General features: G+C 63.4%; 56 protein-coding genes (1 of these 56 running past the window's edge). 38 read left to right on the forward strand and 18 right to left on the reverse strand.

Going from position 1 to position 55,919, the window contains the following annotated elements; all coding sequences use genetic code 11:
• Nucleotides 1–286: 286 nt before the first annotated feature.
• On the reverse strand, nt 287–1,240 hold the full coding sequence (locus tag QQJ84_RS00515; RefSeq protein ID WP_284255925.1) for an MYG1 family protein: 954 nt from the start codon (nt 1,238–1,240) through the stop codon (nt 287–289).
• A gap of 219 nt (nt 1,241–1,459) precedes the next feature.
• On the opposite strand from QQJ84_RS00515, the gene QQJ84_RS00520 reads away from it, so the two are divergent.
• The 6 genes from QQJ84_RS00520 (at nt 1,460) to QQJ84_RS00545 (ending at nt 7,044) form a co-directional block, all read left to right on the forward strand.
• A complete protein-coding gene (locus QQJ84_RS00520; protein WP_284255926.1) occupies nt 1,460–2,653 on the forward strand; it encodes a cytochrome P450 in 1,194 nt (397 codons plus the stop codon).
• Nucleotides 2,654–2,667: 14 nt separating this feature from the next.
• Nucleotides 2,668–2,832: a rubredoxin gene (locus QQJ84_RS00525; protein WP_284255927.1), complete on the forward strand. Its 165-nt coding sequence runs from the start codon at nt 2,668–2,670 to the stop codon at nt 2,830–2,832.
• A gap of 111 nt (nt 2,833–2,943) precedes the next feature.
• A complete protein-coding gene (locus tag QQJ84_RS00530) occupies nt 2,944–4,347 on the forward strand; it encodes an FAD-dependent oxidoreductase (RefSeq protein WP_284255928.1) in 1,404 nt (467 codons plus the stop codon).
• Entirely contained in the window at nt 4,340–5,518 is a 1,179-nt protein-coding gene (locus tag QQJ84_RS00535) for a 4Fe-4S binding protein (protein WP_284255929.1), read from the forward strand. Before QQJ84_RS00530 ends, QQJ84_RS00535 begins: the two co-directional genes overlap by 8 nt.
• A 20-nt stretch (nt 5,519–5,538) precedes the next feature.
• Nucleotides 5,539–6,387: an SDR family NAD(P)-dependent oxidoreductase gene (locus tag QQJ84_RS00540; protein ID WP_284255930.1), complete on the forward strand. Its 849-nt coding sequence runs from the start codon at nt 5,539–5,541 to the stop codon at nt 6,385–6,387.
• A 9-nt stretch (nt 6,388–6,396) separates the two neighbouring features.
• Nucleotides 6,397–7,044 carry a TetR/AcrR family transcriptional regulator gene (locus QQJ84_RS00545; protein WP_284255931.1) on the forward strand — a complete coding sequence of 216 codons (648 nt, stop codon included), beginning with the start codon at nt 6,397–6,399 and terminating at the stop codon, nt 7,042–7,044.
• An 84-nt stretch (nt 7,045–7,128) separates the two neighbouring features.
• Here QQJ84_RS00545 and QQJ84_RS00550 read toward each other — a convergent pair whose 3' ends face one another.
• The 4 genes from QQJ84_RS00550 to QQJ84_RS00565 all read right to left on the reverse strand — a co-directional run bounded on the left by QQJ84_RS00550 (nt 7,129) and on the right by QQJ84_RS00565 (nt 11,205).
• Nucleotides 7,129–8,523: an aromatic ring-hydroxylating oxygenase subunit alpha gene (locus tag QQJ84_RS00550; protein WP_284255932.1), complete on the reverse strand. Its 1,395-nt coding sequence runs from the start codon at nt 8,521–8,523 to the stop codon at nt 7,129–7,131.
• Between the two features lie 138 nt (nt 8,524–8,661).
• Entirely contained in the window at nt 8,662–9,267 is a 606-nt protein-coding gene (locus tag QQJ84_RS00555; protein ID WP_284255933.1) for a nuclear transport factor 2 family protein, read from the reverse strand.
• 106 nt (nt 9,268–9,373) lie between these two features.
• Nucleotides 9,374–9,610 (reverse strand): hypothetical protein, encoded by a 237-nt coding sequence (locus QQJ84_RS00560; protein ID WP_284255934.1) that lies wholly within the window; start codon nt 9,608–9,610, stop codon nt 9,374–9,376.
• 14 nt (nt 9,611–9,624) lie between these two features.
• Nucleotides 9,625–11,205 carry a phytoene desaturase family protein gene (locus QQJ84_RS00565; RefSeq protein ID WP_284255936.1) on the reverse strand — a complete coding sequence of 527 codons (1,581 nt, stop codon included), beginning with the start codon at nt 11,203–11,205 and terminating at the stop codon, nt 9,625–9,627.
• Nucleotides 11,206–11,353: 148 nt separating this feature from the next.
• On the opposite strand from QQJ84_RS00565, the gene QQJ84_RS00570 reads away from it, so the two are divergent.
• Nucleotides 11,354–11,971, forward strand: a complete 618-nt coding sequence (locus tag QQJ84_RS00570; protein WP_284256140.1) for a TetR/AcrR family transcriptional regulator — start codon at nt 11,354–11,356, stop codon at nt 11,969–11,971.
• Here QQJ84_RS00570 and QQJ84_RS00575 read toward each other — a convergent pair.
• Both QQJ84_RS00575 and QQJ84_RS00580 read right to left on the reverse strand, forming a co-directional pair.
• Nucleotides 11,968–12,849, reverse strand: coding sequence for a tyrosine-protein phosphatase (locus QQJ84_RS00575; protein ID WP_284255937.1), 882 nt, complete (start codon nt 12,847–12,849; stop codon nt 11,968–11,970). The genes QQJ84_RS00570 and QQJ84_RS00575 overlap by 4 nt on opposite strands.
• 86 nt (nt 12,850–12,935) lie before the next feature.
• Nucleotides 12,936–13,742 carry an SDR family oxidoreductase gene (locus QQJ84_RS00580; protein ID WP_284255938.1) on the reverse strand — a complete coding sequence of 269 codons (807 nt, stop codon included), beginning with the start codon at nt 13,740–13,742 and terminating at the stop codon, nt 12,936–12,938.
• Nucleotides 13,743–13,912: 170 nt separating this feature from the next.
• On the opposite strand from QQJ84_RS00580, the gene QQJ84_RS00585 reads away from it, so the two are divergent.
• Complete coding sequence (locus QQJ84_RS00585) at nt 13,913–14,311, forward strand: putative quinol monooxygenase (RefSeq protein ID WP_284255939.1); 399 nt, start codon at nt 13,913–13,915, stop codon at nt 14,309–14,311.
• 72 nt (nt 14,312–14,383) lie between these two features.
• Here the strand turns inward: QQJ84_RS00585 and QQJ84_RS00590 are convergent, their stop codons facing one another.
• From QQJ84_RS00590 to QQJ84_RS00600, 3 genes are all read right to left on the reverse strand, one after another.
• Nucleotides 14,384–15,265: an acyl-CoA thioesterase gene (locus tag QQJ84_RS00590; RefSeq protein WP_284255940.1), complete on the reverse strand. Its 882-nt coding sequence runs from the start codon at nt 15,263–15,265 to the stop codon at nt 14,384–14,386.
• Nucleotides 15,266–15,352: 87 nt separating this feature from the next.
• Nucleotides 15,353–15,904 carry a hypothetical protein gene (locus QQJ84_RS00595; RefSeq protein ID WP_284255941.1) on the reverse strand — a complete coding sequence of 184 codons (552 nt, stop codon included), beginning with the start codon at nt 15,902–15,904 and terminating at the stop codon, nt 15,353–15,355.
• Nucleotides 15,901–16,893, reverse strand: a complete 993-nt coding sequence (locus QQJ84_RS00600; protein WP_284255942.1) for a DUF7064 domain-containing protein — start codon at nt 16,891–16,893, stop codon at nt 15,901–15,903. Before QQJ84_RS00600 ends, QQJ84_RS00595 begins: the two co-directional genes overlap by 4 nt.
• Nucleotides 16,894–17,099: 206 nt before the next feature.
• Between QQJ84_RS00600 and QQJ84_RS00605 the strand changes: the two genes are divergently transcribed.
• The 6 genes from QQJ84_RS00605 (at nt 17,100) to QQJ84_RS00630 (ending at nt 25,989) form a co-directional block, all read left to right on the forward strand.
• Nucleotides 17,100–17,879 (forward strand): SDR family NAD(P)-dependent oxidoreductase, encoded by a 780-nt coding sequence (locus tag QQJ84_RS00605; RefSeq protein ID WP_284255943.1) that lies wholly within the window; start codon nt 17,100–17,102, stop codon nt 17,877–17,879.
• 32 nt (nt 17,880–17,911) lie between these two features.
• Nucleotides 17,912–18,742, forward strand: coding sequence for an SDR family NAD(P)-dependent oxidoreductase (locus tag QQJ84_RS00610; RefSeq protein WP_284255944.1), 831 nt, complete (start codon nt 17,912–17,914; stop codon nt 18,740–18,742).
• Between the two features lie 432 nt (nt 18,743–19,174).
• Nucleotides 19,175–20,857, forward strand: coding sequence for a DUF1302 domain-containing protein (locus QQJ84_RS00615; RefSeq protein WP_284255945.1), 1,683 nt, complete (start codon nt 19,175–19,177; stop codon nt 20,855–20,857).
• A 20-nt stretch (nt 20,858–20,877) separates the two neighbouring features.
• Entirely contained in the window at nt 20,878–22,272 is a 1,395-nt protein-coding gene (locus QQJ84_RS00620; RefSeq protein ID WP_284255946.1) for a DUF1329 domain-containing protein, read from the forward strand.
• A gap of 172 nt (nt 22,273–22,444) precedes the next feature.
• Nucleotides 22,445–23,560 carry a WD40/YVTN/BNR-like repeat-containing protein gene (locus QQJ84_RS00625; RefSeq protein ID WP_284255947.1) on the forward strand — a complete coding sequence of 372 codons (1,116 nt, stop codon included), beginning with the start codon at nt 22,445–22,447 and terminating at the stop codon, nt 23,558–23,560.
• Nucleotides 23,561–23,574: 14 nt separating this feature from the next.
• Nucleotides 23,575–25,989 (forward strand): efflux RND transporter permease subunit, encoded by a 2,415-nt coding sequence (locus QQJ84_RS00630; RefSeq protein WP_284255948.1) that lies wholly within the window; start codon nt 23,575–23,577, stop codon nt 25,987–25,989.
• A 59-nt stretch (nt 25,990–26,048) separates the two neighbouring features.
• Here QQJ84_RS00630 and QQJ84_RS00635 read toward each other — a convergent pair whose 3' ends face one another.
• On the reverse strand, nt 26,049–26,825 hold the full coding sequence (locus tag QQJ84_RS00635) for an enoyl-CoA hydratase-related protein (protein ID WP_284255949.1): 777 nt from the start codon (nt 26,823–26,825) through the stop codon (nt 26,049–26,051).
• 113 nt (nt 26,826–26,938) lie between these two features.
• Here QQJ84_RS00635 and QQJ84_RS00640 point away from each other — a divergent pair, with 113 nt between their 5' ends.
• From QQJ84_RS00640 to QQJ84_RS00700, 13 genes are all read left to right on the forward strand, one after another.
• Nucleotides 26,939–28,036 carry a Gfo/Idh/MocA family protein gene (locus QQJ84_RS00640; RefSeq protein WP_284255950.1) on the forward strand — a complete coding sequence of 366 codons (1,098 nt, stop codon included), beginning with the start codon at nt 26,939–26,941 and terminating at the stop codon, nt 28,034–28,036.
• 89 nt (nt 28,037–28,125) lie between these two features.
• Entirely contained in the window at nt 28,126–29,025 is a 900-nt protein-coding gene (locus tag QQJ84_RS00645) for an SDR family NAD(P)-dependent oxidoreductase (RefSeq protein ID WP_284255951.1), read from the forward strand.
• A 39-nt stretch (nt 29,026–29,064) separates the two neighbouring features.
• Entirely contained in the window at nt 29,065–30,282 is a 1,218-nt protein-coding gene (locus QQJ84_RS00650; RefSeq protein WP_284255952.1) for a hypothetical protein, read from the forward strand.
• A gap of 37 nt (nt 30,283–30,319) precedes the next feature.
• The gene (locus QQJ84_RS00655) at nt 30,320–31,387 is read left to right on the forward strand and encodes a phosphotransferase family protein (protein ID WP_284255953.1); all 1,068 of its coding nucleotides are present in this window, start codon (nt 30,320–30,322) and stop codon (nt 31,385–31,387) included.
• Between the two features lie 10 nt (nt 31,388–31,397).
• The gene (locus QQJ84_RS00660; protein WP_284255954.1) at nt 31,398–31,907 is read left to right on the forward strand and encodes a hypothetical protein; all 510 of its coding nucleotides are present in this window, start codon (nt 31,398–31,400) and stop codon (nt 31,905–31,907) included.
• A gap of 244 nt (nt 31,908–32,151) precedes the next feature.
• A complete protein-coding gene (locus QQJ84_RS00665; protein ID WP_284255955.1) occupies nt 32,152–33,549 on the forward strand; it encodes an aromatic ring-hydroxylating oxygenase subunit alpha in 1,398 nt (465 codons plus the stop codon).
• A gap of 87 nt (nt 33,550–33,636) precedes the next feature.
• Nucleotides 33,637–33,867 carry a lipoyl domain-containing protein gene (locus QQJ84_RS00670; protein ID WP_284255956.1) on the forward strand — a complete coding sequence of 77 codons (231 nt, stop codon included), beginning with the start codon at nt 33,637–33,639 and terminating at the stop codon, nt 33,865–33,867.
• 2 nt (nt 33,868–33,869) lie between these two features.
• Nucleotides 33,870–34,625: a 2-oxo acid dehydrogenase subunit E2 gene (locus QQJ84_RS00675; protein ID WP_284255958.1), complete on the forward strand. Its 756-nt coding sequence runs from the start codon at nt 33,870–33,872 to the stop codon at nt 34,623–34,625.
• A 31-nt stretch (nt 34,626–34,656) separates the two neighbouring features.
• Nucleotides 34,657–36,249, forward strand: coding sequence for an AMP-binding protein (locus QQJ84_RS00680; RefSeq protein ID WP_284255959.1), 1,593 nt, complete (start codon nt 34,657–34,659; stop codon nt 36,247–36,249).
• Nucleotides 36,249–37,340, forward strand: coding sequence for an acyl-CoA dehydrogenase family protein (locus tag QQJ84_RS00685; RefSeq protein ID WP_284255960.1), 1,092 nt, complete (start codon nt 36,249–36,251; stop codon nt 37,338–37,340). Before QQJ84_RS00680 ends, QQJ84_RS00685 begins: the two co-directional genes overlap by 1 nt.
• Nucleotides 37,330–38,532, forward strand: a complete 1,203-nt coding sequence (locus QQJ84_RS00690; RefSeq protein ID WP_284255961.1) for an acyl-CoA dehydrogenase family protein — start codon at nt 37,330–37,332, stop codon at nt 38,530–38,532. Before QQJ84_RS00685 ends, QQJ84_RS00690 begins: the two co-directional genes overlap by 11 nt.
• Nucleotides 38,533–38,546: 14 nt before the next feature.
• Nucleotides 38,547–39,839 carry a cytochrome P450 gene (locus tag QQJ84_RS00695; protein ID WP_284255962.1) on the forward strand — a complete coding sequence of 431 codons (1,293 nt, stop codon included), beginning with the start codon at nt 38,547–38,549 and terminating at the stop codon, nt 39,837–39,839.
• Between the two features lie 102 nt (nt 39,840–39,941).
• Nucleotides 39,942–40,739: a glucose 1-dehydrogenase gene (locus QQJ84_RS00700; protein WP_284255963.1), complete on the forward strand. Its 798-nt coding sequence runs from the start codon at nt 39,942–39,944 to the stop codon at nt 40,737–40,739.
• A gap of 4 nt (nt 40,740–40,743) precedes the next feature.
• Here the strand turns inward: QQJ84_RS00700 and QQJ84_RS00705 are convergent, their stop codons facing one another.
• A complete protein-coding gene (locus QQJ84_RS00705) occupies nt 40,744–41,370 on the reverse strand; it encodes a hypothetical protein (protein ID WP_284255964.1) in 627 nt (208 codons plus the stop codon).
• A gap of 23 nt (nt 41,371–41,393) precedes the next feature.
• Entirely contained in the window at nt 41,394–42,176 is a 783-nt protein-coding gene (locus QQJ84_RS00710) for an SDR family oxidoreductase (RefSeq protein ID WP_284255965.1), read from the reverse strand.
• 142 nt (nt 42,177–42,318) lie between these two features.
• On the opposite strand from QQJ84_RS00710, the gene QQJ84_RS00715 reads away from it, so the two are divergent.
• Nucleotides 42,319–43,341 carry an NADP-dependent oxidoreductase gene (locus tag QQJ84_RS00715; protein ID WP_284255966.1) on the forward strand — a complete coding sequence of 341 codons (1,023 nt, stop codon included), beginning with the start codon at nt 42,319–42,321 and terminating at the stop codon, nt 43,339–43,341.
• On the opposite strand, the gene QQJ84_RS00720 is transcribed toward QQJ84_RS00715, so the two are convergent.
• Nucleotides 43,338–43,640 (reverse strand): YciI family protein, encoded by a 303-nt coding sequence (locus tag QQJ84_RS00720; protein ID WP_284255967.1) that lies wholly within the window; start codon nt 43,638–43,640, stop codon nt 43,338–43,340. The genes QQJ84_RS00715 and QQJ84_RS00720 overlap by 4 nt on opposite strands.
• Before the next feature lie 76 nt (nt 43,641–43,716).
• On the opposite strand from QQJ84_RS00720, the gene QQJ84_RS00725 reads away from it, so the two are divergent.
• The 3 genes from QQJ84_RS00725 to QQJ84_RS00735 are packed head-to-tail and all read left to right on the forward strand — an operon-like array spanning nt 43,717 to nt 46,030.
• A complete protein-coding gene (locus tag QQJ84_RS00725; RefSeq protein ID WP_284255968.1) occupies nt 43,717–44,514 on the forward strand; it encodes an enoyl-CoA hydratase/isomerase family protein in 798 nt (265 codons plus the stop codon).
• Between the two features lie 34 nt (nt 44,515–44,548).
• The gene (locus tag QQJ84_RS00730; protein WP_284255969.1) at nt 44,549–44,866 is read left to right on the forward strand and encodes a 2Fe-2S iron-sulfur cluster-binding protein; all 318 of its coding nucleotides are present in this window, start codon (nt 44,549–44,551) and stop codon (nt 44,864–44,866) included.
• A 24-nt stretch (nt 44,867–44,890) separates the two neighbouring features.
• On the forward strand, nt 44,891–46,030 hold the full coding sequence (locus tag QQJ84_RS00735) for an NADH:flavin oxidoreductase (protein WP_284255970.1): 1,140 nt from the start codon (nt 44,891–44,893) through the stop codon (nt 46,028–46,030).
• Here the strand turns inward: QQJ84_RS00735 and QQJ84_RS00740 are convergent.
• Nucleotides 45,997–47,334 carry a hypothetical protein gene (locus QQJ84_RS00740; RefSeq protein WP_284255972.1) on the reverse strand — a complete coding sequence of 446 codons (1,338 nt, stop codon included), beginning with the start codon at nt 47,332–47,334 and terminating at the stop codon, nt 45,997–45,999. The two genes, QQJ84_RS00735 and QQJ84_RS00740, sit on opposite strands and share 34 nt — an antisense overlap.
• Before the next feature lie 126 nt (nt 47,335–47,460).
• On the opposite strand from QQJ84_RS00740, the gene QQJ84_RS00745 reads away from it, so the two are divergent.
• Complete coding sequence (locus tag QQJ84_RS00745; protein WP_284255973.1) at nt 47,461–48,234, forward strand: hypothetical protein; 774 nt, start codon at nt 47,461–47,463, stop codon at nt 48,232–48,234.
• Nucleotides 48,235–48,248: 14 nt separating this feature from the next.
• Here QQJ84_RS00745 and QQJ84_RS00750 read toward each other — a convergent pair whose 3' ends face one another.
• Entirely contained in the window at nt 48,249–48,815 is a 567-nt protein-coding gene (locus tag QQJ84_RS00750; RefSeq protein ID WP_284255974.1) for a MarR family winged helix-turn-helix transcriptional regulator, read from the reverse strand.
• A gap of 339 nt (nt 48,816–49,154) precedes the next feature.
• Between QQJ84_RS00750 and QQJ84_RS00755 the strand changes: the two genes are divergently transcribed.
• From QQJ84_RS00755 to QQJ84_RS00775, 5 genes are read left to right on the forward strand one after another with little or no spacing between them, the layout of a single operon-like run.
• Nucleotides 49,155–49,967: an enoyl-CoA hydratase/isomerase family protein gene (locus QQJ84_RS00755; protein ID WP_284255975.1), complete on the forward strand. Its 813-nt coding sequence runs from the start codon at nt 49,155–49,157 to the stop codon at nt 49,965–49,967.
• Between the two features lie 44 nt (nt 49,968–50,011).
• Nucleotides 50,012–50,995 (forward strand): thiamine pyrophosphate-dependent dehydrogenase E1 component subunit alpha, encoded by a 984-nt coding sequence (locus tag QQJ84_RS00760; protein WP_284255976.1) that lies wholly within the window; start codon nt 50,012–50,014, stop codon nt 50,993–50,995.
• Nucleotides 50,996–51,005: 10 nt separating this feature from the next.
• Entirely contained in the window at nt 51,006–51,992 is a 987-nt protein-coding gene (locus QQJ84_RS00765) for an alpha-ketoacid dehydrogenase subunit beta (protein WP_284255978.1), read from the forward strand.
• Nucleotides 51,993–52,014: 22 nt separating this feature from the next.
• The gene (locus tag QQJ84_RS00770; protein ID WP_284255980.1) at nt 52,015–53,172 is read left to right on the forward strand and encodes a phosphotransferase; all 1,158 of its coding nucleotides are present in this window, start codon (nt 52,015–52,017) and stop codon (nt 53,170–53,172) included.
• A 3-nt stretch (nt 53,173–53,175) separates the two neighbouring features.
• Nucleotides 53,176–53,961 (forward strand): SDR family NAD(P)-dependent oxidoreductase, encoded by a 786-nt coding sequence (locus QQJ84_RS00775; RefSeq protein WP_284255981.1) that lies wholly within the window; start codon nt 53,176–53,178, stop codon nt 53,959–53,961.
• Nucleotides 53,962–54,143: 182 nt separating this feature from the next.
• Here QQJ84_RS00775 and QQJ84_RS00780 read toward each other — a convergent pair whose 3' ends face one another.
• Nucleotides 54,144–55,238, reverse strand: coding sequence for a DUF7064 domain-containing protein (locus tag QQJ84_RS00780; RefSeq protein WP_284255983.1), 1,095 nt, complete (start codon nt 55,236–55,238; stop codon nt 54,144–54,146).
• Nucleotides 55,235–55,537: a Rieske (2Fe-2S) protein gene (locus QQJ84_RS00785; RefSeq protein WP_284255986.1), complete on the reverse strand. Its 303-nt coding sequence runs from the start codon at nt 55,535–55,537 to the stop codon at nt 55,235–55,237. Before QQJ84_RS00785 ends, QQJ84_RS00780 begins: the two co-directional genes overlap by 4 nt.
• 114 nt (nt 55,538–55,651) lie before the next feature.
• Here QQJ84_RS00785 and QQJ84_RS00790 point away from each other — a divergent pair, with 114 nt between their 5' ends.
• A protein-coding gene (locus tag QQJ84_RS00790; protein ID WP_284255987.1) for a phosphotransferase family protein crosses the window boundary here: on the forward strand, nt 55,652–55,919 show its 5' end (the start). 1,220 nt of this gene lie beyond the right edge of the window; only the first 268 of its 1,488 coding nucleotides appear in the window; the start codon lies at nt 55,652–55,654; its stop codon lies beyond the right edge, outside the window.

Below are 55,919 nucleotides of genomic sequence, written 5' to 3' on the forward strand. Positions count from 1 at the left end.
AGTCAAAAGCCGATTCGGGAAGCCTAAAAATAACCGAAGTCAATAAAATATGCCAAAGTAGTGCTAGTGTTCTGACTCCAACATTTGTTTCCCGCAGCGTATCTTGTCGAGGATATCTGCAGCTTTCGTAGCCCAGATGAATGGCTTGGGGTGATCGTTGTGCTCGGCGAGGTAGCTGTGGATGGCGTTCTTCAGGTCTGCGAGGCTTAAATTATAAGGATAGGCGCGATTCAGACTTCAAATTGGCTCGCAGGCTCGCAAAGCGGGTCAATCTGAAGTCATCGCGCTAAGCCGCGGCCAGGGCCTTGCGCGCCAGCTCCACCGCGCCGCCGCGGGATTTCGCGGCGCCGACGAAGCGGCGCACATGCACAAACACCGCATCCTCAACGCCGCTTTCCCGCGCCAGTTCTTCGGCCTGAAGTCCCGCCCAGGCTTCAGGCAGGGCGAGCCGCTGCTCGAACGAGCCTGGCTCGGGTGGCACGGTATCGAGCATCCAGTTGCCGTTGGAGGCAGGCGAGACAGCAAAAAGCACCGGCAGGTCATGCGTGAAAACAGCGCTCTTCCAGGGCATGCCGGTCTCCAAAATCAGCAGTCGCGGGTCCTCGCTGCGCTGGTGCGCGGCTAGCACGGCGGTTTCGGCGGCGAGGCGCGCGCGCAGCGACTCAACGCGCCGCCGCAACATGGTGGTAACAAATGCGGTGGCCTCTAAAAAGGCATCGTCCCCCGAGGTTGGCCCGTTTGCCGCCGGATCGTCCCAGGTGGGGTTGAATTCGCCGATAAGCGAGGCCAGACCGAGTGAGTCGCGCTTAACCGGGCCGGTTGCCGATACACCGTTGTCGATCTCGTCGATCCGCAACACCAGCCCGGCGTCAAGCTCGGCGGCGATGGCGGCGGCAAAATCCATGGCCCCGGCGGGGCGGAGCAACGCGCCCACAGCCCGTTCACCATAGACCTGCCAGACCAGCCCGGCGGAGGAGAACGGCGTTCCATCAGCGCGCAACGGCGCGCCGCGCTGGTGGTGGTCAAAGCGATTCCGCGCCGGGTCAAACACGCTGCCGACATCCCAGACGATATCCGCCTGCTCAATCAGCTCGGGCTTGCGCGTGCGCAGCAGCGTGTGGTCGGCGCCTGGCTGGCTCAAATCCATCGCCAGGCGCAGCACGGCGTAGGCGAAAACCTCGTCGCAATGGAACTTGCCGCTATGGGTGGCGAGAACAGGGTGGGGATGGGCGATGCTCATGCGTGATTTCCAGTACGGCCGTTCATGTTGCGCCGCAGCAGCGCGGGCCCGCTTGCCCTACCCCGGCCGGCGGGCCACGTCCATCGTTAACCTCGCCGGCGGCGTGAGCGCAGCCTTGGCGTTCTTGACTACCGAGCGATCATTCTGTAAACAAAAACAGAGCGATCACTCTGTAGTGGTGACCAGATGTGGCTGAACCGCAAACCAGGAGGAAACAAAGTGAATACAGGCAATATACCAGCCCACGTACCGGCCGCGCTGGTGCGCGATTTCAACTATTTTGACATGCGCGGCGAAACCGATCTCTTCCAGCATTTCCATAAATGGCAGGACGGGCCGGATATTTTCTATTCACCCTATTTCGGCGGACACTGGGTGCTGACCCGCTATGACGACATCGAATATGTGCTGAACAACGCTGAGGATTTCTCCAGCCGGTATCAGACCACGCCGCCAAACCCCTCCCTGGTCACGATGATCGAGCACGATGGCCAGCTCCACAAGGATTTCCGCGCCATCCTGCAGCCATTCTTCACGCCGAAGAATATCGGCGCGCTGGAGAAGGTCGCCACCGAGCTTACCGTGTCGCTCATCGAGGGTTTTTACGCCAAGGGCGAATGTGAATTCACCTCCGAATTTGCACTAAAGATGCCGATCATCATCGTCATGAGCCTGTGCGAGCTGCCGCAGGAGGACACCCAATATCTGCTGGAGATCGTGGACAAGCTGACCCGTTCCGGGGACGCTGAACAGCAGGCGGCGGCATTCGGGCATCTGTTTGGCTATCTGGGCGAAAAAATCATCCCCGCCCGCACCGCCAATCCGGGCCGTGACATGATCAGCGCCATCATCACCGGTAAGGTCGATGGCGGGCGCTCACCCACGCCTGAAGAGATTGTGGGCCTGTGCGGCCTGCTCGTCATCGGCGGGCTGGACACGGTGGCCAGCATGCTCGGCTTCATCACCCTGTTCCTGGCCAACAACCCCGCCCATCGGCGGCGGCTGATCGAGGAGCCCGCGATCCTCAACCCCGCCATCGAGGAGATGATGCGCCGCCACCACATCGCCAATGTCGCCCGCGTCGCCGCGCGAGACGTGGAATACAAAGGCATCACCATCAAAAAAGGCGATATCGTGCTGACCGCCACCAGCTTCGCCGGGGTCGATGAGAGGCATTTCCCCAACGCGATGACAGTGGATTTCGACCGCGCGGACAAAAAGAGCCTGGTGTTCGGCCGTGGCCCGCACCAGTGCATCGGCTCCTTCCTGGCCCGCACCGAGCTGCGCGTGTTCCTCACGGAATGGCTGAAACGCATCCCGGATTTCGAGGTCAAGGCAGGGGAGACGCCCATCTCGTTGCCGGGCAAGGCGAACCGCGTGCAATATTTGCCGTTAACCTGGAAAACCGTCTGAGAGGAACCTCCCCGATGAAAAAATACGTCTGCCTGTTCTGCGGCTTTATCTATGATGAAGCCGCCGGCATGCCCGAGCACGGCATCGCCCCCGGCACACGCTGGGAGGACGTGCCCGAGGATTGGGAATGTCCCGATTGCGGCAACCCAAAATCCGCGTTCGTGATGGAAGAGATTTAACCGCTGAAATGCCATCCCGGGCGCTGGCGGGCTCGATACAGTATGCTATAAAATCATGCGTAGGCGTACCGGTGGCTACCCGCCGGAAAAATCAAAATGGGGAAATGCGATATGACCAAGGATTTTGACATCATCATCATCGGCGGCGGCGGCGCGGGTCTGGCCGCGGGCATCATGGCCCGGCGGGCGGGGGCGAGCGTCATGGTGCTGGAGGCCGACACCAAACTGGGCGGCGCCACCGCGCATTCCGCCGCGGTGCTTTATGCGGCGGGCACCAGCACGCAGCGCGAGGCCGGCATCGCCAACGACACGCCGGATGCCATGTTCCATTATGTGATGACGCTGGCGGGCTGGGAGGCCAACCCGCAGAGTATGCGCATCATGTGCGAGCAGAGCGGCCCGGCGCTGGAGTGGCTGCGCACGCTGGGCGTGGTGTTTCCGCCGGATTATCTGGTCTGCTCAGGCGTCGAGGAAGTGCCGCGCGGCCACCCCAGCATCGGCCTGGCTGACGCGCTGATCAATACGGCTGGCGCGGAAGGCGTTGAGGTCGCCTACGGCACGCGGGTGGACAAATTACTGATCGAGAACGGCCGCGTGGTTGGCGTGAGCGCCGATGGCACGGAGCTGCGCGCGGGGGCGGTGATCATCACCACCGGCGGATTTGGCAACAGCCCGGAGATGATCCGTGAATTTTTTCCCACGGCGGCGGCGCATGGTGACTGGACCTATGCCGTGCATTACGCGGCGCCGTTCATCCTGGGCGATGGCATCAAGCTCGGCCAGAGCATCGGCGCGGCGATTGTCGGCAAGGACACCGGCCTGCTGCTGCCGACGAGCGGCCTGGGTAAATGGATCGAGGCGTTTCTTCCCCCCTGGATCATGCTGGTGAACACCAACGGCTTCCGCTTCATGGACGAATCCGCGCCCTACGCGGTCTCCGGCTACCTGCTCAACAGCCAGCACGAGCGCCGCGCCTATGCGGTGTTCGACGAACCAACTTTGGAGGAAGCCAGCCAGGACCTGCGTTTTGCCGATCCCTACCATAGCGGCGCGGCGATGCCGACCTGGGAATACAGCCTGCTGCGCGCCAGCATCGCCAATGGCAAAATTTTCAAGGCCGGTACAATCGCCGAACTCGCGGGCAAGATCGGCGTCGACCCGCTGACACTGGAGACCACCATCGGAAAATACAACGCCGATTGCGACCAGAACCGGGATTCACAGTTCTTCAAGGAAATGCCGAAACGCTTCCCCGTGCGTACCGGGCCGTTCTACGCCCGCGAAGTGCGCGCCAGCGTGATCGGCCAGACCGGCGCGGGGCTGAACGTGAATGAAAAGGCCCAGGTGCTCGACCAGCACGGCAGGCTGATCCCCGGCCTCTACGCGGCGGGCGAAGTGCTGGGCTGCACCGTCGGCAAGCGTTATTCCGGCGGCGGCATGGGCATCTGCAACGCCATGGTGTTCGGCCGCCTGGCCGGCAGCGCGGCGGCGGCGGAGAGCGTGGGGAATGGCTAGCCAAACCGCGGCGATAGACCTGCCCGCGGGAGCGATCAGACAGCATCTGATCGACCCCGCGCTGTGCATCCGCTGCGACACCTGCGAAAGCGCCTGCACCACCGGCGCGATTACCAATGATTCCGTCAATTACGTGGTGAATGCTGAAATCTGCAACGGCTGCCTGGATTGCCTGCCAGGCTGCCCGACCGGGGCAATCGACAATTGGCTGCCCGTGGCGCGGGCCTATTCGGTTGCCGAGCAATACGGCTGGACCGAGCTGCCGCCGCCGTTGGAACTGGGGCTGGCGGCGGCTGTGCCCTCGCCAGCGGGGCGCGGCGCGCCTGCCTCGGCGGCGCTGGCGCGGGAGAATATCTTTACGCGTGAACACCCGCTTCTGGCGGAGGTGGTGGAAAGCCTGCGCCTGACCGTGGCGGAAAGCCCGAGCGAAATTCGCCATGTTGTGCTGGACGCGGGGGCGGATTTTCCGTTTCTGGAAGGTCAGTCCGTGGGCATTATTCCACCCGGGGCAGATGCCCAGGGGCGCCCGCACATCATGCGGCTCTACTCCGTGGCCAGTCCGCGCACCGGCGAGGCCGGGGTGGCGGGCAGGATCGCGCTGACAGTGAAGCGCGTGCTGGAAGACCATGAGGGCGCACCACATGTTGGCGTGTGCTCCAATTTTGTCTGCGGCCTGCGCGCGGGCGGCAAGGTTGAAGTGGTGGGGCCGTATGGCGCCAGCTTCCTGATGCCCGATGACCCCGCCGCGAATTTATTGATGATCGCCACCGGAACCGGGATCGCCCCGATGCGCGCGATGCTGGAGCGGCGCCTGGGCCGCGCCGGGCCTGGCCGGCAGGCGTTGTTCTATGGCGGGCGCACCCCCGGCGAGCTGCCGTATCACGCTGAACTTGCGGCGCTGGCGCAGGGGTTCCTGGATTTAAATCTGGCATTCTCGCGCGTACCCGGGCAGCGAAAGCAATATGTGCAGCAGCTGCTCGGGTTGCGGCACGAGCTGGTCGCGCAAATGCTGGTGGATGGCAACAGCTACATCTATCTGTGCGGGCTCAAAGGCATGGAGGCCGGGGTTCTCGAGGCATTCGCCGCCATCTGCGCGCAACACGGGTTGCCATGGGATAAAATCGGCGCCGAACTGAAAGCCGCGGGCCGGCTGCATATTGAAACATACTGACAATTTAAGGATGGAGTGACATGAACCAGGGATTTGAGCGGACGGTTGTGGTGGTGGGCGCCGCGGGTGGCATCGGCCTGGAAATTGTCCGCCAGCTGCAGGGGCAGGCGCGCGTGCTCGCCGTGGTGCAGAACGCCGAACAGCAGGCGATCGTCTCGTCTCTGTGCGCGCAGAGTTTTACCTGCGACCTGCTGGACACGGACTCCGTGGCGGCAGCGGCTGCCCAGGTGGCGCAACTGGTGCCCGGACCGTTGGACGCCGTGGTGTTCTGCGCCGCGATGCAGCCGGTATCGCCTGTGGAGCTGATCAAGCGCGTTGATATCGAGCGGCTGTTTGCCATCAACGTCTTCAGCACAATGCAATTCGTGCAGGGCATGATCCCGGCGCTGCGGCGCAAACCGGGGCGGATCGTGCTGTTCAGCTCGATGGCCGGGCGCGTCGCGGCGCCGATGCTGGGGGCCTATTCAGCCTCCAAGCACGCGCTTGAGGGCCTGGCCGACACGCTGCGCCTGGAGCTGCGCACCAGCGGGATCACGGTGAGCCTGATCGAACCGGGCGGGGTAAATACCCCGATGGCCGCTGCCCAGCCCGCCCTGGTGGACCAGGCTCTGGCCGCGCTGAGCGAGACGGATGCGGCGCATTACGGCCCCCTGCTGCGCGGCTACAAAACCCTGGCGGCCAAGGCGCTGCGCTTTGCCTCGCGCCCCGGCGATGTGGCCCGCGTGGCGGTGCGCGCCGCAATCGGCCCCAAGCGGCCCAAGGCGCGCTATGCCGCCGGGATGGACGCCAAGCTCACGGTCGCCCTCGGCCATTGGCTGCCCGCGTCCTGGCTGGATGCCCTGCTGGTGAAAATGACGCTGGGGTCTTAATATCGCTTGATGACAGTCACGCATAAGACAGGCAAAGCGGTGGGGGAGGGGCGGCCGGTGCGCCGGCGCGATGGCCCCCTCACTGAAAACAAGATCCTCGCCGCCGCCGAAGAGCTGTTTGCCCGGCATGGGTTCGACGCGGTGAGCACCAGCCAGCTTGCCGCCGCGGCCGGAGTGGCGATCGGCGCGCTCTACCACCACTTCCCGAGCAAGGAGGCCCTTTACGCCGCGGCGATCAAACGCGCCTTCGCCGATAAATCGACCCCGCCGAAGGACATATTGGACTCCACCGAACCGCCCCGGAGGAAATTGACGAGGCTGGTCGCCTGGTTCACCAATAACATGATCCTGGACAGGAGTTTCGGATTGCTGCTGAAGCGCGAACTGCTCGACCCGCGCCCCAGCACGCCGAACCTGATCGATGAGGATCTGTTCAGGAAATCACTCGACCTCACAAAAGACCTGCTGCACCAGCTGGTCCCCGCGGCCAATACCGATGAAGCCGTGGCCTCGATGCTGGCGTTGCTGTTCGGCTTCACCAACCTTAAAGGCATCCAGGCGATCTTGCCTAACGTGCGCAGCATGCTGGCAACGCCTGAAGACATCGCCGAACATATCGTCAGCCTGCTGCTGTACGGGCTGGTGCCGCCGCGGTAGCCGGATAAATTCACGGCGGCCCAGCTCTTTGTTTTGGTATGCAAATTTATCCGATCAAATGACTCCATCTGATCGGATATTGCTCTAACCAAGAACCTTCATCAGCACCTGATGGAAGAATCGGATACGGCTCTCCTGGTAGCGGCCGAGTGTCATCCCTTCAGGATCACCCGGCCAGGTGTGCATGCCCTTTTGCACGAAGGGCATGTTCTCATCATCCTGGTCAAAAATATTGCCCATCGCGCCGATGACTTTCTCGAATTTGTCATCCGGCCCGAGTTTGATCATCTGCGGCGCCGGCGGCCGCGCGCCTTCGTCGGGCGAGCGGATCAGCATCCAGATATCGAAATATGACGTCTCGGGCGAGCTGGAATCCGGCCGGAACACATAGGTGAGCGGCAGACCTTCGCCATACCAGGGGCAGAAATTCGGGAACAGCCAATATTGTATGGAGTCCAGCATCTCAGCGTCCGAGAGCTTGGCGTAATCCGCGTGCGTCAGATCCTTCATGAATTGCCGCCGCCATTGCGCAATCGAGGCACGGTCGGTGATCTCCGGCGGCAGCGTATTCGCCTCATCGGCGCGCAGCGCATTCACCAGAGCCCAGACATGCTCAATGGCGCTTAAAGCGGTGCCACCCTTGAAATGGTTGCTGGGAATGCCGACCGGGGTGATCGACCGGCTGAAGAACGAGCTGCCCTCGTCGTAAACATCATATTGCGTGGCATGCTCCCCCACCGAGGGCAGTGCCTGCGGATGCGTCTGCATCAGATGGTATGCTTCCAGAAAAGCCTCCATCGTCACCTTCCAGTTGGCGTTGATGCGCTTTTGCACATGCCAGATGGCAAATCGCTTATCCAGCGGCCAGTTCTTGAAATGCTCCGGCATGGAGCCGAGGTGCCTGGCCAGCGGCGCCGCGTTCTTGTCCGGGTTGATGAAAATAAACCCGCCCCAGGTATCCACCAGAACCTCGCGCAGGGAATATTTCTCCGGGTCGACATCCGGGAAATCCCACGCGCCGGGATAGTAGGCGAGCTTGCCGTTAATATCCCAGGTCCAGGAATGATACCCGCATTTGAAATGCTTGGCCTCCTTGCCGTCATGGTCCACGAGGCAGCGGCCGCGGTGCAGGCACACATTCCAGAATGCCTTGAACGTGCTTGGCGTGTTGCGCACAATCAGAAAATTCATATTGGCGACACGGTAGACGAAATGGTCGCCCGCGTTGGGCACTTCTTCCTCGCGGCAGGCAACCTGCCAGGTCCGCTTCCAGACCTTCTCAACCTCCTGGTCATGAAACGCCTGCGAAGTATAACGCTGCGGCGGAATTTTCGCCGTGCCGAGGTTGGGCGCGGACTCGCCGCGCAGCGTTGGCGGTAGCGGCTTTGAATCCGCGGCGGCCAGATCGCGCCAGTTGGGCGCGAGCGCGGTGCCTAGCCCGCGCTGAAACTCGTTAAACTCTTTTTGCACATTATCCATAGCCGGCTCCTGATGATTTTTTGCGGCACCGCCGTGACGCGCGTGAGATGGCGGCAAACAATCTGGCTTCAGGAGAGGAGCCGGTCATTGATCTGGATCAAATGGTATGCTCGCAACCGGTATGTATACGACCTATATTCAGGGCGTTTTTGGCAACACGTTCATATACACCGGGTCCTGCCGGTCACGCCGGCCGGGCAGGTTAAAATGCGCGAGATGGCCTTGCTGCGTAATGCGCGTGGAGGGCTGGCAGATATTCCACTCATTGGTGATCCTTCGGCGCAGAATCTTCCATTTGCCGTCGCGCTTCTCGAACAGGTCGATATACCGCCCGCCGCAGATATAATCCTGGGGAGAGTCGATCGTGCCCTTGGCCACCTGCGCCTCGGCATAGGCGGGGCCAAAAAATCCGGTCACGGCATCAAGCCCGCCGTGGCATAGCTGATACGCCTGATAATAGCTCTCGGCGGTGGCAAAATTGCCCTCGATCTCAATGGCCGAATGCGTGACGGTATGCATGCCGTCGATGAGAACCTCGGCCAGGCTGACCATGATCATATCGGCGAATTCATGCGCCGGGCCTGAGAACACGCCATGATCGTCGGTGCCGTCCGGGTGGTAGATCGATTTGAGCAGCTCGGCGTCCAGCCGGTCGATCGCGCGGCAATACAGGCTGAGAATTTGCTCAATTTCCTGGCGGTCCAGCACCAGTTGCAGTTTCGCCTCGTTCGCGCTCTGGGTCATTGCTTCCTCCGGTCATATCCGCGCGCAGGCTAACCGGCCAAGGAGAAAGGATCAAGGCATATGGTATATAAAGTTACGATATAACGGCGGCGTCTGGCGCCGTGCATCAGAACGGCGGCTGCGCGGGCGGCGCTGCCTTGGTCTTGCGAAACAGCATGCCGGCCGCGAACAACACGGTCTTGAAGTCGAGCAGCTTGAGCGCCGCGCGCAGCTGGTCGGGCGTCAACACGGCATGCACCGGCATCGCCCCCATGATCGTGCCTTCAATAATCAAATTACCTTCCTCGCGGCTAAAGCCCGAGACTTCCATCAGTTCCATGCCATCGCTGGTTTTGAGTTTCATGATCCGTCTCCGGGTTAGATGGCGATAAAGCCGCGTTTGAGGTCGATCTTAAGGTCCTGGAACAAGGCAACGGCGGTCGCCCGCCCGCCAAGTGTCACCGCCCCGCCGGGATGCATGAACGGACCGGAGAGATACAGCCCCTCCACCCCCGGCACGCGGTAGCGCGCCAGTTCGGGGATCGGGCGGCGGCCCAAAATCGTCGCGGCCGATCCGCCGATGCCAAAAATATCGCCCAGCATCATGCTGTTGGAGTGGCGATGATGCGTCAGCGGCGTTTCCACATGGCGGGCGATGATGTTGCTGTCATCCAAGTTCGTGCAGTATTTCTTGGTCTCGTTCCACACCGCGTCCGCCACTTCCGCCTGCCGCTCGGCCCAGGCCTCGATCCCGCCATTGGCCCATTCGCGCGGCCCGAAATGATACAGATACATCGCCGCCTGCCCAGCCGGTGCGCGCGATGGATCTTTGTTGGTGTTAACGATCACCAGCGGGCTCAGCTGGTCCAGGTTCATGCCGCCCATGATGTAGTTATGGAACTGCTCGCGGCAGGCGCGCACATCCTTGTGCATCAGCTCGACGCAGAGCACGTCCTTATACTGCGGCCCGGCCTTGTATTCCGGCGCATGGGTCAGGGCAATCTGCTGGTTGATGGCGCCGTGGTCACTGAGCTTGGTCTGGCGCGCGGCCTTGATGATATCTTCCGGGATGCCCGTGATATAGTCGCCCAGGCGCCAGGGGTGGATGCTGGCGATCACCGCGTCGCGCGCGGTGAGGATTTCACCATCCATCATTTCCACGCCGGTGGCGCGTCCGCCCGAGACGATGACGCGTTTGACCTCGGCATTGGTGCGCACCTCGCCGCCGAATTCCTGCAGCGAGCCGATCAGCGCGTTGGTGAGGTTCTTGCTCCCGCCCTTTACGCAACCAGCCTCATAGCTGTGCGACATGCCGAGCAACATATGAAAGGTGATGCCGGTGCCCTTGGTTTCCGGGTTCATCATCATCTCGCCACACCACTTCATGAAGTGCAGCTTCAGCTCGATGCTCTCGAAATTATCTTCCAGCACATCATAAACGCTGCTGAGCAGCGAGGTGACGAGGCGGCGGCCGCTGGGGCTTTGCTCCAGCATGGCCACAAAGCCGCCGAAGGGCAGTGGCGGGGCGGCCATGCTGCGCGAGAGCAGCGGCAGCAGCGCCATCGCATCGGTGGCGATCTTACGGTAGGTTTCCGCATCGCGGGTGGAGAAATGCGCGATGGCCTCACAGGTTTTATCCAGGCTCTGGTAGCTGATCAGGCCGGTACCGTCCTCGAATACGCTGGCGAAACTGGCCTCAAAGGGCACCAGCTCATAGCCATGCTTGGCCAGAGGCAGTTCACCATGGCTGATCGCGGGGTTGGGCAGACAGGCAACCAGCCCGGTCGCGTGCGGGTCATGCGTGAAACCGGGCGCGATGTTGATGGACACCACCCCACCCCCGCACTGGCTGTTTTTTTCCAGCACCAGAACTTTTTTCCCCGCCTTGGCCATATAGGCCGCCGCTGTCAGCGAGTTGCTGCCGCCGCCGACGACAAGAATATCATATGTTCCGCTCACTTTGTTTCTCCCGCAATCAGCGCCTTTGGGTCGCCGTCCGGGTACAGCCCCGGCATTAATTCAACGCTTGTTTATTTATCCGGGTGGCGTATTCAGTGTCAAGCGATATTATCAGCCGATGCATAAGGGAGAGAGCGATTTGGCGCCGGTGAAGGAAACAAAACGGCGCGGGCGTCCGGCCAAGGCGGCGGCGCTGCGTTCGGACCAGATCTTGCCGGCGGCGCTGGCGGCCTTCGCGCACCATGGCTTCGAGGGCGCCAACCTGCGCCAGATCGCGGTGGAGGCCGGCATCGACGTCTCCCTCATCGCCCACCGGTATGGCTCCAAGCTGGAACTATGGAAGGCGGTGGTTGACGATCTGGCCGCCAGATTCCTGCGCGAATTGCCGGAAATCGCCGAGCACGGCCCGGCGCTGCACAATGTCATGGAGCAATTGATCGACCTGGTCTGCGATACCCCGCAGCTTTCGATGTTCCTGGTCAAGGAAGTGGCGCAGCAGGGCGAACGGTTCGAGTATTTCTACGAACGGCTGATCCGCCCGGTGCATGATTTTTTCCTGCCATTGATCCGCACGGCGCCGCCCGAACCGATGGCCGAACCGATAGATCCTGATTTCTTCTTCTTTTCCCTCACCGGCTCGATCGCGATTTCCGTGGTGATGCGCCCATTTATCGGCCGGTTCTCAAATGCCGCGCAAGACGAATCACAGTTCCGCCGCGAGCTGAAGCGCACCCTGTTACAGAACAAGGGGCTTGGCCTGGGTTAACTTACCAACAGGCGTGCGCGCAGACGCTGTTGCGTGGCGTGGTCCAGCCCGAGGCCGTTCTCGAAATAACCCGTCATGCCGCCGAAAGCCGTGGTGGCCGTGTTGAAGGCGGCATGCAAATATTCAGCTCTGGCGCCAAACAGGTCGCGGGCGATCGCCGGGTCGCCGCCCTGATCGGTGAAGCGCGTGATATAGGCCTGATATTCGGGGAGAATATACTCGTTGGTCCGCAAATAATCCTGATACACCGTATCCACCGGCACCCCGAGCAAGGTGAGCAGCGCGGCGGCGGCCCAGCCGGTGCGGTCCTTGCCCGCGGTGCAATGGAACAGTTGCGGCCCCGCGCCATCGCTCAGCGCCAGGAACAAGGCGCGGTATGATTGGCGCGCGCTCGGCAGCATGACGAACTGCCGGTAGGTCTGCACCCCGAACGCGGCCATCTTGCCGTTGCCCAGCGCCGCATTGGCCTGCTTTGGCGTGGCCAGCAGCGTGGTGATGTTGGCGGGGATGCCCCCCTTGGCGTCTGCCAGCACATTGAGCCAGATCTCCGCCGTGCCGGGGGGCAATTCGTCAGGCCGTTGTGCGCGTTCGGGCTGGGTGCGCAGGTCGAACACCTGGGCAAGGTCCAGCGCCGCCAGTTTCGGTATATCCTGGGCCGCAACAGGATCCAGTTTTTCCGAGCGGTAGACAAGACCGCGGCGCACGTTTCCTTGAGGCGCCGCATAGCCGCCGAGGTCGCGCAGATTGGGGACCGAGGCGAGCCCAAGACTACTGCCCGGCGCCGCGGCAACCTGCGCCATGGCGATGAAACGCCGGCCGGAGGGCAGCCCCGCCAAGCCAAGCGGCGCGGCGGCGGTAAGCAGGTCACGTCTCTTCATAGGGCAATCCTGAGCCGGGAGTCAGAAAACTGATAAATGACTTTCTACCAGGACAGACCTAGAGAAATTATGACGGTTCGATGACTTCAGGCCGGGGCGCCAAACGCGGCGAGCTGTTCGTGCTGAATGCCTTCAATCACCTCGCGGAATTCAGGATGCGTGAAAATATAGAATTCGCCGGATTTAACCGCCCGCGCCACGCTGGCACCGATCTCATCCGGCGCCATGCCCTTCGCCAGCGCGGCGGCAAAAGCGGCGGTGTCCGTGGCATCGCGGCTCGCATCGGGTAAATGCTGTTGCGAGGTGGCGGCCAGCCGCGTGGCGGCATAGCCGGGGCAAAGCACCGAAATGCCGATGCGGCTGCCTTCCAGCTCCGCCCGCAGGCTCTGCGCCAGGGCCAGGGCCGCGAATTTCGAGGCGCTATAGGCGGCGGTCTGCGCGGTGGCGAGCAGCCCGGCCATGGAGACGGTGTTGACGATATGCGCCTCCTCGCCGCTGGCGCGCATTTCCGGCAAAAAGATGCGCAGCGCGTGCAGATGCGCGTCCAGATTGATGCCAAACAGCCAGCGCCAGGTCTGCGGGTCGATATCCTCCACCGGCCCGCCGGCGGCGAACACCCCGGCATTGTTGCAGAGGATACGCACCGGGCCGAAAACCTGCTCCGCTTGTGCCTTCGCGCGGGGCCAGGCGGCCGGGTCGGCCACATCAAAACTCAGCGCCAGGGTTTGCGCGCCGTCCGCCGCCAGGGCGGCCGCGGATTTTTCCACCTCGGCGGTGTCGATATCCGCGAGCACAACCCGCGCCCCCTCCCGCGCCAGGGCCCTGGCGATGCCCAGGCCGATACCGCCAGCGGCACCGGTGATGAACGCGGTTTTGTTTTGAATATCGAGCATCAGCGTCTCCGTGGGGCTTTATTTCTTGGCGGTCATCCTACCGCGCCCGCTTGCATCTAGCCAGTCGTAATTATGCGTATTATCATCATGCCCACCACAACAAACGCCTGAAACGGGCGTCCCGGCGGATAAAACCCCGCTCTGACTGCTCATACCCAAGGAGAAACCCCATGCCCGCGCCTATTGTCACCCACGCCAACGCCTTTGTCTCCCGCTGGAGCGTAAAGCCCGAAAAACGCGAGGAATTCATCGCCGCCTTCAACGCATTGTGGCAAGGTGCCGCGGACCAGATGGCCGAAGTCACCAACTTCGTCTTCTATGGCTGGGGCCGCGATGAAAACGAGTTCGTCGCCATCGAATCATGGAAAAGCGAGGAAATCGTCGCCATGGTCCGCCAGTCCGAAGGCTTTAAAACCGCCGTCACCCACCTCCTCAGCTGCTCCAGCAAGCCAATGGTCATGGAAGTCTACAGCCCCTGGGAAGGTGCGCGCAGCGTGTTCGACATCTACCCAGCCGGCCCCTCCCAAGTGCACCCCGCCTCCGGCGCCATCAACGCCGTCTTCGTGTGAACGGGAGCTGGTAAAGGGAGGCAAGGCCAGGGGGCGCCGCCCCTTGGCCTCACTTCCTCCTATCATCTCAGTTCAGCCGCGAGGCGTTTGCAGGCCCTCCTGGGCGGTGGAGGCGATGAGATTGCCCTGGCGGTCGTAGATGAGGCCGCGGGAGAGGTTGACGCCGTTACGCGCGTTGGGGCTTTCGGTGTCGTAGAGCAGCCATTCGTCGGCGCGGGCGGGGCGGTGGAACCACATGGCGTGGTCCAGGCTGGCGACCTCGAAATGTTCGTCAAGGAAGACCGAGCGGTGCGGGGCGAGGGCCGCCGCGATCAGGAAGTAGTCCGAGAGGTAAGCGAGAACCTGCTGGTGCGCCTGTGGGTTATCCGTGCTGGCGGCGCTGGGCACGCGAACCCAGAAGCGTATGCGCGGGGCGTCCGCGCGTTGCATCACAGCGCGGCCAGCCACCGGGCGGACCTCGATGGGGTAGGTGTGCGACAGCCGGGTGAGGCCGGTCGGCAGTTCGACGCCGCTGGCCCGGGCGATATCGGCGAGGCTTTCCAATTCCTCAGGCGGCGGCGCGGCGGGGGCAGCGGTCTGGTGTTCGAAGCCCGGCTGCGGGTGGAAGAACGAGCAGCTCAGCACAAAAATGGTTTTGCCGTTTTGCGTGGCGATAACGCGGCGGGTGGCGAACCGGCGGCCGTCGCGCGCGCGTTCCACCGCGAAGGCCACGCGCGCGCCGACGGTGCCCGCGCGCAGGAAGTAGGCGTGCAGCGAGTGCATGGTGAGACCGGTAACGGTTGCCGCCGCCGCGGCCGCCGCCTGTCCCAGAACCTGGCCGCCAAACAGGTGGCCGTTGAGGTTGATCTGGTTATAGCGGCTTATGAACACGTCGCCACCGGCCGGCTCGAGGTCCAGCAGGGCGAGGACATTCTGTTCAGTCCAGGGCAGGGGGGCTTCGTTGATCGAGGTCATGTAATCAGCTGGTTTCCATTCATGCTGGCCCGCTATAACTGATACCCGCCGCCGGCGGCCAGTGATCGCCCGGCTGCGGCAAAATGATCAGGCCGCGCGGCGCGGCAGGGCCAGCAGCGCCAGCGAGAGGATGACGGGCAGGAAGCCGAGCGCATAGCCAAGCACGGGCACAAGCGCCCCGCCGGACTGGCGCAGCCCCAGCGCGAGATAAACAGCCGCGGCGGCAGCACCCAGGCCGCAAAGCGCGCGCATCAGCGCGGGCAGGCGCATTGGCGCCGGGGCGGTGGCGCCGGGCGCGTGGCGGCCGAGGAAGAAGCGGGACCAGTCACTATCGGCCTGATACGCGGCGCGCAACACATAAGCCGCGATGACGATATTCCCCCACCAGGCTGCCATCCACACCCAGGCGACGGTATTCAGCACCCGCCCGCCTCGTTCACGGAAAATCACCCACGACATGGTAAGCACCAGCCCCATCACCAGATCGTTGTTGATGAAAGTCTGCCAGGGGTCGCGCGCCCCCGCGAGAAACGTGTCGAACCCAACCCCGTGTCCCATGCCGCTGTTGAGGCTGACGTTCAGCACATTGCCGCACATAATCAGGAACACGAGCCCAGCGATGATTTTCACCGTTTTCATGGCTGCGTCATCCGGTAGACGTATTCGTTCCACTGCACTTCCTGCGAGTCGCCATAACCCTTGCGCCCGTTCCAGTCCCATTCCACCAGCCCGAGGTGGCAGTTCATGTTGGACCAGCCCGACCAGGCGGTCTGCGCGATGATCCTGCCGGTCATCCGGTAGACCTCGCCCGCGCTGTCCGTGAACTCATATTCATGGTTCAGCGGGCGGCAGAGCGGAAATTCGCGCCGCGTGATCTTGCTCGCGCTCACAATGCGGCGCTGCTCGCCCTTCACCACCACCCAGCCGTCGTTGAAAATGCGGGCAGGGGCCTGCATGCGCCCGGCCCAGTCCGGGTTGCGGCCCGGATCGTCATGCGCGCCCACATTAAAGGCGAAATCGGCGCCGAACGTGCCGGTCACCCAGGTATAGGGCGGCACCGGCGCATGGCTTTCCGGGCGTGGCTCGGCCCAGGAGCGGTCGCGCACCGCGTGGCAGTCCACGGCATATTCCTTGCCACGCAGCAACAGCCGCCCGGTGACATGCATCACCTGCTCGAAATGCTTGTTGTTGGCGCGCATGACCGGCACGCCAGCGGCCTTCAGCTCCACATCCACGGCGCTCTGCCGGCTGGGGTCGTCAAAGGTGAGCCGCAGATGCTCCAGCGGTTTCAGCGCCCGCACCCGCAGCCCGTTGGGCAGCGCGATATCATCGCCCGCGCCGACCACGGCGCTCGACATATAGTCGCGCATCTCGAACACCTCGCAGCCGAGATGGCTGGTCTTGATCCCCTGGTAGATGAACAACCCGCCGGTGACGACTTTAAGGTTGGGATGTACCCAGCAATAGGCGTAGCAGTTGATCGCGGCTTCCGGCACATGAAAGTTCCAGAACCACGTCTCGGTGAGCGAGTCTTCCGGCCCGCCGGTGCCGTGGAATAATTCGTCAACCGCCTGGTGCGTGCCAAAGCCGCCGCCAAGGTTGCTGTTCCAGTCGGTATCGTTGGCCATGGTGTCCCCGCTGTTTGCTTAAGGTCGCTTATATACGGTACGCTAGACCTCCGTTAGCCGCCGGGCAAGAGTTGAAAATGCAAATTGCGGAACGCCAATCTCCGCTTGCGGATTGCCGGGAAATATAGTTAGCTAGCAACTGATAAATTATATGTACGAAACCGGACGTGATTCCATAAACCCGGGCAGGCAAAACGGAGGAAACCATGAGCAAAAAACTAAGCGGCCGCGTGGCGGTGATCACCGGCGCCGCCCGCGGGCAGGGCGAGGCAACGGCCCGTCTGTTCGTGGAGCACGGCGCGCGCGTGGTCATTGCCGATGTGCTGGCGGCCGAAGGCGAGGCCCTGGCCCGCACCCTGGGCGCCGCCGCGATGTTCGTAGCGCTCGATACCTCCGACGAGGACGGCTGGGCATCCCTTCAGGCCGCGGTCACGGCCAAATGGGGCGCGCCGGATATTCTGGTCAACAATGCCGGCGTTGTGCATGCGGCCTCGATCACCGAGCTGACCAAGGCTGACTTTCAGCGCGTGCTGAACATCAACCTGATCGGCTCCTGGCTTGGCATCAAAACCCTGGCACCGGCCATGGTGGCGGCGGGCAAAGGCGCGATCGTGAACATCTGCTCCACCTCCGCGCTGTGGGGGATGAACGGGCTGGCCGCCTATTCCGCCAGCAAATGGGCGCTGCGCGGCCTCACCAAAACCGCGGCGATGGAGCTGGGCGCGCGCGGCGTGCGCGTGAACGCGGTCTTTCCCGGCGGCATCAACACCAAGATGGGCAACATCATGGACGCCTCTCCCGAGGAGCTGAACAAATACTACCAGAACCAGCCGATCCGCCGCATTGGCGAGCCTGCCGAAGTCGCCCGCGCCAGCCTCTATCTGGCCAGTGATGATGCCTCCTACGCCTGCGGCGCGGAGCTTACGGTCGACGGTGGGATGACACTTGGCGTGTTCAGCGAGTTCCTGCCCGGCGCGCCGGACTGAAAATGAACCAGAGCAACAACGGAGACGCAGGCATGGAACTTCCGAATTTTGAGGGCTTCAGCGTTGACCTGGCCGGCAAGGTCGCCGTTGTGCTCGGCGCCTCGGCTGAAGGCGGCACCGGCTGGGCCGTGGCCGAGGCGCTGGCGCGCAATGGCGCCAAAGTGTTCGTGGGCGCGCGCAGTTTCGCGCCGCTGCGGGTGCTGGCCGCCCGCATCGGCGGCGCCGCCCTGGCCTGCGACGCGGGAGACGAAGCGCAGGTTGCCGCGCTGGCCGCCAAAGCTCTGGAACATAACGGCAAAATCGACATCGCCGTGAACGCCGCCGGGTTGCCGGTGATGGGCATGATCGCCGATCTGCAACAGGCGCAGCTGGACGCGGCGGTGCGGGTCAACCTGTTCGGCAATTTCTATTTCGTGAAGCACATGGCTGCGGGTATCGGGCAAAACGGCTCAATCGTGCTGGTCTCCTCCATGAGCGCCACCCACCCCGTGCTGCCCCACGCCGCCTACGCCGCGGCCAAGGCCGGGACAAACTGCCTGGTGCAATACGCGGCGCTGGAATATGGCGCGAGGAACATCCGCGTGAACGCGATTTTGCCGGGCGCGATCAAATCCGACATGTCGCGCGAGGCATTCGCCATTCCCGGATTCGAGGAAGCCTACGCCCGCGAGGTGCCATTGGGCCGGATCGGCTACCCGGAAGATTTTGCCAACGCCGTGCTGTTCCTGGCCGGCCCGTCTTATGTCACGGGGCTTAATCTGCAGGTTAACGGCGGCGCGCAGCTCACCCGCATGCCCTATCCTGACGAACTGCCGGGCGGCACCCGTGCCTATGGCTCAGGCAAGGTGCTGGGCGACAGGTGAAGCTGAGTCTCCGGGGTCGCGGCCGCAGGCCGCCCGCCGGAACTTGGTGAGAGAAGGGGATAGATGTTGACCAATGCCGGAGAATGGAATAAATAGCTTGCAAGACTACGGTACGCTTATATACCTAATCTTGATGACTCGCGCCGCGCGCGCTAATGGTCACACAAACGCCAAAGCGCGGGAGGATTACGCGAAAAAGGATATGCATGCGGATGTAGTACGTTGACACACGGTATATAATGCACGATCATTTTCCGGTGCCGTGTGTGAAGCAAGGACCTGATTTTTTGAACTCGTTTCCAAATGATCAAAATGGAAGAAAGAGCGAAGGGCAGGGGAAGACAAACGACTGTGTGGCCAAGGGGCTGGCTGGGAACAAAAAAACCGGCACTTGGTCATTGGGTGGCTTCGACAACAAAAAGGGAAGGTAAAATGAACAAGATGTCTGACCGCAACACATTAAGGCAGAGATTGCTTGCCACAATCGGCCGTACCGGGCTTGGGCTCGCGGGTGCCGGCGCATTGCTGATGGCCGCCGCGCCGCATCAGGCAAAGGCGCTGAACCTCTATGACGGCACCGACTACGGCAACAACATGGAAATCAACCTGACCACGACGGTTTCCTACACCGGCCAATACCGCGTGAGTAACCCCTCGAAGGTGTTGCTCGGCAGCGACGGCGACAACAACTTCAAACACGGCATGGTCGGAAATCTGTTCGAGGCGGTGCCGGTGCTCGACATCCGCGACGGCAACTACGGCGCGCATTTCAGCGCCCAGCTTTACCTCAACACCCCGTATCTCGGCACCAACCAGAATAACCAGCCGGGCTACTCCAACGCCATTTTCGTGCCCAAGCAGAATGATTTCACCTCCGCCACGCGCAACGTGGATGGCATGAACGCGCAGGTTCTCGATGCGTTCATCTTTGCCCAACACACCTTCGCCGATGATCAGACCATTCAGTTCAAGTTCGGCCGCCAGACGCTGTTCTGGGGTCAGAGCCTGTACTTCCCGACCGACGGCATTTCCGGCGGCCAGGCGCCGATCAACGTCATCGCCGCGCAGAACACCATCAATCCGCAGGCGCAGCAGGTGTTCATGCCCGTTGGCCAGGCGGTGCTTACCTACCAGCCGCGCCCCGGCACCACCATTCAGGCCTATTATCAGTTTGAATGGGAGCATGATTTTCTGCAGGGTGAGGGCGCCTATTTCAATTCCACCAACATCCTCGACAAGGGCGGCAGCTTCCTCGCCTTCGCGCCGCTTTATGGCCTGACGCGCACCAAGGACGGCAACCCCGAACACCAGAACGGCCAGTTCGGCCTCGCCTTCGAGCAGGAAGTCGGCAACTGGGATCTGGGGGTCTACGGCGAACGCTTCGACGCCAAGGCGCCCGAGGTCGGCATTGCCCCCTATTCCGCGCCGGCTCTTGTGCCCGGCGGCCATGGTGCGGTTTCCATCGGCACCTACAACCTCGTCTATCCGCGCGATACCTGGCTTCAGGGCGTGAGCTTCTCCACCAACGTCGGGCCCACCAATGTCGCGGGCGAGTTCTCGGTGCGTGAAAATCAGCCGCTGGTCGCCAACAATAGCGGCGTTTTCTACATATTGCCGGGCCAGAATACCAACGGCAATCCGGGCTACCCCGTCGGCAACACCTGGGACGCGCAGATTTCCGAACTCTACGTCACCCCGGCCATTCCACTTGATCCAGGCGGCGTCACGATCACCGGTGAAGCAATCCTGAACCATCTGATCAATGTCACCAAAAACCGCTGGGCGGCTTTCCCCGGTGGAACACAGCTGGCCACCGGCCGTCAGGCCACTGCCGGCGCGTTCGATCTCTCGCTGACGCCGACCTATAACGACGTTCTGCCGAACCTGCAGATCACCTTCCCGATGGGCATCATCTACAACTTCCTGGGCCGCTCCGCGGTCGATGGCGGGTTGTACCACGGCACGGGTTCGTTCAACGCCGGCGTGACCGCCACCTACAAGGTCAACTGGATCGCAACGCTCGCCTATCAGGGTTATCTGGGCAAGCCTGATCCGGTGAACAACGCGTTGGCTGACCGTGGCTTCGTCGCGCTCAATCTTCAACACACATTCTAAGACGCCGGGAGTTCAAGAAAATGAAAAGACGTACTTTTGGTTTACTCGCGGGTACCAGCCTGGCGGCGTTGAAGGTTGGCACGGCACCCGCGCGGGCAGCCGCGGCTGATCCTTCGCTGCTGACCACCACGCTCACCCCCACCGGCGCCGAGCGCGCCGGCAATGCTGATGGCAGCATTCCCGCCTGGACGGGTGGCATGACCACCCTGCCGGCAGGGCTGAACAAAAATGACTACATCCCCGAACTCTTCCCAGACGAACAGCCGGTCGTGGTGATCGATGCCAGCAACATGGCCGACCATGCCGACCGCCTCTCCGAGGGCGTGAAGGCGATGATGACCAAATATGGCTTCAAGATCAAAGTCTACCCAACCCACCGCACCGCCGCCGCGCCGCAATATGTTTACGACAACATCACCAAAAACGTAACCGGGGCGAGCTTCACCGCCCAGGACCCGGTGGGCGGGCGTTTCGGCTTCCAGGGCGCCTATGGCGGCGTCCCCTTCCCGATCCCCGACACCACCAACCCGCTCACCGCCGGTGCGCAGGTCATGTGGAATCACTCGGCTGACTGGCACGGCTTCTGCTTCATGGTCGATTACCAGAGCTGGTCTGTGACCAACGGGCAGAAGTCGATGGCCTACGCCGATCACAGCAGCTTCAAATTCCCGTATTACGATCCCAACGGCTCGCTGGCGACCTTCGATGGCCGCCTGGAGATTCAGGACGACCCATACACCGGTCCGGCAAATCTCATCGGCCAGGCGATCATCGTGTGGCAGTATTCCAACCCTTATAAAAACGCCCAGTCCGCATGGGAGCTGCTCAACGGCCAGGGCCGCGTCCGCCGCGCGCCGGAAGTCTCCTTCGACACGCCAAGCCCGCAGTCCAACGGTGTCGCCGGGTATGATGAATACTTCGGCTTCAACGGCTCGCTTGAGCGTTATGACTGGAAGCTCCTCGGCAAAAAGGAGATGTACATCCCCTACAACAACAACGCGCTCTACGCGGGCCCGGCTCCCGCCGCGCATCTGGATCACTTCCTCGATCCCGATCTGGTCCGCTGGGAACTGCACCGCTGCTGGGTGGTGGAAGCCACCCTGCACCCCGGCGAGCGCAACGTGCTGGCGCGCCGCCGCTACTACCATGACGAAGACACCTGGTCCGTCGGCGTGGGCGACATGTGGGACGCCAACAACAACCTCTTCAAGGTGAACCTGCTGTATAACAACTGCCGCCCGGATCTGCCCGGCGTGGTGTTCGGCAATAACTCCATCCACAACCTGCAGACCGACGACTATGTGACGGTTGCGGGCCACTGGAACCAGGCGAAGAAGCCGACGCTGATCTTCGTCGACAACATCCAGGACTCCGTGTTCGACCCGAACAACATGGCAGCCTCGGCGCAGTACTAAGGGTTCCCTAAAATGCCTTGCCGCCGGCCGGAATTTTGGATCGGTGGCGAGGCAGAGTAGACTTCCATCGGTGGTGCAGCTTCAGCAAGGCTTCGTTGAGGATGCACCACCGGCTTTATATAATGAGGATGGAAAGCGGCGATGCGTGTTCCGGAGTTGATAGGATATATGCATGGACGGCTCTAAAAGTTTTCTGAATCGCCGGGCCATGTTGGCAACAGCCGCCGCAGCCGGGCTCATCGCGCTGTTGCCGCTCACCGCGCAGGCCGCCGCCCTCACAGGCGTTGATGCGCTGGATACCCCCTCGATCCTGGTAAAATCACCGGCTTCAGTGCTGCTGGTCGCCATCACCCGTGCCGGGAACCGTCTGGTTGCCGTGGGCGAGCATGGCGTCATCATCTATTCCGACGATGACGGGGTGAGCTGGACCCAGGGCCAGGTGCCGGTCAACGTGACACTCACCTGCGTCGCCTTCGCCACGCCTCAGCTGGGCTGGGCCGCCGGTCATTTCGGCGCCATCCTCGTCACGGCCGATGGCGGCAAGACCTGGACGATGCAGCTCAACGGCCTCCAGGCCAATCAACTTACCTTGCAGGCCGCGCAAGACCCCTCGGTGGCATCGAGCACATGCCCCTGCGCCCCGCTGGCGGTGGCGCGCGCGGCGCATTTCATGGACGAAGGCCCCGACAAACCATTTCTCTCCATGCTGGTGCTGAGCCCGCAACATGTCATGGTCTTCGGCGCCTACCGCATGACCATGGTGACGACCGACGGCGGCAAGACCTGGGCGGATTGGAGCCTGCATATCTATGACAAATACAGCCACAATATCTATGGCGCCGCGGTGATCGGGGCGGATTATTATTTGTGTGGCGAACAGGGGCTGGTATTCTGCTCCACCGATGCCGGCAACACCTTCCTGCCGCTCGCGCCGACCACATCGGTCACATTGTTCGGCATTCTGGGCGCGCGGGACGGCTCGCTGGTCGTCTTCGGCGTCGCCGGCGCCTGCCTGCGCTCCACCGACGGCGGCAAGAGCTGGACCACGATCGCGCTGGCGTCGCAGGATGACATCACCTCCGGGCGCGTGCTGCGTTCGGGCACGGTCGTTCTCATCACCGAGGCGGGCGCGTTGTTCAAAAGCACAGACAACGGCGCGACCTTCACGGCCGTCCCCGGTGTAACAACGCTGCCCTTCTTCGACATCGAGGAAGCGGCGGGGGATGAATTGATCATCGTCGGTGGCGCGGGTGTGACCCGCCTATCCGAAAAAATCTTAAATAGCTGAGCGGGAACAGAATCTTGGCCTCCAATATCGACGATCACGCGCCTGCCATCTCGGAGATCGTAGACTTCGACCACGGCTCCGGGTCGCTGGTGGAACGTCTGCTGTTCAACAACCGCCCGGTTATTCTGCTGATGTGCCTGCTGGCAACGCTGTTTTTTGGCTTCGAGGCGATGCATGTGAAGCTGAACGCCAGCTTCGAGAAGATGATCCCGACGCATCAACCCTTCATCCAGAATTTCTATAAACATTACGACGATCTGCAATCTCAGGGGAATGCGATCCGGATCGCCGTTCAGGCGGACCAGGGCACCATCATCAACGCGCACTACCTCGAAATGCTGAAGGAGATCAACGACAAGATCTACCTGCTCCCCAATGTTGACCGCGCCTATATGACCTCGCTGTGGACACCGGCAACCCGCTGGGTGGCGGTGGTCAGCGACGGTCTTTCGAGCGGCCCGGTGATAGACGGGCAATATGACGGCAGCCCCGCGCAACTCGCCGTGGTGGCGCAGAATATCGCCAAAACCGGGCGCGTCGGCGAGCTGGTGAGCAATGACTACACCTCGAGCATGATGTACGTACCGCTGTTGCAATATGACGGGCTGACCGGCGAAAAACTCGACTACGGCAAGCTGGCGACGGAGCTGAACCAGATCCGCGCGCAATACGCCACCCAGGGCATCACGCTGCACATCATCGGTTTCGCCATGGTGGTCGGCGACATGATCAACAGCATCGGCAAAATCCTGATATTCTTCGCCGTTTCAGCACTTATCGCCACCGGCATGCTGTTCTGGTTCACCCGCTGCGTGCGCAGCACGCTGCTGGTGGTGGCCGCCTCCCTTGTCGCGGTCGTGTGGCAAATGGGCTTTCTGCCGCTGCTGGGCTTTGAGCTGACGCCTTATTCAGTGCTCGTGCCGTTCCTGGTTTTTGCCATCGGCATGAGTCACGGTGCGCAAAAAATGAACGGCGTGATGCAGGACATCGGCCGCGGCGCGCATCCTCTGGTGGCCGCGCGCTACACCTTCCGCCGCCTCTTCCTCGCCGGCTTCGCGGCACTCGTTTGCGACGCCTCCAGCTTCGCCGTGCTGCTGACCATCCGCATCGAGGCGATCCGCGAACTCGCCCTGCTCGCCAGCATCGGTGTCGGCATCCTGATCTTCACCAACCTCATCATGCTGCCGATGACGCTGAGCTACACCGGCGTCAGCAAATCCGCCGCGATCCGCAGCCTGCGCAATGAGGGCACGGCTACCGAGCGGGTGGATAACTGGCTCTGGAACCTCCTCGATAAATTCACCACCAAACGCTACGCCATCCTCGCCATCGCGCTCGCCGGCGTGCTCGGCGTGGTCGGGCTTTATGTCGGGCGCAACGTCCAGGTCGGCGATCTCAACAAAGGCGCCCCGGAGCTGCGGCAAAGCTCGCAGTACAACCAGGACAACGCCTACATCATCAAGCATTACACCACGAGCAGCGATACGCTGGTGGTAATGGTCGATACGCCGCCCGGTGACTGCATCGCCTATTCCACGCTCTCCACCTTGAGCAATCTCGAATGGCAGCTCGACCAGATGCCGCAGGTGCAATCCACCAGCTCCCTCGGCTCGTTCGCCTCGCAGCTCACCATGCTGATCACCGAAAACTCGCCAAAATGGTACGAGCTGGTAAAAAACCAGGCCTTCCTGGGCGACTTCACGGAGCACCTCTCGGCAACCCAGGCCAATTTCGACTGCACCTTCGTGCCGCTCTATGTCTCGCTGACCGATCACAAAGCGAAAACCCTGGATGCGGTGATCTCCAAAATCCAGGCATTCATCGCCAATCCACATAACCAGGGGCCTGACTTCAAAATCTCCCTGGCCGGCGGCAACGCGGGTATCGAGGCGGCAACCAACATCGTCATCGAGCAGGCCAATCACATGATGCTGCTGCTGGTCTACAGCACCGTCATCCTGTTCTGCTTCATCGTCTTCCGCTCCTGGCGCGCGGTGCTCTGCGCCGTGCTGCCGCTCGTGCTCACCTCCATCCTCGCGCAGGCGCTCATGGTCTGGCTCGGCATCGGCATCAAGGTCGCAACACTGCCGGTCATGGCGCTGGGTGTTGGCATCGGCGTGGATTACGCACTCTACGTCCTGGGCATCGTCATCAAACAACTCCGCGACGGCGCCACGCTCTCCCAGGCTTACCACCGCACCCTGTTGTTCACCGGCAAGGTCGTGCTGCTCACCGGCTTCACCCTCGCCGCCGGCGTCGTCACCTGGGTCTTCGCCCCCATCAAATTCCAGGCTGACATGGGCCTGCTGCTCTCCTTCATGTTCCTATGGAACATGCTGGGCGCCATGGTCCTGCTCCCCTCACTCGCCTACTTCCTGCTGCCACCCAGGCTGTTCCCGAAAGGCAATGGCAAACTGGCGGGCCATTGAAAGGGGGGAGGCAGGCCAGGCCAAGGGGCAGCGCCCCTTGGCCTGGCCTGCCTCCCCCCTTAACGCCCCTGCCAGTTCGGCTTGCGCCGCTGCGCGAAGGCGCGCTTGCCTTCGGCGGCGTCCTCGCTCTCAAACAGCGGTGCCGCGGTGCTGTAGGAGGCGAGGTCCATCATCGCGGCGAAGCTGGGTTGGTTGAGGCTGGCGTAGGCAACCTGTTTGCTGCACCGTATGGCCAGAGGCGCGCATTCGGCGATTTGCGCCGCCCATGCCTTGGCGGCCGCGAGCAGATCGGCACCCGGCACAATCTGGTTGACAAAGCCGAGGTGTTCGCCCTCCGCGGCGGTCACGCTCCGGCCGGTGAGGATCATCGACATCGCCCGTTTGGTGCCAATTGCGCGCGGCAGGCGTTGCAGCCCGCCGCCCAGCGCCGCCCAGCCGACTTTTGGTTCCGGCAGCGCGAAGAGCGCGTCATCGGCGGCGATAATCAGGTCGCAGGCCAGCGCGAGTTCAAAACCGCCGCCGAACGCGGGGCCATTCACCGCGGCGATCAGCGGCAGCGGATAATCATCGCGGAAGGTAAGACCGCCAAACCCCGAGGGCGGCAGGTCGATTTTTCCGGTTTCCAGATTATCCTTCAGGTCGTAGCCGGTGCAAAAGGCTTTGCCGCTGCCGGTGAGGATAACCGCGCGCAGCGAGGCATCCCGCGCCAGCGCGTCGAACACGCCGGCGAGTTCATAATGCGCCGCCGGATGCAGTGCATTCATGCGCTCCGGGCGCGCGAGGGTGAGCGTGGCAATGCTGTTCTCGATGCTGAGACTTGAGAATTTTTCAGTCATCGTAATGCCCTTTGTAGTGGAATTATGGTGCGTTTGCCGCCATGACAAAAACCGTGAACGCGTATATCGTATGTATCAGATCATTTTGACGCAACAAGCAAAGAGGAAAAACCATGGCCAGCAATAAAATCAGGGTTGGAATCATCGGCGTGCAGCCGGACCGCAGCTGGGCGGCCATCGCGCATATCCCCGCCCTGCAGGCCCTGCCTGATTACGAAATCACCGCGGTGAGCACCACGCGGCAGGAGAGCGCGGACGCGGCGGCGGCGCGCTACGGCATCGCCCGCGCGTTTAACAATCACCAAGCGCTGGTAAACTCCCCGGATGTTGATGTGGTGGCGGTGACGGTGAAGGTCCCGCACCATAAGGAGCTGGTGCTGGCGGCGCTGAACGCGGGCAAGCATGTGTATTGCGAATGGCCCCTGGGCAATGGCCTGGCGGAAGCGGAAGAAATGGCGGCGCTGGCGAAGGCAAAGGGCCTGCGCGGCATCATCGGCCTGCAGGCGCGCATGGCGCCGCCGGTTGTGTACGCGCGTGATCTCATCGCGCAGGGCTATATTGGCGATGTGCTCTCCACCAGCCTGCTTGGCACCGGCATGGCCTGGGGCGAATATGTCGACGCGCCGAACGCCTACACCGCCGACCTCAAAAACGGCGCCACCATGCTGACAATTCCAGTATCCCACACGCTCGACGCGCTTTGCCATGTGCTGGGCGAGGTGAGGGAGGTCTCGGGCCTGCTCGCCAACCGCCGCAACTCGCAAATCCAGGTCGAAACCGGCGCGGTGCTGCCGATGACCGCGCCAGACCAGGTGGCATTGACCGCGACGCTGGAATCCGGCGCGGTGCTGAGCGCGCATTATATCGGCGGCATGACCAAGGGCACCGGGCTGCTGTGGGAAATCAACGGCGCGCGCGGCGATCTGCGGTTCAGCGCGGCGGGCGGCCATGCGCAGATTTTTGATCTCACCCTGGAGGGCGCGAATGCCGAGGCACCGGCCATGCAGCCGCTGCCGGTGCCCGAGAGCTATTATCACAGCCCGCTGCGCCAGGGGCCGGCGGTAAACGTGGCGGAAGTCTACGCCCAGCTGGCGCGCGACCTGCGCGAGGGCACGTCCCTCTGCGCCGATTTCAGCCATGCGGTCCGGCGGCACCTCATGGTCGCGGCCATTGAGCGTTCCGCCGCCAGCGGCGCGCGGCAGACTGTTTAATCGGCCCAATTAAACGTAAGTTTGCGTACGGCATATTGCCTTATCATTTTCCGGCATTATGATGGCGCAAGCTTCAGGAGGAAATTGACATGAGTTTATTGGAAGGCCGCGTGGCCATCGTAACCGGTTCCGGCCGCGGCGTCGGCCGCGCCTATGCCATCATGCTGGCGCAGCACGGCGCCAAGGTCCTGGTGAACGACCTTGGCTCGTCAGCGGCGGGTGCTGGCGCTGACCAGACCCCGGCGCAGGAAGTCGTCGCCACCATCCAGGCGGCCGGCGGCCAGGCGGCGGTCAACACCTCCGACGTCGCCGACTGGAAAGGCGCCCAGGAGATGGTTCAGCAAGCCATTGACACGTTCGGCGGCCTCGACATCCTCATCAACAACGCCGGCATCCTGCGCGACCGCATGCTGGTGAACATGACCGAGGATGAATGGGACGCCGTGGTCCGTGTCCACATGAAAGGCACCTTCGCCCCGCTGCACCACGCCGCCAACTACTGGCGCACCCGCTCCAAGGCCGGTCACCCGGTTGATGCCCGCGTCATCAACACCACCTCGCATTCGGCGCTGTTCGCCAACATCGGCCAGACCAACTACGCCGCCGCCAAGGCCGGCATCGCCACCATGTCCATCGTCGCCGCGCGCGAGCTTGCCCGCATCGGCGTCACGGTCAACGCCATCGCCCCGCGCGCCAACACCCGCATGACCGAGGGCTTGCGCGAGTGGACCCCCGAACAGCTGGAGCGCCGCAAGCCGGAATGGATCGCCGCCCTCGTCACCTGGCTGGCCAGCCCTGAATCCAAGCACATCAGCGGCCGCGTGTTCGAGGCCTGGGGCAACGGCTACGCGGTGATGGAAAGCTGGCAGCACGGCCCGCACACCGAGGCGAGCCTCGACCCCACCGAGCTTGGCCCGCGCATCACCGAAATCGCCAAATACGCCCGCGCCAACGCCGGTATCGACCCCAACACCTGGCTCAACCCGTAACCCCATCAAAGCGGCGCCTGCGGGCGGGAGAGGTATAAAATGCAACTCACACCATACGATGAATTTCCCGTCCATCAGGCGCCGCATCCCTTCAGCTACATCCCCTCCACTGACTACAACTGGGATGACGGCTACTATTTCGGCGCCTTCAGCCCTGATGACGGCGTGTTCCTGGCCACCGGCGCGCGGGTCAACCCAAACACCGACATGATCGGCGGCTACGCGCTGCTGAACGTGCGCGGCCACCAGACCACCTTGCGCTTCAACCGCGTCTGGCGGCGGGATTTCTCTCTGAGGATCGGCCCCTGGCGCATCGAATTCGTCGAGCCTTTAAAAACCATCCGCCTGGTGCTGGAGGAAAACGCCAGCGGCATGACCTTCAATTTGCTGTGGGAGGGCACATCCCCCGCCTTCCTCGAGGAACACCACGTCGCCACGCATCGCGGCCGCCGCTCCACCGACCAGTCGCGCTATTCCCAGCCCGGCAAGGTCAGCGGCACGCTGGCCCTCGGCGCGCAAAAATGGGAGGTCACCCCCGAGCGCTGGAGCGGCGCGCGCGACCACAGCTGGGGCCTCTACGCTGACCGTCCGCCCCTCTCGCCCCTCGCCTCGGTGCTGCCCCCGCGCGAGGCCGACAACGGCCCCCAGCGCTCGCTCCGCTTCTGGACCTGCTTCCGCACCGACCCCTACAGCGGCTTCTTCCACCTGCACGAGGATGCCAACGGCACCCAGGCCAAATTCAACGATGTTTTCGGCACGCCCTTCGGCGGCAGCATTCATCGCGGCTGGGATCACCCGCCCATCGCGCTGGCCTCCGGCCGCCACGAGATCGAATTCCAGCCCGGCACCCGCATCCTCAAGCGTGCCACGCTGTCCCTGACTGACATTCAAGGCGGCGCCTGGAAGCAGATTTTCGAGGCCGCCGCCCCGCCCTGGGTGGTGCAGACCATGGGCTACCACCCCGGCAGCTGGAAAGACGGCGGCACCTTCTTCACCTACCACGGCGCCGAGGAACTCGCACTCGAGTGGGATTCCTTCGACTTTTCGCAACAGCCGTTCGTCTTCACCCCCTACGTCGTCCAAGGCGAGGCCGCCGCCAACACCTTTGGCGAGGGCACCCGCAAAGGCCAGATGATCCACGGCCCGGAATACCTGGCGCGGGTCACCACCCACGCGCCGGACGGCAGCATCAGCCATGGCGCCGCCCAGGTGGAAATGTTCATCAACGGCGCCTACCATCCCTACGGGTTCGAATAACGGCCGCGCAAAGCGGCGCGCAGGCGAGGAAATAGCAATGGGTTTTACCAGCGAATGGCTCGGCCGCTACCTGACTCACCGTCTGGGCGAGAGGGTGACCGGTCTGAGCCTGGAAAAATTCACCCGCGGCTCCTCGCGCCAGACCTGGTTTGGCAGCTACCTCGTGGAGTCCACCGGCACCCAGACTGACATCGTCCTGCGCACCGACCACCCCGGCGGCAGCGTCGACCCCACCCCCCTCGACCAGGAATATTTCATCTACGAGCGCCTCGGCGGCGCCGGCCTGCCGGTGGCCCGCGCCCTGTTCTGGGAGGATGACCCCGCCTGGACGGACCGTCCCTTCTACCTGCGCGAAAAAATCGAAGGCAGCTGGAACATCGAGCATTATTCCGACCCCGACCCAGAATATGACGGCCTGCGCATCGCCGTCGCCAAGGAGCACATCAAGGCCCTGGCGCAGGTCCATGCGGTGGACTGGCGCAAGCTGGGCTTTGCCGAGCGGCTGGTCCCCCCCGCCGGCGAGGCCGACGCGGCGGCGGCCTATATTCGCGGCGCCAAGCGGCTCATGGCCGAAAAACCCGGCGAGCCGATCCCCATCTTTTGGGAAACCTGCGAATGGCTGCTCGACCGCGCGCCGCTCGCCTCGCGCATCTGCCTCTGTAAGGGCACCAACGGGCTTGGCGAGGAAGTCTTCCGCGAAGGCAAACTGGTCGCGCTCAGCGACTGGGAGGAAGTCTCCATCAGCGATCCCGCCAGCGACTTCGCCTTCTGCCAGAACTTCTGCGACCCCATCCAGCGCGGCGGCCAGCAGATCTGGGGTCTGGAACAGGCGCTGGACTATTACCGCGAGGTCAGCGGCTTCACCATCACCCCGGAATCGGTGCGCGACTACCAGATGATCCGCTCGCTCAACCGCCTGGTGATGATGCGCAACGCCGCCATCAACGCGCATGAACACGCCGAGATCGCGCATATCCGCCAGGTCTGGACCGGCACGGAGGTGCTGCACGTCGTCAAACGCGGTCTGGCCGCCGCCATGGGCCTGCTGCCGTCCCTGCCGGGAGAGCTTTATCCCGAACTCAACCACACCGTCGATACGCTGTGAGGCAACGCCAATGATCCTGCCAACCGCCGAAGACATGCTGCGCACCATCGAAGGCACGTTCGACACCGTCATCCGCCCAACCCTGACCGGCACAACCGAGCGCAGCGCCGCCGCCACCATCAGCCATCTGCTGCGGCTGGCCCGGCTGCGGCTGGAGCGGGAAGGGCAGGTGCTCTACGACGACATCGCCGCCCTGCGCGCCCTGCTCACCCATATCCGCACCTATCTCGCGGGCATTGGCGAAGCCGCAGCCGTGGCCGCGCTGGACCCGGCGCTGGAACCCAAACCACTGGCGGAAGGCCAATATCCCACCCTCACGCTGGCCGGGCAGCAGGCAAGCGGCCTGCGCGGCGCGCTGGAAACCGCTCTGGCGCGGCTGCAGGAAATCCGCGATGTTCATGGCGCGGCGGCGGATTATCAGCAGCTCCGCGCCGCCATCCGCACCTACATGGCCGAACAGCTCCGCCGCGAGAGCGAGTTGATCGAGCCTGCCTTCTGGGGCCAGGGGCCGCGACGATAGTTAATTGCGGCGCCGCGGGCCAGGCAACTTGACCGCAAGCATACCATAAGCTAGCCTTCCGTAAATGTTTGCGCATGGCGGCACTGTCTGGCGTGGTTGATATTCTGGTATGGACCGGCGGTTGCGTGACCTGCCGTAAGGTTAACTTTTTTCGCGCGGGAAAAAATGGTAAGTCAGACAACTAAAAACCATGCGGGCAGGCAAACCCCGCGCAAAACAAAAACTTAAAAGGAGCGTTAAGGCCATGGGCGTCGATTTCAGTAAAATTCAGGACGGATTTGCCACCGCTGCAAGCCCGCTGACCAAGGACCTGCTGCTGCACGACTCCAAACCGGTGGAGCCAGCCCTGCGCGAGACCGGCAACTTCCTCGCCCCGCCGAAAAAAATCCCCTTCAATCGTTATTTTGACCGTGACTTCGCCAAGCTCGAAAAAGAGAAGGTCTGGAAAAAATGCTGGCAGGTGGTCGGCCGCGAGGAAGATCTACCCCAGGTCGGCGACCGCAAGCCCTATGATGCCGGTGAGCTTTCCTACATTATCATCCGCTCCGGCCCCAACGAGTTCCGCGCGCTGGAGAACGCCTGCAAACATCGCGGCACCCGGCTGTGCCACACCGCCACCTCTGCCCCCACGATCAAATGCCCGTTCCACGCCTGGGAATGGAATGTCGACGGCTCGGTGAAGAACATCCCCAGCCGCTGGGATTTCCCCTCGGTGACGGATGAGGAATATCATCTGCCCGAGGCCAAAATCGGCACCTGGGGCGGGTTCATCTTCATCAACCCAGACCCGGATGCCGGCCCGCTGGAAGACGCGCTGGGCGTGTTGCCGAAACATTTCGGCCCGCGCGAGAGCACTGACCGCTTCACCTATGTCGGTTTCCGTAAAAAAATGCGCTGTAACTGGAAACAGGCGCAGGAAGCGTTTTTCGAGGCCTATCACGTCATCGAAACACATCCCCAGATCATGACCTATAACGGTGACACCACGACCAGCTATGACATCTGGGACGACGGCAAATCCCAGGTCAGCCGCTCCATTACCCCCTCCGCGGTGCCAAGCGGGCATCTGGGCGATGACGCCTCGCGTTTGCTGGCCGCCGAGGAATCCTTGAAAACCTTCGCGCTGATGTTCCCCGGCGTGGAGCTGCCAAAAATCAAATCCGCCGAAACCGGCCGCGCGGAAGTGGCCGAGTGGCGCCGCCAGATGATGGGCGCGGCGCTGGGCGTTGATTTCTCCAGCTGCTCGGATTCCTACATGCTGGACGCGACGCAGTATTTCATGTTCCCCAATTTCTGGCCCTGGTTCGGCGAAGGTCTGCCGCTCACCTATCAGTTCACCCCCTATGGTGATAATCCCGACGAATGCGTGATGGAGACCCGTCTCACGCTCCCCATCCCGGCCAACGGCCAGCGCCCCCCGGCGTCCGAAATCGTCGACATCGACTTCGACACGCCGATCGCCTCGGTCCCGGCCATGGGCATCATGTCGACGATTTTTGACCAGGACCTCTCCAACCTGCCGCTGGTGCAGCTTGGCCTGCACTCAACGCGCGACCCGCAGGCAAGCGCCACCCTCGGCCTGTATCAGGAGAGCCGCATCCAGGCCTTTCATGACATGCTGGACCGCAAGATCGCGGAGTGAAGGCCTTACAAGCCCACGCGAACCAATACGGCGGACCGGAAACTCCGGTACGCCGTAACTGTGATTGACTTTAATGGAGATGAGCTGATGGCGACTGAGATTTTGCTGCCGAAACTGGGCTTTTCGATGAACGAGGGCGTGCTGGCCGAATGGCTGGCCGCCGACGGGGCCACCGTGAAGGAGGGTGAGCCGCTGTTCGCCCTGGAAAGCGACAAGTCGACGCAGGAAGTCGAAGCGCCGGCCTCCGGCACGCTGCGCATCATCAAGCAGCCGGGCGAAACCTATGAGGTTGGCACTGTGCTGGGCGAGATCGTCTAGGCATGCCCGATGTCCCCAGCCTGCTGGCAGCTCTGGCGCCATTGCCGGAAGCCGATTTTTCGGAATTCGGCGAAGTCGAGATCAAGCCGCTTTCGCGCATCCAGCAACTCACCGGCGCCTTTCTCGGCCGCAACTGGGTCACGATTCCGCATGTCACGCATCATGATGAAGTTGACGTCACCGAGACCGAGACCCGCCGCACCGCCTGGAACGCGGCCAACCCTGGGGTGAAGCTGACCCCGGTGGTGCTGCTGGCCCGCGCCGTGGCGCAGCTGCTGGCCGATTTTCCGCAGTTCAACGCCTCGCTGGGCGCTGACGGCAAATCCCTGGTGCTGAAAAAATACATCAACATCGGCGTCGCCGTTGACACCCCCAAAGGCTTGGTCGTCCCGGTCATTCGCGGCGTGCCCGAAAAATCCCTGGCCGAACTGGCTGGCGCCCTCACCGCGCTGGCCGAAAAGGCGCGCACCAAGGGCCTCTCCATGGCGGAGATGTCAGGCAGCTCCATGTGCGTCTCCTCGCTGGGCCATATCGGCGGCACCGCCTTCACCCCCATCATCAACGCGCCGGACGTCGCCATTCTGGGCGCCACCGCCATCCAGCTTCGCCCCGCCCCGGCGGCGGATGGCGGCATCGTCTGGCGCAAGATGCTGCCGCTCTCGCTCAGCTACGACCATCGCGTCATCAACGGCGCCGATGCGGCGCGGTTCGTGAAGGCGATCGGCACGCGGCTGGCGGCGGAAAATCTTTTCGCGTGACGTGAAATAAAACAGGCCAAGGTCAGGGATAATGTCAGTATCTGAAACGCTTGCGGCCCGTGCGGCGGGGTTGCCAATGGATCTGTCCGCCATGGTGCTGCCGCAGGACTACCCAAGCCTGTTCGCGGCGCGCACCCCTTCGCGCACCGCGCTGATCTTCAAAGACTGGCAGTGGGACTACGCCGGGCTGGACCGCGCCGCCAACGCCATGGTCACGCTCTTTCGCGAAGCCGGCGCCGGCCCCGGCGCGCGCGTCGCCTATATCGGCAAAAACTGCGACCTGTTCTTCATCGTGCTGTTCGGCGCCTACCGCGCGGGCATCGTGCTGGTGCCGGTGAACTGGCGCAACACGGCGGTGGAAACCCGCTACGTGCTGGAAGACAGCCAGGCCACGCTCCTGCTCGCCGACACCGAGTTCCTGCCCATGCTGGCCGAGGCCGATACCAGGGGCCTGACTCGCATCGTCGTGGACGCCGATGGCGCCGATGGCCTGCGCGCCAAACTCGCAGCCGCCACCCCCGCCCCGCGTAAAACCCTGGACCCGCACGCCCCCAGCCTGCAACTCTACACCAGCGGCACCACCGGCAAGCCCAAAGGCGTGCTCACCAGCCAGCACGCCATGGGCGCGCAACGCCTGGCCGAACTCGTCTGCCCGGCGTTTGATGACTGGCGGGACGACGAGACCCTGCTCTCGCCGCTGCCCAGCTTCCACATCGGCGGCATGTCCTGGGTGCTGTGCGGCCTGGTGCGCGGCCAGAGCGTGGTCATCACCGCCGACGCCACCCCCGCCGCGATCCTCGACCTCATCGTCGCGCACAGCATCACCCGCACCTTCATCGTGCCAACCCTGGTGCGCGCCCTCATCGAGGAGATGAACCACCGTGGCATCCGCGCGCCCTCGCTGCGCGGCATCCACTACGGCGCCGCCGCCATGGACGCCGCCCTTCTGGAGCGCTCGCTTGAAAATATCGGCTGCCGTTTCCTGCAATATTACGGCATGACCGAGGCCACCGGCAGCATCACCTTGCTGGAACCGCGTGACCATGACCTCTCCCGCCCGCGCCTGCTGCGCTCGGTCGGCAAGCCGCTGCCGGGCATCACCATCGAAATCCGCGGGCCTGACGGCACGCTGCTCAACATCGAGCAGCCCGGCGAAATCTGGGTGAAGGGGCCGAGCCTGTTCATCGAATACTGGAACCGCCCGGATGCCACCGCCGAGGTGATGAAGGACGGCTGGTACCGCTCCGGCGATGGCGGCCTGCTCAACGCCGAGGGCTATGTTTTTCTCACCGACCGCATCAAGGACATGATCGTGACGGGCGGTGAAAATGTCTACCCGGCCGAGGTTGAAGCCGTGTTGCGCCAACACCCGGCGGTGCAGGATTGCGCGGTGTTCGGCCTGCCGCACGAAAAATGGGGTGAGGGCGTCACCGCCGCGGTGGAGCTGCGCCCCGGCCACACGGCCACGGCCGAGGCGTTGATCGCCTTCGCGCGCGTCTCGCTCGCCGCCTATAAAATCCCCCGCCGGATTGAGTTTGGCGTCACCCTGCCGCGCACGGCGGCGGGCAAAATCCAGCGCGGCGCCGTCCGCCTGAGCTTCCTGGCCCAGGAGGGAGACCGCTGATGAGCTTCGCCGTCACCGAGGCGCAAACCATGCTGGCTGACATGCTCACCCGCCTGCTCGCCAGCGAGAACGAGTTCGAGGCCCGCCGCCACCGCCTCGAAGGTCCAGCGCCGGACCGCCTGGCGCTATGGCCGCTCCTCGCCGAACAAGGCGTGCTGGGCGCGGCCTTCCCTGAAGAATTCGGCGGTTTCGGCGGCTCCATGCGCGACCTCGCGGTCATCATGGAGCGCGCCGGGCAGAGCCTCGTGGTCGAACCCCTGCTCGCCAGCACCGTCTGCGGCCGCGTGCTGCTGGCAGCGGGCGAAGCTGACCAGCTGGTTGAGCTGATCGCCGGTGAACGCATCCTGGCCTTCGCCCATATGGAAGGTTTTGACCCCTTTGCGCCACCGGCCACGCAGGCCCAGCCGCAAGGCGATGGTTTCGTGCTGAACGGCAACAAGCAGGCTGTCCGCCACGCTGACCTCGCGCATGGCTTCATCGTCACCGCCACGCTCAACGGCGCCCCCGCCTGCTTCCTGGCCGAGGCCGATGCCCAGGGCGTGCAGCGCGAGGCCTTCCGCCTGCTCGACGCCGCCGCCGCCGCGACACTCACCTTCACCAACACCCCGGCGCGATATCTGGCCGGCGCCGATGCCCTGGCCGATGCCCTGCTCTGGTCCCACGCCGGTCTGGCAGCCGAGGTCTCGGGCATCGCCGACGCGCTCAACACCGCGACCTTCGCCTATCTCAACACCCGCAAACAATTCGGCTTCCCCCTGGCCAGCTTCCAGGCCCTGCAGCACCGCGCGGCGGACATGTTCGCCGCCGCCGAGGAAACCCGCATCCTCGCCGCCCGCACCATCACCGCGATCGATGCCGCAGCTCCCGGCCGTTTCGCCCTCGCCAGCGCCGCCAAAACCGTGGCGGATGACGCCGGGCGCAAAATCGGCCACGAGGCGGTGCAGATGCACGGCGGCATGGGCGTCTCCGACGAGCTGAACATCAGCCACTACATGCGCCGTCTCGCCGCCATCCGCGCCGAGCTGGGCAGCGCCGATGTCCACCGCGCGCGTTTTGCCAGCCTGAACGAGGGAGCATCTCATGCTGCTTGATGAAAGCCCCGATCTCGCCGCCTTCCGCGCCGAGGTGCGCGGCTTCGTGCGCCAACACCTCCCCGCCGACATCGCCCGCAAAGGCCGCCTCGGCCTGGAATACGGCAAGGATGATTTCGTCCGCTGGCAAAAAATCCTGCGCAACAAAGGCTGGTTCGCCGCCGCCTGGCCCCAGGCCGCCGGCGGCGCCGGCTGGGATTTGCAAAAGCAGCTGGTGTTCATTCAGGAAACCGCCCTCAACGACGCCCCCTTCATCATCCCCTATGGCGTCAACATGGTCGGCCCCGTGCTGTATAATTTCGGCACGCCGGAGCAGCAGGCCCGCCACCTGCCGGGCATCCTCTCCTCCGATGTCTGGTGGTGCCAGGGCTATTCCGAACCCAACTCCGGTTCCGACCTCGCCTCGCTGAAAACCACGGCGGTGCGCGATGGCGGCCACTACATCGTCAACGGCACCAAAATGTGGACCACCGAGGCGCATTGGGCCGACTGGATGCACTGCCTCGTCCGCACCGACCGCGAGGCAAAACCCCAGCGCGGCATTTCGTTTTTGCTGATCGACATGAAAACGCCGGGCATCGATATCCGCCCCATCGTCACCATCGACGGTCAGCACCACACCAACCAGGTGTTTCTCGATGACGTGCGCGTGCCGGTGGAAAACCTGGTGGGCGGGGAGGGGGGCGGCTGGCCGATCGCCAAATTCCTGCTCTCCAACGAGCGCGTCGCCATCGCCGACACGGGGCCGAAGCTGAAACTGCTCGCTGAAATCAAGGAAATCTTCGCAAAAATCGAGGTATCTCCAACCGTTTCCGAAACCAGTAAAATCCTGTTCCGGCAAAAACTCGCCAACGCTGAAATCCAGCTCACCACTTTATGCGCGCTGGAGCAGGAATACGTGAAAATGTGGGCTGGCGGCGGCTCCAAGGAAGGTCCGCACGCCTCGGTCCTCAAAATCCGCGGCACCGAGATCCTCCAGCTCCTCTCCGAAATCGCCCTCGAACTCGAAGGCCCGCTCGGCGCCGCGCACGACCCGGCTGATCTGCATCTGGGCGCGGGCATCACCCCCTCTCCGGCGCAACGCGCCAGCCTGATGGCGCATCACTACCTCTACGGCCGTTGCTGGTCGATTTTCGGCGGCACGAATGAAATCCAGCGTGGCATCATCGCGCGATCCATCCTGGCGGCATAACACAGGAGCACCCCATGAACGATATGGCGAATGTTGATCCATCATCGATTTTCCGGCCGGAAATTCTCTCCGAGCCACATGCATTTCTGAAATCCTTGCGTGAGAGCGCGCCGGTGGCGCGCGTCACCGATGACAAAGGCCGCGACATCTATCTCGTCACCAGCTACGCGCTGATCGAGGAAGCCTCCAAGCGCGCCGAGGATTTCTCCAGCCAGGTTGGCCATCTTTTGATGGGCGACGGCGGCAACCCGGAGGTTGATGCCATCCTCGCGCAGGAATGGGTGCAACCCGCGCTGCTGCTCATCTCCGACGACCCGGAACACAAGCGCTACCGCTCCCTGGTCAATGCCGTCTTCGCCATGGGCCGCATCGCCAACATGCACGATATCATCGCCCGCATCGTCGATGATCTGATCGATGATTTCATCGAGCGCGGCGAAGTTGATTTCGTCAACGAATTCGCCATTCTCCTGCCCACCTACGTTATCGCTGACATTCTCGGCCTCCCGCGCGACAAATACGCGCTGGTGCGCAAATGGTCGGACTCTGTCATCCGCATCGTCAGCCGCATGGGCACGCACGCGGAAGAACTTGCCGCCGCCAACGACATTCTGGAATTCCGCCGCTTCATCCGCGCCACCATCCGCGCCCGCCGCGCGGTCCCCGCCGACGACCTGATCTCCTATCTCATCAACGTCCGCGTCGAAGGCTTCGAACCATTGACGGATGAAGAAATCGCCCCCCTGGCCTTCGAGATCGCCGTCGCCGGCAACGAGACAACGCGCAACACCCTGATGAGCGGCATCGTGCGGCTGCTCAACAACCCTGACCAGCTCGCCCAGATCAAGGCCGACCCAAGCCTTATCAGCAACGCCATCGAGGAATTGCTGCGCTTTGAGACCCCCGCCACCTCGCTCTGGCGCATCGCCACGCGTGATACCGAGCTTGGCGGCGTGGCCATCCCGAAAGGCGGCCAACTGCTGCTGCGTTTTGATGCCGGAAACCGCGACGAAAGCCGATTCGAAAACCCCGACCAGTTCGACATCCACCGCCGCAACGCGCGGCTGCATCAATCCTTCGGCGGCGCCAACATCCACCGCTGCCTCGGCCAGATGCTGGCCCGCAAGGAAATGCAGATCGCCTTCCCCAAACTCTTCGCGCGCCTGCAAAACTTGCGCGTCATACCCGAAAAAAGTGACACCAACTACTGGCCGGGCCTGCTTCATCGCGGCATCACCTCCGTATACCTGGGCTTCACCCCTGGCCCCAGGCTGAATGGCCAGAGCCAGCCCAGCGTTTCACCATGATCGTTTGACCATGACTAACGCGCCGTCATCGCGCGTCCGCGATAGGCAGGCTTGCTGAATGTAAACACGCGACATCCGAAACAATATCATTTGGAGGAAACCATGGGCCGTCTTGAAGGTAAAACCGCCATCGTCACCGGTGGCGCGCGGGGTCTCGGCGGCGCGGCGGTGGATGCGCTGGCGGCTGAAGGCGCCGTTGTCGTCATCGCCGACATGCTCGATGAAGCCGGCGCCGCCCGCGCCGCGAAACTAAACGCCGAGGGCCGCAAAGCCGAATACGTTCATCTTGACGTGCGCGACACCGCCAACTGGGCGGCGCTCGTCTCCGGCGTGGTGGCGCGCCACGGCCGGCTCGATATTCTGGTCAACAACGCCGGCATCAACGCCCCCGTGACCATTGAGGACGCCACCGCCGAGCAGTTCCGCGCCATCCTCGAAGTCAACCTGATCGGCCCCTTCCTGGGCATGAAGGCGGTCATCCCCGCCATGCGCGCCAGCGGCGGCGGTTCCATCATCAACATGGCCTCCAACTCAACCCAGATGGTGCTGCCCCTCACCAGCCTCTACGGCGCCAGCAAATCCGCCCTGGCCAACCTCACCAAATCCACCGCCGTCCACTGCGCGCAGCGCGGCTACAACATCCGCGTCAACTCCATCCACCCCGGCGCGCACGAAACCGAAATGCTGCTCGGCAACGGCGGCGCCAAACCGGCCGACATCCCCCAGGTCCGCTCGCTCATCAACGCCATCCCCATGGGCCGCATGGGCAAGCCCAGCGAGATCGGCTCGGTCGTCGTCTTCCTCGCCTCCGAGGACTCCAGCTACATGACCGCCAGCGAATTATTCTCCGACGGCGGCCTCACCGTGGTCTCCTTCGGCGCCGACCCCGCGCAGCAGTAGCCGGTTAAACCCTCTCCAGCAGCGCGCGCGTGAATACCGGCACGCGCGCCAGCGCCTCGTCTGAAAGCCCGTAGGCGGGCAGCGGAAACCCCAGAAACCGGCGCAGCGGCGGCCCGGCGCGGTTGATATACGTCACCGTCTGGATCAGGCTGCCGATCTGCCCGCCCGGATGCATGAACGCCTCCCCGCCCAGAAACCGCCCGCCCGCCGCTTCGCCCAGGCTGCGCGTCAGCGCCAGGTTTTTCTCGAACAACCGGCGGCAGATCACGAACACGCCAAACGGCTTGCCCGCGAGCAGACGCCTCGCCTCGCCGCTCTCCAGGAACGAGCGCACCGGCACGCTGGGGCTGCCGCCCCAGGTATTGCTGAAAATCAACACCAGATCATACGCCTCGCCCACCGCCGCGGCAGGTTCATACACCAGCGGCAGCGTCATCCCCCGTTGCGCCCCCTGCGTCCATTTTTTGGACCCGGCAATCCCCAGCGGCCGGGCCGGCCGTTCGCCGGGGCTGGCAAAATCCATCCGGCACGCAACGGCTTCCCAGCCCTGTTGCGCACAGGCTTGCGCGGCGAGGTCCACCGCCCGCGCCGCCTGGCCGGTGAGTGAATAATACAGCAGCAAGCAGCGCATGTGTGTCTCCTTCGTTGCGTATTTCAGGCCTTGGTGCTCACCGGCGGCCGCACGATGACTTCCTGAATGTTGATATCGATCGGCTGCTGCAAAATATAGCGCACCATATTGGCGATGTGCTGCGGATCAGAGACCAGCCGCTCCGTCCCCGGCCCGCCAAACTCAACGCCCCGCGCCTTGAAATTCCCCGCAATGGCGGCGAGTTGCTCCGGCGCGAACCCGCGCGCCAGCTGGGTGGCAAACCCGCCGGGTATCACCGTCGCCACGCGAATATCATCCTGCTCCAGCTCCTCGCGCAGGCTCACGCCAATCGCCTCCACCGCCTGCTTGGTAATGCCGTAAACCCCCGGCACTTCAAAACGCGCCTGCACCGAGCCGATGTTCACCAGATGCCCCGGCTTGCCATGAGCCCGCATCACCTCTACCGCCGCCTTGCAGCCCTCCAGCATCGCCAGCACATTCACATCGAACATCGCCTGCCAGCGCTCCATCGTGCCGCTCATAATCGGCTCGGGATGCATCACCCCGGCATTGTTCACCAGCGCGAACAAATGCGGATGCGCGGCCCCCACCTCTTTCACCAGCGCCGCCAGCGCCCCGCGCTGGCGCAGATCAACCACCGCCGCATGCGCCGCCGGCCCGCCCGCCTGCGCGATCAGCCGCGCCGTCTCCGCCAATTCCCCGGCCGCGCGCCCCACCAGCCAAAGCTCCGCCCCGCCGCGCCCCAGCTCCACCGCAATCGAGCGCCCAATCCCGCTGGAAGCCCCGGTCACGATAATCGCCCGGCCGCCAAATCCATCCGCCATGTCAACATCCTCCATTTTGCGTTGCCGGTGCCCTGCTTGACGCTGAGGCACCGCCGTTTTAGCCGATAGTAGACAAGCAAACTATAATGGACAATCGGATTATCTTTCCCAAACGCCAGAAATCCATACCGAGGAGCCTATCGTGACCAACTTCATCCCCGCCCACAGCACGCCGGACGCCAACCGCCAGATCGTGCTGGCCAGCCGCCCCGCCGGTATTCCCCTGGCCACCGATTTCGCGCTTCGAACCGTCCCGGCCGCCAAACCGGCCGAAGGCCAGTTCCTGGTGCGCAACCTCTACCTCTCGGCTGACCCCGTGCAGCGCGGCTGGGCCGCCAACCCGGCCCTCACCCCGCTTGGCGCCCCCTTGCGCGCGCTCGCCGTTGGCGTGGTGGTGGAAAGCCGCGATGCCGCGATCAACACCGGAGACATCGTCTACGGCTTCCTCGGCTGGCAGGACTACGCCCTGGCCACCCAGGCAGAGCTGCTCTCCCACATCCCCACACCCCGCGCCCCGGTCTCCACCTACGCCGGCGTGCTCGGCATGCCCGGCGTCACCGCCTGGCTCGCCCTTAACGACCTCGCCCCGGTCTCCCCCGGCCAGGCCGTTCTGGTCTCCACCGCCGCCGGCGCCGTTGGCAGCGTCGTCGGCCAGATCGCCCGCCACCGCGGCGCCCATGTCACCGGCCTCACCGGCAGCGCCGAAAAAATCGAGCGCTGCATCACCCGCTTCGGCTACAACGCCGCCTTCAACTACAAAACCGGCGATCTGGCCCAAACGCTCGCGCAGGCCCAGCCCGGCGGCTTCAACACCTATTTTGACAACACCGGCGGCCCCATCCTTGACACCGCCATCCGCGCCCTCGCCAAATACGGCCGCATCATCCAATGCGGCACCGCCGCCACCGCCAGCTGGAACCCGCCCCCCACCGGCCTGCGCAACGAACGCGAAATCCTCACCCGCGTCCTAACCTGGTCCGGCTTCTATATTTTTGACCACATCGCCCGCTTCAACGAAGCCATCGGCCATCTCTCCGCCCTGATGCAAAATCACGGACTCGAACACGACGAAGACATCAGCAACGGCATCGAGCACGCCGCCGGTTCGCTGGAAATTCTCTTCGCGGGCACCAACACCGGCAAAAAACTGATCTTTATCGGCTAACCCGGCTTCCAGTCGCCAATCCCCGGCCGCAGCACCTCGATGCGCGCATCGCCGCCAAAAACCCCCTCGGTGGTGAAGGGGTCGGCGGCGAGCAACGCCCTGGCAGCCTCCAGGCTCCCGGCCTCGATGATAAAGGCGCTGCCCTTGGGCGTGGCCTCGCCAGTGTCATCGCTCAGCATGGCGCCGCCAATCCGCACCACGCCCGGCAGGCTGTTCCAGTAGTCGATATGCCGCTGGCGGTGGGCCAGGCGCAGTTCCAGCGCGCCGGGGCGGTCGCTGGCGAGGATCACAAAGAACATGGGCTGGCCTTTCCGGCAGGTTGAATTCATGGAAGTAGTGCGTTAGCTGACTATAAGAGATCAAGGGAGTCAGGCAATGGACCAGAGTAAATATCAGACGCTGCATTTCGCCCGGTCGGGCCGTGTCCTGACCATCACCATCAACCTGCCGGAAAAACTGAACGTGGTGACGCATCAGCTCCACGAGGAAATGGCCCGCGTCTTCTACGACGCCGCCGACGACACCGAAAGCGACGTGATCGTGCTGACCGGCGCCGGCAAGGTGTTCTGCGCCGGCGGTGACCTCACCTGGCTGCACAGTGAACTGCAGGAGGGCCTGGCGCCCTTCGTCACCGAGAGCCGCACCATGAAGCGCATCGTGCACGGCCTGCTCGACTGCGCGAAGCCCGTCATCGCCCGCGTTAACGGCGACGCCATGGGCTTTGGCGCCTCCATCGCCCTGTTGTGCGACGTGGTGATCGCGGTGGACACCGCCCGTTTCGCCGACCCTCATGTCAAGGTCGGCCTCTCGGCGGGTGACGGCGGCGCCCTGATCTGGCCTCAGCTCATCGGCTACGCCAAGGCCAAGCACTATCTGATGACCGGCGACGCCCTGGACGCCATCGAGGCCGAACGCCTCGGCCTCATCACCTTCGCCATTCCCGCCGCCGATTTTGGCGGCTATGCCGAAAAATACGCCGAGCGCCTGGCCCGCGGTGCCCAGACGGCGGTCCGTTATACCAAGATCACCGCCAATATCGGCTTGCGTAACCTGCTCACCTCTGTATTCGAGGCGGGCGCGGCCTATGAGGGGCTGTGCAAACACACCTCCGACTACCGCGAAGGCATCACCGCCTTCGTGGAAAAGCGCCGCCCCAATTTTACCGGGATCTAGACGACGATCCTCAAAGACAAAGGAGAGAGACTTCATGCCGAAACTGACCATCGTGAACCGCGCGGGCGCCGAGTCCGAAATCACCGCCAAAACCGGCGTGTCCCTGATGGAGGCGATCCGCGACGCCGGGTTTGATGACCTGCTCGCCCTGTGCGGCGGCTGCTGCTCCTGCGCCACCTGCCACGTCTTCGTTGACCCCGCCTTCGCGGCAAACCTGCCGCCGATGAGCGCCGATGAAGATGAGCTGCTGGAGAGCACCTCCCACCGCTCCGCCGCCTCGCGCCTCTCCTGCCAGGTGCCGCTCACCGATGCCCTGGAGGGCCTGCGCGTCACCATCGCCCCGGAAGACTGATCCCCCCGCCGAGAGGAAAAGCAAATGTCACAAACCGCCGCCCTTGACCTGTCCAGCCTGTTCCAGCCGTTCAGCCACGGCCCGCTGCACCTGGCCAACCGAATCGTCATGGCGCCGATGACCCGTTGCTTTTCCCCCGGCGGCGTGCCGGGTGCCGATGTCGCGGCCTATTACCGCCGCCGTGCTGAAGGCGGCGCGGGCCTGATCATCACCGAAGGCACCTGGATCCCCCACCACGCTGCCGCCAATGAGGAAAACGCCCCCCGTTTTTATGGTGACGACGCGCTCTCCGGCTGGCGCCATGTGGTGGCGCAAGTCCACGCCGCGGGCGGCAAGATCATGCCCCAGCTCTGGCACACCGGCCTCACCCGCCGCCCGGTCCTGGAAAACCTCTACGAAGCCGTGGTCGAAGACCTTAGCTTAAAGGTCAGCCCGTCCGGCTATGTCATGCCCGGCGAAAAAATAGGCGAGGGGATGACCGGCGCCCAGATCGAAGCCCTCATCGAGGCCTACGCCCAGGGCGCGCTCACCGCCAAAACCCTCGGTTTTGATGGCGTCGAGATCCACGGCGCGCACGGCTATATGGTCGACCAGTTCTTCTGGCACGAAACCAACAAACGCACCGACGGCTGGGGCGGCGCCACCCTCGCCGAACGCGCCCGCTTCGGCGTGGAGATGATCCGCGCCTGCCGTGCCCTGGTTGGCCCAAACTTCCCCATCATCCTGCGTTTCTCCCAATGGAAACTACAGGATTACACCGCCAAACTCGCGCAAACCCCGCAGGAGCTGGCCTCCTTCCTCGAACCTCTGGCCGATGCCGGCGTCGATATTTTCCACGCCTCGCAACGCCGCTTCTGGGAGGCCGAATTCCCCGGCAGTGACCTCAACCTGGCCGGCTGGGCGCAGAAACTCACCGGCAAACCCGCCATCACCGTCGGCTCCATCGGGCTGGAACAGGAGATGCTGCAAACCATGTTCTCCCCCGAACCCGCCGCGCAATCGCGACTCGACCGGCTGATCGAGATGCTCGGCCGTGGCGACTTCCACCTCGCCGCCATCGGCCGCGCCCTCCTCGCGGACCCGCAATGGGCTCTGAAAATCCGCGGCCACGCCGAAGCCGCCCTGCTCCCCTACAGCGTGGCGGCGCTCGCCTCGCTCTCCTGAGTCCGGGCGATGAACGCCCGCAACGCGCCGCCGATATCCTCCTCCCGCCATTCGTTGAGGAACACGATGAGCAGCTGCAGCTGCGCGCGGGCGAGAAAATTGTTTTTCAGTCTGGGGTCAGACCGGCCGGTCAGCGCGGCGTAGTCCGCGATCTCGCCCTCCACCAGCGCGGGCGCATCAAGAATCCACGCGATGCCCAGCACGGCGACGGCGAGTTTCACCATGAAGCGGAGTTCTTCCGCGTCAATCTGCGGGCCGCCATGGGCGCGGTAGGAGGCGGCAAACCGCTCCATCAATCCGCGCCGGTGGGTGTTCAAAAACCCTGTTTCCGCCGCGCAGGTCATGCCGTAGAACGCCTGCGCCAGGTTCATCTGCCCCACGCTGCCCCAGTCCAGCAACCCCGCATGCACCCCCTCGGCATCCGCCCAGAACCAGGCGTTGTCGAGGTTCATGTTCCAGTGGCAGAGCGCGATATAATCACTTTGCGCGTTCAAATAGCGCCGGATCTCCAGCTCATGCGCCAGCACCAGCGGCGCCTGCGCGCAAAACGCCGCCAAAAACGCCTCGCCCTCCAGCCCATCCTGAAACAATTGCGGCGCGGCGGCGGCAAACGCCCGCAGCTTGTCCAGTTTCCCATGCAATTGCTCCGGGGTGTAGGGAATCCGGCTGCCGATATCGATTTTATCCGGGTCGAACGGAAACTGCCGCGCCGCCTCCGCCCCGAATTTCCCGGCTTTATGATACGCCGCCAGCCGCGCCATGGTTTCCGTCAACGCCTGATAATGCGCCAGCGGGTCGCCCAGCTCATAATCCAGGCATTTATCGTGGCAAGGCTCGATTCCCCCCGTGCCATAGGCAATGCGCTCGGTAATCAAAATCCCGCTGGCCGTCTGCGCGTTATAATCCGCGAAATAACAGCGCGGCACCGCAATGGGGAATCCCTCCTGGCGCGAGAGCAGCGAAAACCTGATCTCCGGCTCCATCAGCGGCCCGAACAGCGCGCGCAGCGGGTCGCCGAAATCACGTGGAAATTTCACGAACAAATCGTTCCTCAACGCCGGATCGGGGCGCGCGTACGCAACCGAGAGCAACAGCTTGCGCCCCATGCCGCCGCCAAAAAATTCCGTCCACCCGGTAATCGCCGTCACCTGGTTATCCGCCGGCAATACCCCGCTGGCATGAAACGCGGCGGTTAAAAATCCAACGCCCTGCTCGCGCAACCTCTCGATGGTGGGCGGAAACGCCAATCCGAGCTGATCGCCCATGACCGTAACCGGAACCTCTGTGTGCGTCGCCGTGCTCATGGGCGTCTCCCTCTCATGCTTCCCCGCTTGCGCGTAGTAGTACGCAATACTATCATATTTTAGCATATTGCCACACATAGCCAACCCGCGCGCGGACGCGGTGTTGCGCCATTCACGGGGAAAACCATGAAACAACTGCTGATCGTCCTCTCTAACCCGCGCGGCGGCCGCGACGATGAGTTCAACGAATGGTACAGCTATGTTCACCTGTGGGATGTGCTGCGTGGCAGCCCGGGCGCCATTGCCGCGCAACGCTTCGCCCTGGCGCCCGGGCAACTCCCCGGCGCCGCGCCGCTGGAGCACCGCTATCTGGCCGTCTACGAGGCTGACGAACATCAGGGCTTCACCGATGGCCATGCCGAGGTCTTCACCCCCGCCATGCCGATCAGCGATGCCTTCAGCTTCGAGGATTTCCGCGAGGCCTATTATGAGCCTTTCGCCGCCCGCAAACGCGCCGCCGGGCCGAAAGTCTACGGCGATGTCATAATCGAGCGCATCGCCGCCAGCGCCGGGGCTGAGGATTTCGCGAACTGGTACGCCGATCACCGCCTGCCCCAGATCACCCGGCTGCCAGGTTTCGAGTCCGGCCGCATCTCCCGCGCCGCCGCGCACCAGATGCTGCCGCCCAATCCAGACTCGCACTATATCGCGCTGTATCGTGTGTCCGACCATAACGCAGCGTTGGCGGCCCTGGCGGCGCTGAACCAGCAGGCGCCGCCGCCCTGGCCCGCGAGCGCCGCGATCACGGCCTGCTACACCCCGCTCATCCCCCGGCTCACGGCTTACGCCGCTCTGCACCCCTCGCCGGAGCTCGCCGCCCGCGCAGCCAAGGCCCGCGCAGCCCTGGGCAGCCGCGTCTATACCGGCTTCCCCAGCCTTCCAGGATTGCCCCCCGCCTGAAGCCGGATTTAATCTTATGGCAGATCGCTGATCCGGTTGCCGACATCCATATCCAGGAGCTGGCTGCCAAACTCCTCGGTCCGCCCGCTCTGCGCGGTTTCGGCGACGATTTCCTTGAGGTTCTGCTTCACCGTATAGAGCACGTCCTCGGTCACCCGCTGCTGCTCAGGCGTGATATTGCGCAGGATGCGTTCGTTGACCTTCACCGAAATCGCAATCATTTTCTGAATGACCTCAAATCCCTGCTCGGTGATGAACACCCGCTTCACCCGCCGGTCGGTGGGGTCGGGGCGGCGCTCCACATGGCCGGTCGCCTCCAGCCGGTCCACCAGCCCGCCCACGGTCACCTTGCCCACCTCCAGCAGCCGCGCCAGATCCACCTGCATCATGCCGTCATTGCCGCCGCGCGCCAGCGCGGTCAGCACCGTCCATTGCGAGCGGGTTATGCCCAGCGGCCGCATGACCTGGTCCATCACTGTGCGGCGGATGCGCGAAACGTCATGCACCAGATAACCGAACTTGAACGGTTTGGGAGAGGGCCGCTTCACGGCTGGCTTGGTTTTGTTGACGGCGGACGACATACTCGCTCTCATGCTCCCAAAGACGATTGAACCTCGTTACAGACAATCATGCGTTAACCCGCCGTTTGACGCAACCAGAAACAGACAAGCGCTTATAATTGTCTAGTGGACTAGTTTTATAATCGTTGATTCTCCTGCACAAAATCGCTTTAAGTTAGGTGTTAGCTTAAAATATGCTGACATATCATGTGCCATTTAACCACAACCGCCACGCCGGCTGTCCGCACGCTTGACTCTGCGTCCTGGTGTTGTAGTTAGTAAGCATACGATATTCGAACAACTCGTTGGCAAAAACCGGGGGCACCGGCCGGGCCAGGAGACCACTAACAGGAAACACGCATGAGTGACGATGGTGTTGGCTTTATAACCGAACGGGATGGCGGTGTTCTCATCCTCACCTTCAACCGTCCGGCCCATGGCAACTCCCTGAAGTCCGAGGCAATCCCCCTGCTGACCGAGCTGTTCCGCTCCCTTGCCGCTGACCCTGGCGTGCGCGCCATGCTCATTCGCGGCGAGGGCCGCATGTTCTCCGCCGGCGGCGATGTGCGCGGCTTCATGGAAACCCTCAAACAGTCCCCCGAGGCGCGCCGCGCCGATTACGGCGCCAGACTCGGCCGCGTCGCCATCGCCATCGAGGCCTTCATCTCTCTCGACCTGCCCATCGTCACCGCCTGCCAGGGCGCGGTCGCAGGCGCGGGGATGACCTACGCCCTGGGCGCCGATCTGGTTCTGGCCGATGAGACCGTGAATTTCGTCTTCGTCCACCAGCGCATCGGCCTGCCGCCGGATGGCGGCATCAGCGTTCTGCTGCCCCGCGCCGTGGGCGAGCGCAAGGCCGCCGAGCTGATATTGACAGCCGGAACCGTAAAGGCCGATGAAGCCCTGCGCCTGGGCCTGGTGAGCCGTCTGGTCCCAGCGGCTGAACTGCAGGAGGAGGCCCTGAAAGCCGCGCATCGTTTCGCCATGGGGCCGCGCGATGTCATCCGCCGCGCCAAGCGCCTGCTGGCCGGCTCCCTGCTGCGCCCGGCCGCCGAACAGCTCGAGGCCGAGCGCCAGGCCATCATCGCCTCCGTCGGCGAACCAGATTTTGAGGAAGGTGTGACCGCCTTCATCGAAAAGCGCAAAGCGGTGTTTCCATCCTCGCCGCGCTGAACAACCGCCTGTAACGACCGTCCACGAATTCGGGAGAGAAGAACATGTCCAACTACCCCAGACCGGATGCGGCCACGCTCCTGGAAATCTATAAAAAAGCAACGCTCATCAAGCAAAATGACGAGCGTATCATAAAGCAGATGATGGCCGGCAAGCTGGTCACGCCGTATTATTCGCCGCGCGGGCAGGAGATCATCCCCTCCGCCATTTCCGTGAGCCTTGATGACGATGATTACATCTGCACCATCTATCGCGGTATTCATGACATGCTGGCCAAAGGCTTCCCGCTGGGTGAACTCTGGGCCGAGCTGGCCGGCAAGGCCACGGGCACCTGCAAAGGCAAGGGCGGCCCGATGCACCTCACGCACCCGGCCAAGGGCATGATGGTCACCACCGGCATCGTCGGCTCCTCCATGCCGATCGCCACCGGCCTCGGCTGGGCCGCCAAGCTGGACGGCAAAGGCCGCGTCTCGGTCGCCAATTTTGGTGACGGCGCCGCCAACATCGGCGCCTTCCATGAGTCGCTGAACCTCGCCGCGCTGTGGAAGCTCCCGGTCATTTTCGTGTGCCAGAACAACCTCTACGCCGAGCACACCAGCTTCGCCGACTCCACCCTCATCGAAAAACTCTCCAGCCGCGCCGCCGCCTACGGCATGCCCGGCGTTACGGTAAACGGCAACGACCCCGACGAGATGTACGGCGCCGCGAAAATCGCCATCGAGCGCGCCCGCGCCGGCGAAGGCCCAACCCTGATCGAGGCCCTGACCTTCCGTTTCAACGGCCATCTCATCGGCGATGCCGCCCCCTACATCCCCAAGGCCGAGCTGGAAGCCGCCAAGGCGGTTGACCCGGTGCCCGCCCTGCGCGCCCGGCTGATCGCGGCTGGCATCAGCACCGAGGCCGCCCTGGCCGCGATCGAAGCCGCCATCGACGCCGAGATCGACGCCGCCGTGGCAGCCGCCAACACGGCGCCTTTCCCCGAGATCATCGAACTGAAACGCGACGTGTTCGCCGAAGAAATTGCGTGAGGATCAGCCAATGACCGAAATCAAACAACTAAACCTCATCCAGGCGATCAATCTGGCGCTCAACGATGCCATGGAAGCCGACCCCAAAGTCATCCTCCTCGGCGAGGAAGTCGGCGACAAGGAGGAAGGCGGCGTCATGGGCGTCACCAAGGGCCTCTCCACCAAATTCGGCACCGGCCGTGTAAAATCCACGCCAATTTCCGAACAGGCGATCATCGGCGCGGCCATCGGCGCTTCCGTCGGCGGTTACCGCCCGGTCGCCGAGATCATGCTGATGAACTTCATGGCCGTCCCGATGGACATGATCGTCAACCACGCCGCCAAGCTGCGCTTCATGTCCGGCGGGCAAACCAGCGTCCCCATCGTCATCCGCACCATGACCGGCGCCGGCTTCTCCACCGGCGGCCAGCATTCTGACTACACCGAGGCCTGGTTCGCCCACACCCCCGGCCTGAAAGTCGTCGCCCCCTCCAACCCTGATGACGCCTACGGCCTGATGCGCTCCGCCATCGAGGACAACGACCCGGTGATCTTCATCGAGAACCTGCCGAGCTACTGGACCCCCGGCCCCGTCACCGGCCAGCATGTGCCCATCGGCAAGGCCAAGGTCGCTCTCGAAGGAACGGACATCACCATCGTTGCCCACTCGCGCATGGTCACCGAAGCCCTCGCCGCCGCCAAAACCCTCGCCAAGGACGGCATTTCGCTCGAAATCGTCGACCTGCGCACCATCTCGCCGTGGGACCGCGCCACCGTGCTCGCCTCGGCCGAAAAAACCGGCCGCGCCATCATCGTGCATGAGGCCGTCAAGCAGTTTGGCATCGGCGCTGAAATCGCCTCGGTCATTTCCGAGGAGCTGTGGGGCAGGCTGAAAGCCCCGGTGAAGCGCCTCGGCGGCGCCTTCAGCCCGGTGCCGTTCTCCAAACCTCTGGAAAACGCCTTCGTGCCCACCGCCGCGGACATCGCAGCCACCGCGCGCGCAATCGTGGCCGCTTGAACCACCAACGGGAAATGACGCCATGACCGATATCGTTGAGACAATCAAAGCCGCATACGAGTTGGAGCATCAGCTCGCCCGCGAAGCCGTGACCGCGGACGACCTGCCGCTCTCCTTCCAGGAAATCACCCCGCGCTGGCTCACCGCCGTGCTCTGCGGCAACGTCCGCGGCGCCGAGGTGGTCGAGGTTAAACTCGGCCCGGTGGACAATGGCTCCTCCAACCGCCGCCGCCTGCACATCAAATACAATCACGAAGGCACCCACGCCAAACTGCCCACCGCCATTTTCTGCAAGGCGACGCACGACCTCGCCAACCGCATCGTCCTCGGCGTCTCCGGCGGCGGCATCTGCGAGGCGAATTTCTACAACCAGATCCGCCCGCTGCTGCCCATCGAGGCCCCGGTTTCCTACTTCGCCAGGTTCGATGAGGAAACCTACAATTCCATGATCATGCTGGGTGACATCAGCGACACCGTCACCGAATTCTGCAACCACAACACCGATATGACCCGCGCGCGCGCCGAAAGCCAGATGCGCCTGCTCGGCAAGCTGCACGGCGCCTGCTACGGCCATGAAATCTTGAGCCGCCGCCTCGGCGTGTTCCCCACATTCAAGGAGTTCTTCGGCAACTCCATGAAGTTCGGCCTGCGCGCTGGCACCGATGCCGGCTTCCTCGCCGCCCAGGAAGTCATCCCCGCACGTCTCTACGCGCGCCACGCCGAAATCTGGGACGCCACCATCGCCGCCGTTGATGAAGGCGACCGCCTGCCCAACACCCTCTCGCACGGCGATGTGCATTTAAAAAACTGGTACGTCGCCGGCAACGGCGAAATGGGCCTGAGCGACTGGCAATGCTGCGGCCGCGCGCATTGGGGCCGCGACGTCGCCTACGCCATCACCTGCGCGCTCACGGTGGAAAACCGCCGCTTGTGGGAGCGTGACCTACTGGCCCTCTACCTTGACGAAATGCACCGCGCCGGCGGCCCGAAAATCACCTTTGACGAAGCCTGGACCAGCTACCGCCAGCAGATCGTCTCCGCCCTCGCCTGGTGGACCGTCACCCTCTGCCCGCCGCCCGGCCTGCCGGACATGCAACCGCGTGACATCACCATCGAGTTCATCAAACGCATCGCCACCGCCATGGATGATGTCGACACCCTCGGCGCCTTCAAGGCCTGAACCATGCCCGCCGCCGGAGATCATTTCAGCTTCGGCGGCAAGGTCGCCATCGTCACCGGCTCCACCCGCGGCATCGGCCGCGCCACCGCGCAACTCCTGGCAAAACGCGGCGCCACCGTCGTCATCTCCTCGCGCAAGCCCGAAGCCTGCGCCGCCGTGTGCGGCGAGATCATCACCAGCGGCGGCCACGCCATCGCCATCCCCGCGCATGCCGGCAGCGCGCAAGATTGCCAGCGCCTGATTGAAGAAACACAAAACCGCCTCGGCCGCCTGGACATCGCGGTCGCCAATGCGGCGGTCAACCCCGTGTTCTCGCCAGTCAGCAGCCTGGCCGAGGAAAGCTGGACCAAGGTCATCAACACCAACCTCACCGCCGCCTGGCACCTCGCCCGTTTCGCGCTCCCCGTCATCGCCCAACAGGGCGGCGGCGCCATGGTCTTCGTCTCCTCCATCAACGGCCGGTTCGCCATGCCCAACTCCGGCGCCTACGGCATCTCCAAAGCCGCCCTCGAGCAGCTCACGCGCCAGCTCGCCGTGGAGTGGGGACCAAAAAACCTGCGCATCAACGCCGTCGCTCCCGGCACCACCCGCACGGATATGATCCGCGCCCTGGCCGCCGACCCCGCATTCATCAAATCAGTGCAATCACGCACCCCCATGCAGCGCATCGCCGAACCAGAGGACATCGCCGCCGCCATCGCCTTCCTCGCTTGCGATGCCGCCCGCCACATCACCGGCCAGGTCCTCACCGTCGACGGCGGCGAGACGATCCTGCGCGGCACCCTATAAAAATCATCGCGCGCGCATCTTTGCTGAGGGCGATTCACGCTTTCGGCTCGCTCGGTTGAGCGAACCTCAAGCGATCGCACTAGAGCCTGATCGCTTTAAGTGCGATCCGGCTCTAGCCGTTTTTCTGAGGGCGATTCACGCTTTCGGCTCGCTCGGTTGAGCGAACCTCAAGCGATCGCACTCTAAAGCCCGAAACTGCGGATATGGTGGGTCGCGTAGCTGTCCATCAAATCACCATCGCCGCGCCGCCCGTCATATTCCAGCGACATGAAGTGCATGTAAACCAGCAGGTTCTGCCAATACATTTTTGGAATCATCGAACGAGTCGTACCGGTAATCCGATGCACGCTCCCTTGCGCATCCTCAATCTCCAGCTCAATGCCCTTCACCAGCAACCGGCTGCCCTCGGCGAACAACGTGCGCACATCCATCCTCACCACCGGCACCGGCCTGCCCGCGCGCGCAATCCAGCCACTGCGAAGATTAAGGCTCGGCGTCTTGCCGCCGGACTCCCATTTGTTCGCCCCGCTCGCCTCCGGCCCCGCCACCACCTCGTTCCAGTGCGGCCCGAATTCACGGCCCTCCAGCATGCCAGTATCCAGCCACGCCACCACAAACCCGCAATCATCGCCAAACCACCCCGTCATCCACCGGTAGGGCGGGGTGCGCTCGGCCTGTTCCGGGCGATTATACCCCCAGGAGCGGTCGCGCATATAAAACCCGTTGATAACATAAGCCTCACCATCCAGCGTGACCTGGCCTGACGTTTTCATCAGCTGCGTGAAATGCTTGCCTCCCGGGCGGCCCACCGGCGGCATCGCGCCGGTGCAGTTCAAGTCCAGCGCAAACCCGCGCGCCGGATCGTCGAACCACATATGCACCTCCTCCAGCGGCCGAACCACCTTCATCCGCACGCGGCACCCGCCCATCTGCACGGTCCAGTCGGCGTTATCCCTCACCGCCGGCAGATACAAATGCTCCAGAAAATAATCAGCCTCCAACTGATGCGCGAGAATCCTCGCCCCGCGATACACGAAAATATGCACCGACATGGTATTCAGCGCATGATGCCACAGCACATAGATGTTGCAGTGAATATCCGCCTCGGGAATATTAAACCCATACAAATTCGTCTCGATGGCGGTGAAATGCGCATCCGGCGCGGGCAGATGCAGATAATCATCGCCCGCCGCCACGGCCGAAAAATCAACCGCCTCGCCCCGGTAGCTGCTTTCCTTCCAGGCGCCGTCGCGCAAACTTGCCGTCTCGCGTGTCATATCTCAATCCCCAGATGATCCCCATGCTCCGTGCAGGGAAAAAATTTCAGCCCCTTCGCCGTCAGCGGCGAGAGCGAGCGCCCATCCTCCAGGCTGAACCGCGCCCCATGGTGCGGGCACATCACGCTATTGTGGCGCACCCGCGCCCCCTCCATTGAAAGTTGCTGGTGCGGGCATTGTTCATCCATCGCATGCAGCCCCCCGGCGGTGCGGCAAATCAGCACCCGCTGCCCGGCAACCTCAACAATCACGCTCCGGCCCGCATCCAGCGGCGGTAGCGCCACAGTCACTTTTGTCATTTCAACTCCCAACGCCGCCGGGTTTCATCTTGTCAGATCGTGCCCCAGAAGGCAGTATGCTAGCTAACTTTGTTCCAGACGGTCAAGGAGCAAAGACACACCGGAGAGAACCCCATGCTGATCCCCGCCAACCGGGTCCTTGATGCGCTGGTCAAGGAATTTGATAAACTCCGCCCCCTGATTGCCGATTCCGGCACCGATGGGTCCGGCGCGCAGGCCATCGCCCATGCGCTGCGCCTCATGCAGGCCCGCCAGTCCGGTGACACCACCGCCCTGCGCGCGCAATTCGCCGGGCTGGAGGCCGCGGTGGAAGCCGCCGCCCCCCACCTTGGCACCCATGCCGCCCCGGAACTGCACGCCGTGCGCGCCCTCATCGCCACCG

This window comes from Acidocella aquatica (genome assembly GCF_030160635.1).
Classification (GTDB): domain Bacteria; phylum Pseudomonadota; class Alphaproteobacteria; order Acetobacterales; family Acetobacteraceae; genus Acidocella; species Acidocella aquatica.

Bases quoted from the DNA above. Each gene is read 5' to 3' on its own strand.
- QQJ84_RS00595 (WP_284255941.1), bottom strand. From the start codon at position 15,904: ATGAAAACGGTGAAAATCATCGCTGGGCTCGTGTTCCTGATTATGTGC.
- QQJ84_RS00695 (WP_284255962.1), top strand. From the start codon at position 38,547: ATGAACGATATGGCGAATGTTGATCCATCATCGATTTTCCGGCCGGAA.
- QQJ84_RS00660 (WP_284255954.1), top strand. From the start codon at position 31,398: ATGATCCTGCCAACCGCCGAAGACATGCTGCGCACCATCGAAGGCACG.
- QQJ84_RS00610 (WP_284255944.1), top strand. From the start codon at position 17,912: ATGGAACTTCCGAATTTTGAGGGCTTCAGCGTTGACCTGGCCGGCAAG.
- QQJ84_RS00700 (WP_284255963.1), top strand. From the start codon at position 39,942: ATGGGCCGTCTTGAAGGTAAAACCGCCATCGTCACCGGTGGCGCGCGG.
- QQJ84_RS00620 (WP_284255946.1), top strand. From the start codon at position 20,878: ATGAAAAGACGTACTTTTGGTTTACTCGCGGGTACCAGCCTGGCGGCG.
- QQJ84_RS00775 (WP_284255981.1), top strand. From the start codon at position 53,176: ATGCCCGCCGCCGGAGATCATTTCAGCTTCGGCGGCAAGGTCGCCATC.
- QQJ84_RS00770 (WP_284255980.1), top strand. From the start codon at position 52,015: ATGACCGATATCGTTGAGACAATCAAAGCCGCATACGAGTTGGAGCAT.
- QQJ84_RS00525 (WP_284255927.1), top strand. From the start codon at position 2,668: ATGAAAAAATACGTCTGCCTGTTCTGCGGCTTTATCTATGATGAAGCC.
- QQJ84_RS00605 (WP_284255943.1), top strand. From the start codon at position 17,100: ATGAGCAAAAAACTAAGCGGCCGCGTGGCGGTGATCACCGGCGCCGCC.
- QQJ84_RS00515 (WP_284255925.1), bottom strand. From the start codon at position 1,240: ATGAGCATCGCCCATCCCCACCCTGTTCTCGCCACCCATAGCGGCAAG.
- QQJ84_RS00705 (WP_284255964.1), bottom strand. From the start codon at position 41,370: ATGCGCTGCTTGCTGCTGTATTATTCACTCACCGGCCAGGCGGCGCGG.
- QQJ84_RS00785 (WP_284255986.1), bottom strand. From the start codon at position 55,537: ATGACAAAAGTGACTGTGGCGCTACCGCCGCTGGATGCGGGCCGGAGC.
- QQJ84_RS00585 (WP_284255939.1), top strand. From the start codon at position 13,913: ATGCCCGCGCCTATTGTCACCCACGCCAACGCCTTTGTCTCCCGCTGG.
- QQJ84_RS00750 (WP_284255974.1), bottom strand. From the start codon at position 48,815: ATGTCGTCCGCCGTCAACAAAACCAAGCCAGCCGTGAAGCGGCCCTCT.
- QQJ84_RS00665 (WP_284255955.1), top strand. From the start codon at position 32,152: ATGGGCGTCGATTTCAGTAAAATTCAGGACGGATTTGCCACCGCTGCA.
- QQJ84_RS00645 (WP_284255951.1), top strand. From the start codon at position 28,126: ATGAGTTTATTGGAAGGCCGCGTGGCCATCGTAACCGGTTCCGGCCGC.
- QQJ84_RS00635 (WP_284255949.1), bottom strand. From the start codon at position 26,825: ATGACTGAAAAATTCTCAAGTCTCAGCATCGAGAACAGCATTGCCACG.
- QQJ84_RS00780 (WP_284255983.1), bottom strand. From the start codon at position 55,238: ATGACACGCGAGACGGCAAGTTTGCGCGACGGCGCCTGGAAGGAAAGC.
- QQJ84_RS00590 (WP_284255940.1), bottom strand. From the start codon at position 15,265: ATGACCTCGATCAACGAAGCCCCCCTGCCCTGGACTGAACAGAATGTC.
- QQJ84_RS00530 (WP_284255928.1), top strand. From the start codon at position 2,944: ATGACCAAGGATTTTGACATCATCATCATCGGCGGCGGCGGCGCGGGT.
- QQJ84_RS00545 (WP_284255931.1), top strand. From the start codon at position 6,397: ATGACAGTCACGCATAAGACAGGCAAAGCGGTGGGGGAGGGGCGGCCG.
- QQJ84_RS00765 (WP_284255978.1), top strand. From the start codon at position 51,006: ATGACCGAAATCAAACAACTAAACCTCATCCAGGCGATCAATCTGGCG.
- QQJ84_RS00555 (WP_284255933.1), bottom strand. From the start codon at position 9,267: ATGACCCAGAGCGCGAACGAGGCGAAACTGCAACTGGTGCTGGACCGC.
- QQJ84_RS00540 (WP_284255930.1), top strand. From the start codon at position 5,539: ATGAACCAGGGATTTGAGCGGACGGTTGTGGTGGTGGGCGCCGCGGGT.
- QQJ84_RS00600 (WP_284255942.1), bottom strand. From the start codon at position 16,893: ATGGCCAACGATACCGACTGGAACAGCAACCTTGGCGGCGGCTTTGGC.
- QQJ84_RS00655 (WP_284255953.1), top strand. From the start codon at position 30,320: ATGGGTTTTACCAGCGAATGGCTCGGCCGCTACCTGACTCACCGTCTG.
- QQJ84_RS00640 (WP_284255950.1), top strand. From the start codon at position 26,939: ATGGCCAGCAATAAAATCAGGGTTGGAATCATCGGCGTGCAGCCGGAC.
- QQJ84_RS00550 (WP_284255932.1), bottom strand. From the start codon at position 8,523: ATGGATAATGTGCAAAAAGAGTTTAACGAGTTTCAGCGCGGGCTAGGC.
- QQJ84_RS00575 (WP_284255937.1), bottom strand. From the start codon at position 12,849: ATGAAGAGACGTGACCTGCTTACCGCCGCCGCGCCGCTTGGCTTGGCG.
- QQJ84_RS00690 (WP_284255961.1), top strand. From the start codon at position 37,330: ATGCTGCTTGATGAAAGCCCCGATCTCGCCGCCTTCCGCGCCGAGGTG.
- QQJ84_RS00730 (WP_284255969.1), top strand. From the start codon at position 44,549: ATGCCGAAACTGACCATCGTGAACCGCGCGGGCGCCGAGTCCGAAATC.
- QQJ84_RS00680 (WP_284255959.1), top strand. From the start codon at position 34,657: ATGTCAGTATCTGAAACGCTTGCGGCCCGTGCGGCGGGGTTGCCAATG.
- QQJ84_RS00685 (WP_284255960.1), top strand. From the start codon at position 36,249: ATGAGCTTCGCCGTCACCGAGGCGCAAACCATGCTGGCTGACATGCTC.
- QQJ84_RS00760 (WP_284255976.1), top strand. From the start codon at position 50,012: ATGTCCAACTACCCCAGACCGGATGCGGCCACGCTCCTGGAAATCTAT.
- QQJ84_RS00650 (WP_284255952.1), top strand. From the start codon at position 29,065: ATGCAACTCACACCATACGATGAATTTCCCGTCCATCAGGCGCCGCAT.
- QQJ84_RS00580 (WP_284255938.1), bottom strand. From the start codon at position 13,742: ATGCTCGATATTCAAAACAAAACCGCGTTCATCACCGGTGCCGCTGGC.
- QQJ84_RS00745 (WP_284255973.1), top strand. From the start codon at position 47,461: ATGAAACAACTGCTGATCGTCCTCTCTAACCCGCGCGGCGGCCGCGAC.
- QQJ84_RS00560 (WP_284255934.1), bottom strand. From the start codon at position 9,610: ATGAAACTCAAAACCAGCGATGGCATGGAACTGATGGAAGTCTCGGGC.
- QQJ84_RS00740 (WP_284255972.1), bottom strand. From the start codon at position 47,334: ATGAGCACGGCGACGCACACAGAGGTTCCGGTTACGGTCATGGGCGAT.
- QQJ84_RS00755 (WP_284255975.1), top strand. From the start codon at position 49,155: ATGAGTGACGATGGTGTTGGCTTTATAACCGAACGGGATGGCGGTGTT.
- QQJ84_RS00535 (WP_284255929.1), top strand. From the start codon at position 4,340: ATGGCTAGCCAAACCGCGGCGATAGACCTGCCCGCGGGAGCGATCAGA.
- QQJ84_RS00670 (WP_284255956.1), top strand. From the start codon at position 33,637: ATGGCGACTGAGATTTTGCTGCCGAAACTGGGCTTTTCGATGAACGAG.
- QQJ84_RS00735 (WP_284255970.1), top strand. From the start codon at position 44,891: ATGTCACAAACCGCCGCCCTTGACCTGTCCAGCCTGTTCCAGCCGTTC.
- QQJ84_RS00625 (WP_284255947.1), top strand. From the start codon at position 22,445: ATGGACGGCTCTAAAAGTTTTCTGAATCGCCGGGCCATGTTGGCAACA.
- QQJ84_RS00675 (WP_284255958.1), top strand. From the start codon at position 33,870: ATGCCCGATGTCCCCAGCCTGCTGGCAGCTCTGGCGCCATTGCCGGAA.
- QQJ84_RS00710 (WP_284255965.1), bottom strand. From the start codon at position 42,176: ATGGCGGATGGATTTGGCGGCCGGGCGATTATCGTGACCGGGGCTTCC.
- QQJ84_RS00725 (WP_284255968.1), top strand. From the start codon at position 43,717: ATGGACCAGAGTAAATATCAGACGCTGCATTTCGCCCGGTCGGGCCGT.
- QQJ84_RS00615 (WP_284255945.1), top strand. From the start codon at position 19,175: ATGAACAAGATGTCTGACCGCAACACATTAAGGCAGAGATTGCTTGCC.
- QQJ84_RS00720 (WP_284255967.1), bottom strand. From the start codon at position 43,640: ATGTTCTTTGTGATCCTCGCCAGCGACCGCCCCGGCGCGCTGGAACTG.